The following is a 57671-nucleotide window of genomic DNA, read 5'->3' as shown; positions in this document are numbered from 1 at the left end:
AGGAGAGACCGGTGTCAGACGTCCGTGTGATCATCCAACGCGATTCCGAGCGGGAAGAACGCGTGGTGACGACGGGCACTACGGCCGCCGACCTCTTCACCGGCGAGCGCACCATCGTCGCGGCCCGCGTGGCCGGCGAGCTGAAGGACCTCGCGTACGAGGTGCGGGACGGCGAGGAGGTCGAGCCCGTCGAGATCTCCTCCCAGGACGGCCTCAACATCCTGCGCCACTCCACCGCGCACGTCATGGCACAGGCCGTGCAGGAGCTCTTCCCCGAGGCCAAGCTGGGCATCGGCCCGCCGGTCAAGGACGGCTTCTACTACGACTTCGACGTCGAGAAGCCGTTCACGCCCGAGGATCTCAAGGCCATCGAGAAGAAGATGCAGGAGATCCAGAAGCGTGGCCAGCGCTTCTCCCGTCGTGTGGTCACCGACGAGGACGCCCGCGAGGAACTCGCCGCGGAGCCGTACAAGCTGGAGCTCATCGGCATCAAGGGCTCCGCGTCCTCGGACGACGGCGCGGACGTCGAGGTCGGCGGCGGCGAGCTGACGATCTACGACAACCTCGACGCCAAGACCGGCGAGCTGTGCTGGAAGGACCTCTGCCGCGGTCCCCACCTGCCCACCACCCGCAACATCCCGGCGTTCAAGCTCATGCGCAACGCCGCCGCGTACTGGCGCGGCAGCGAGAAGAACCCGATGCTCCAGCGCATCTACGGCACCGCCTGGCCCTCCAAGGAGGAGCTGAAGGCGCACCTCGACTTCCTCGTGGAGGCCGAGAAGCGCGACCACCGCAAGCTGGGCAACGAGCTGGACCTCTTCTCCATCCCGGACCAGATCGGCTCGGGCCTCGCCGTCTTCCACCCCAAGGGCGGCATCATCCGCCGGGTCATGGAGGACTACTCGCGGCGCCGCCACGAGGAAGAGGGCTACGAGTTCGTCTACACCCCGCACGCGACGAAGGGGAAGCTCTTCGAGACCTCGGGCCACCTGGACTGGTACGCCGACGGCATGTACCCGCCCATGCAGCTCGACGAGGGCGTGGACTACTACCTCAAGCCCATGAACTGCCCGATGCACAACCTGATCTTCGACGCGCGCGGCCGCTCGTACCGTGAACTGCCGCTGCGCCTCTTCGAGTTCGGGACCGTGTACCGGTACGAGAAGTCGGGCGTCGTGCACGGCCTGACCCGCGCCCGTGGCTTCACACAGGACGACGCGCACATCTACTGCACCAAGGAGCAGATGGCGGAGGAGCTCGACAAGACGCTCACCTTCGTCCTGAACCTGCTGCGCGACTACGGCCTGACCGACTTCTACCTGGAGCTCTCCACCAAGGACCCGGAGAAGTCCGTCGGCTCCGACGAGGTCTGGGAGGAGGCCACCGAGACGCTGCGGCAGGTGGCCGAGAAGCAGGGCCTCCCGCTCGTCCCGGACCCGGGTGGCGCCGCCTTCTACGGTCCGAAGATCTCCGTCCAGACCAAGGACGCGATCGGCCGGACCTGGCAGATGTCGACCGTGCAGCTGGACTTCAACCTGCCGGAACGCTTCGACCTGGAGTACACCGGCCCCGACGGCTCCAAGCAGCGTCCGGTGATGATCCACCGCGCGCTGTTCGGTTCCATCGAGCGCTTCTTCGCGGTGCTCCTCGAGCACTACGCGGGCGCGTTCCCGGCCTGGCTGGCGCCCGTGCAGGCGGTCGGCATCCCGATCGGCGACGCGCACGTGGAGTACCTGCAGAAGTTCGCCACCGAGGCGAAGAAGAAGGGTCTGCGGGTCGAGGTCGACGGCTCCTCCGACCGTATGCAGAAGAAGATCCGCAACGCCCAGAAGCAGAAGGTGCCCTTCATGGTCATCGCGGGCGACGAGGACATGGCGGCCGGCGCCGTCTCCTTCCGCTACCGCGACGGCTCGCAGGAGAACGGCATCCCGGTCGACGAGGCGATCGCCAAGATCATGAAGGTCGTCGAGGAGCGCGCACAGGTCTGACGCGCAGGTCCGACGCGTACGGTGCCGCATTGACGCGCACGTGAGGGAAGGCCCCCGGAGAGCTCAGCTCCCCGGGGGCCTTTTCTCACCCCTGTTCCCGTCGCTCTCGTCCTCGCGCGCGAACACCTGGAGCAGCCAGGACGAGAACGAGCCGGTCACCGCGCCGAGCAGCGCCAGACCGCACACCATCAGCACCGACGCGATCGTGCGCCCCATCGGGGTCACCGGCACCACGTCCCCGTACCCCACCGTCGTGAGGGTGGTGCAGGTCCACCACACCGAGTCCCCGAACGTCCGGATCGAGGCTCCCGGCGCCCCGCGCTCCTGCTGGTAGACGGCGAGGGAGCCCGCGAAGCCGAGCAGCGCGGACGACAACCCCGCGTAGAAGACCACGCGCGCGTGCAGGGAGAGACGGGGCTCTCCACGATGACGCTGTACGGCCTCGTAGACCTTGACGATGCGCAGCGGACGCAGCAGCGGCAGCAGGAGCGCCACGGTGTCCACCGGGTGCGCGCGGACGAAGCCGAGGCGCTGTCCGCTCAGGCTCCAGCGCACCGCGTAGTCGACGCCGAACAGCGCCCAGGCGGCCAGCATCGCCGCCACACAGGCCTGCCGCCAGACGGCGGGCAGCGTGTGCCCGAGGACCAGGACGGCGTACGCGGCGAGAAACAACGCCGAGGCCAGGCTGAGCGGGACCTCGGTGCGCCGTTCCCACCGGGCCTGTCGGCTGTCGTCGTCCATCGGCCCAGCTTGGCCCGGCGAGCATTCGCGGGAGCCCCGCCGACACGCCGCGAACGGGCGAAGCAATATGCTGCACCACATGACGAGTGAGCCGGAGCAGCAGATCGGAGTGGGGACGCAGGACGCGTTCCAGCGCTTGTGGACGCCCCACCGGATGGCTTACATCCAGGGCGAGAACAAGCCCACCGGCCCGGGGGCCGACGACGGCTGTCCGTTCTGCTCGATCCCCGCCAAGTCCGACGAGGACGGGCTCATCGTGAGGCGCGGTGAGCAGGTGTACGCGGTGCTCAACCTGTACCCGTACAACGGCGGCCACCTCATGGTCGTGCCCTACCGCCATGTCGCGGACTACACCGATCTGACCGACCCGGAGACCGCCGAGCTCGGCGAGCTGACCAAGCAGGCGATGACCGCGCTGCGCACCGCCTCGGGCGCGCACGGTTTCAACATCGGCATGAACCAGGGCACGGTGGCGGGCGCGGGCATCGCCGCCCATCTCCACCAGCACATCGTCCCCCGCTGGGGTGGCGACACCAACTTCATGCCGGTCGTCGGCCACACCAAGGTGCTCCCGCAGCTCCTGGCCGACACCCGCAAGATGCTGGCAGAGGCCTGGCCGACGCATTAGCTCGAACGGGGCGCCTGCCAACAGGCGCCCCTTCGGCGCGCCCCTTCAGGGGCGCGGGGAACTGCGCGATCGGCCCCCGACGACCGTCACTGTGCGCACCGGCCCATCCCGCCTCTCCGCCGGGGGCTTCACGCGTCGTAGAGGTCGGCCTTCCGGGGCGACGGGTCCTGCACCGCCGTGCTGAGGAACGCCGACCGGTTGCCGAACTTCTCCGTGTCGACCCCGTTCTCGTCCAGCACCTTGATCGCCGCCGCGTGCACGACACGCAGCACCGGCGTGGCCGCCCGCAGCGCGTCGTCGGCCATGAAGCGGTGCCGCCAGGGCTGGTCGGCCCACGCGTGCCGTAGGCCGAACGGCTCGGGCAGCGTCAGCTTGCCGCCGAGCCAGTTGAGTAGCGGCGGGTACCCGGTGAGCGGGGCGCGCGCGGTGAGACGTACGACCTCGTCCGTGGTGACCAGCGGCAGCTTCACCTTGCGGGTCTCCCAGAACTTGACCGCCTTGGCGACTTCCTTCGTCGGGGCCTCGGGCTTGCTGGTGAACAGGGAGTTCACGGGACCCAGGGCGTGCCCGGTGATCTCGATGCGCAGCGTCTCGTGCAGCACGGTCACGGTGATCAGCATGGTGATGATCAACTGGCCGTCCCACAGTGTCCACTGCACGCCGAGGTAGTGCCGCTGGCCGCTGCCGAACTGCTGCTTGTTGCAGATGTCCTGTATGGCGTGGCTCTTGATCGTGTACGCCTCGACGTCCGTGCCGCCCGGCCGGGACACCTCCTTGGCGTTCTCACCGATCGGCGAGACGATCCAGTGCTTGATCGAAGGGGTCGGGAAACCACCGGTGTTGAGCGGGCCGCGCTCCAACATGCGGAGCTTGTCGTGGATGTTGCGGACGACGTCCCAGCTGCGGAAGGGGTGGATCTCCTTGTCCGGGTCCTTGGGGACGAGGTCCTCGGCGAGCTGCCAGCTGCCCCAGCGGGTGCCCATGCCGAGTATGCCCTTGGGCCCGGCGTAGAACACCGAGTTGGACTGCTGCTCGGCGCTGAGGGCGGCCAGGGCCTGGCGCAGCCGCTCGGCCGCCGTCTCGCCCGGACTGCCGGGCACCGCCTCCGGGATCTTGGCACCGAGGCCACCTCCGGACAGCAGGCTGTCCCAGCGCGCGCGCAGGTCCTTGGCGGTCCGTTCGCAGATCTGCTTGGCCCAGAGCCAGCCGATCACCGGGAGGACCACCGACGCACGCGCGTACCAGGCCCAGAAGCCGGTGAAGGGCATGCGGACGAGGAAGACCACGGCGAGGGCGCCGAAGGCGACCAGGAGCGTGGTGCCGAGGGCGCCGGCGCGCTTGTTCGTCTGCTTGGCGATCATGGACCGGAGCTGGAAGACCAGCAGCCACACCAGCAGCCCGGGCAGGAACAGCACACCACACAGCACCATGACGGCCGACAGCCAGTTGTCCCGCTCCCGGCGGATGCGGTTCGCCGCGAGGCAGTGCTCGACGACGACCTGCGGCTCGGTGCCGAAGGACTGGATGAGGGGCTTGCGGCCGGCGCCCAGCATGCGGTCCACCACCGCCCGCCCGAAGGCCTCGCCGAGGTTGGGCCTGAAGATCGTGGCCCACTTGCGGCCCGAGCTGACGGTGGACTCGTGCCACTGGTTGTTCGCCTTGAGGATCTCGCCGACATCGCTGTCCCGGTACGCCGCCGAGGCCAGGGCGAAGGTCGCCGCCGTCTGTCCAGCCGAACCCGAGAGCGGCACCTGCGCCCCGGGAGTGAAATCGAAACCGTCGAACGCCACTTCCGCCCCCATCGCCGCCGCACCCGCTCCTGCGACTTTCCCGACTTCCCTGCCCCGCACACCTGTTGATCAGGTCATCGTCTTGATCAGTTCCCAGAGTATCGGCCGCGACCGACATTCGTCGGCGGACGGCCGAAGCCGCCCGCCGAGGGTGAGAGGAACCGAACCGTCAGGCGTTCTCGGCCTGTTCGCGCATCCTTTCGGCGATCTGCGACGGCATCGGCTCGTGCCGTGCGTAGGTGCGGTTGAAGCGTGCGGTGCCGTGCGAGAGGGAGCGCAGATCCACGGCGTACCGTCCGATCTCGATCTCCGGGACCTCGGCCCGTACGAGCGTGCGTCCGCCGCCCGCCTGCTCGGTGCCGACCACCCGGCCGCGCCGCCCCGACAGGTCGCTCATCACGGCGCCCACGTACTCGTCGCCGACCAGGACCGTCACCTCGGCCACCGGCTCCAGCAGATGGATCCTGGTGTCGGCGGCCGCCTCACGCAGGGCGAGCGCGCCCGCGGTCTGGAACGCCGCGTCGGAGGAGTCGACGGAGTGCGCCTTGCCGTCGAGCAGGGTGATCCGTACGTCGATGAGGGGATAGCCCGCGACCACGCCCTTGGCGGCCTGGGCCCGCACCCCCTTCTCGACGGAGGGGATGAACTGCCGGGGCACGGCCCCGCCGACGACCTTGTCCACGAACTCGATTCCCGAGCCGTTCGGGAGGGGTTCGACCTCGATCTCGCAGATCGCGTACTGCCCGTGCCCGCCGGACTGCTTCACATGGCGGCCGCGCCCCGCGGCCCTGTCCGCGAACGTCTCCCGCAGGGAGACCTTGTGCGGGACCACGTCGACCTGGACGCCGTACCGGTTGCGCAGCCGCTCCAGGGCGACGTCGGCGTGGGCCTCGCCCAGGCACCACAGAACGACCTGGTGGGTGTTCTGGTTCTGTTCCAGGCGCATGGTGGGGTCCTCGGCGACCAGCCGGCCCAGGCCCTGCGAGAGCTTGTCCTCGTCGGCCTTGCTGTGTGCCTGGATGGCGAGCGGCAGCAGCGGGTCCGGCATCTGCCAGGGCTCCATCAGCAGCGGGTCGTCCTTGGCCGAGAGCGTGTCACCGGTCTCGGCCCGGTTGAGCTTCGCCACGCAGGCCAGGTCGCCCGCGATGCAGTGCGTCAGGGAGCGCTGCTGTTTGCCGAACGGCGCGGACAGGGCGCCGACGCGCTCGTCGACGTCGTGGTCCTCGTGCCCGCGGTCGCCGAGCCCGTGCCCGGAGACGTGCACCGTCTCGTCGGGGCGCAGGGTGCCCGAGAAGACGCGGACGAGGGAGACCCGGCCCACGTAGGGGTCGCTGGCCGTCTTCACGACCTCCGCGACCAGCGGCCCGTTCGGATCGCAGGCCGTGACCTCGCGTTCCTGCCCTTCCGGTGTCGTCACGGTGGGCGCCGGGCGCTCCAGCGGGGTCGGGAAGCCCCCTGTGACGAGTTCCAGGAGCTCGACGGTGCCGAGACCCTGGCGGGCGCCCTCGGCGGCGGGCGCGGCCGCCAGGACCGGGAAGAAGGCCCCGCGCGCCACGGCCCGCTCCAGGTCCTGCACGAGCGTCTTGACGTCGATCTGCTCGCCGCCCAGGTAGCGGTCCATGAGGGTCTCGTCCTCGCTCTCGGCGATGATCCCCTCGATCAGCCGGTTGCGCGCCTCCTCGATCAGCGGCAGCTGCTCCGGTCCCGGCTCGGCCTCCTTGCGCTCCCCGGAGGAGTAGTCGAACAGCCGCTGCGTGAGGAGCCCGATCAGCCCGGTGACAGGGGCATGCCCGTCGGGCCCCTCCGCGCCGTGCAGCGGCAGGTACAGCGGCAGTACGGCGTCGGGGTCGTCCGCGCCGAAGGCCTCGGCGCAGATCCGCGTCATGTCGTCGAAGTCGGCGCGCGCCGATTCGAGGTGGGTGATCACGATGGCGCGCGGCATGCCGACCGCCGCGCACTCCTCCCACACCATCCGGGTCGAGCCGTCCACCCCGTCCGAGGCCGAGACGACGAAAAGGGCCGCGTCCGCGGCGCGCAGACCGGCCCTGAGTTCCCCGACGAAGTCGGCGTATCCGGGGGTGTCGATGATGTTGATCTTGTATCCGTCCCAGTCGACGGGTACCAGGGACAGCTGCACCGAGCGCTGCTGCCGGTGCTCGATCTCGTCGTAGTCGGAGACGGCGGTGCCGTCCTCCACCCTGCCCGCCCGATTCACTGCTCCCGCCGTCAGCGCGAGAGCTTCCACCAATGTCGTCTTGCCGGATCCGCTGTGGCCGACCAGCACCACATTCCGTACGGACGCGGGGTGGTCGGCCGCTGTAGCCCTGCCGGCGGCTCCGGGGTGTGCGTTCGCCTTGTCGCCCATGGTCTTGCCTCCCGTGCACGGTGAGGTCTCTTTGGGCGCGGGCATGGCCGGATCCGCGTGCGGTGCGGCTCCGATGACGCCCGCGGTGTCTTCGAGCTTTGCACTCGCGTCACGGTGCGTCCATACGGGGGACGCGATCCCGCCGTGACATCGACGCCATCCCACCGTGACACGGGGTGCGGGTGCCCGGCCGTCGCACCGGCGCGCGCGTGGCTACGATGGGCCAGCCGGTGGCCAGCAGGGGCCGCGCGGCGACACCGACCCTCGGGAAGGCCATGCTGAACAAGTACGCGCGTGCATTCTTCACGCGTGTCCTCACACCGTTCGCCGCGTTTCTCATCCGTCGGGGGGTAAGCCCCGACACGGTCACCCTCCTGGGAACGGCCGGAGTCATGGCGGGCGCGCTGGTCTTCTACCCCCGGGGGGAGTTCTTCTGGGGCACGATCGTCATCACGCTCTTCGTCTTCTCCGACCTGGTCGACGGAAACATGGCGCGCCAGCTCGGCCGCTCCAGCCGCTGGGGCGCCTTCCTGGACTCCACGCTCGACCGGGTCGCCGACGGCGCGATCTTCGGCGGTTTCGCGCTCTGGTACGCGGGCAGCGGCGACAACAACGCCCTGTGCGCCGTCTCGATCTTCTGCCTGGCCAGCGGCCAGGTGGTCTCGTACACCAAGGCCCGTGGCGAGTCGATCGGCCTGCCCGTCGCCGTGAACGGCCTGGTCGAGCGCGCCGAGCGCCTGGTGATCTCCCTGGTCGCGGCGGGCCTCGCGGGGCTGCACAAGTTCGGGGTGCCCGGCATCCAGTGGCTGCTGCCCGTCGCGCTGTGGATCGTCGCCGTCGGCAGCCTGGTCACGCTGATCCAGCGCGTCGTCACGGTGCGCCGGGAGTCCGCGGAGGCGGACGCCGCGGCCGCGGCGCAGAACAGCGGGGCCACGTCGTGACCAGTCTCCAGGAGAGGCTGGTGGACGGGGCGTACGCGCTCGGCTGGAGCACCGTCAAGAAGCTTCCGGAGCCGGTCGCGGTGCGCCTGGGCCGCACCATCGCGGACATCGCCTGGAAGCGGCGCGGCAAGGGCGTACAACGGCTGGAGAGCAACTACGCGCGCGTGCTGCCCGACGCGACCCCGGAGCGGCTCGCCGAGCTCTCCCGGGCGGGCATGCGCTCGTACCTGCGCTACTGGATGGAGTCCTTCCGCCTTCCCGCCTGGAGCAAGGAGCGCGTGCGGACGGGCTTCGACTGCAAGGACGTGCACCATCTGACGGACGGGCTCGCCTCCGACAAGGGCGTCATCCTGGCCCTGCCCCACATGGGCAACTGGGACCTCGCCGGCGCCTGGGTCACCACCAAGCTGGAGACCCCGTTCACGACCGTCGCCGAGCGCCTCAAGCCGGAGTCGCTGTACGACCGCTTCGTCGCCTATCGCGAGGGCCTGGGCATGGAGGTCCTGCCGCACAGCGGCGGCACCGCGTTCGGCACGCTGGCCCGGCGGCTGCGGGACGGCGGTCTGATCTGCCTGGTCGCCGAGCGTGATCTGTCGGCCTCGGGCGTCGAGGTGGAGTTCTTCGGCGAGACGACCCGGATGCCCGCGGGCCCGGCGCTGCTCGCCCAGCAGACCGGAGCCGTCCTGCTGCCGGTCACGCTCTGGTACGACGACTCACCCGTGATGCAGGGCCGTGTGCATCCCCCCGTCGAGGTCCCCGAGACAGGCACCCGGGCCGAGAAGACGTCTGTCATGACACAGGCGCTGGCCGACGCCTTCGCCACGGGTATCGCCGAACATCCGGAGGACTGGCACATGCTGCAGCGCTTGTGGCTCAAGGACCTCGATCCCGGGAAGAATCCCGACAACAGGGATTCCGACAGCGGAAATCCTGACACCAAGGATCCTGACAACGCCCAGCAGGATTCCGAGAAGAGGACTCCGTGAGGATCGGCATCGTCTGCCCCTACTCCTGGGACGTGCCGGGCGGCGTCCAGTTCCACATCCGTGACCTGGCCGAGCACCTCATCCGCCGCGGACACGAGGTCTCCGTGCTCGCCCCCGCGGACGACGAGACACCGCTGCCGCCGTACGTGGTCTCGGCGGGCCGCGCGGTCCCGGTGCCCTACAACGGCTCCGTGGCGCGCCTGAACTTCGGCTTCCTGTCGGCGGCCCGGGTGCGGCGCTGGCTGCACGACGGCACCTTCGACGTGATCCACATCCACGAGCCGGCCTCGCCCTCGCTCGGCCTGCTCGCGTGCTGGGCCGCGCAGGGCCCCATCGTCGCCACCTTCCACACCTCCAACCCGCGCTCCCGGGCCATGGTCGCCGCGTACTCGATCCTCCAGGCGGCCCTGGAGAAGATCAGCGCGCGGATCGCGGTGAGCGAGTACGCCCGCCGCACCCTCGTCGAGCACCTGGGCGGCGACGCGGTCGTCATCCCGAACGGCGTCGACGTCGACTTCTTCGCCCGCGCCAAGCCCAAACCCGAGTGGCAGGGCGGCACCCTCGGCTTCATCGGCCGCATCGACGAGCCCCGCAAGGGCCTGCCCGTCCTCATGAAGGCCCTGCCCAAGATCCTCGCCGAGCGTCCGGGGACCCGGCTCCTGGTCGCCGGACGCGGTGACGAGGAGGAGGCCGTCGAGTCCCTGCCCGCCGAGATGCGCTCGCGCGTCGAGTTCCTCGGCATGGTCAGCGACGAGGACAAGGCCCGGCTCCTGCGCAGCGTCGACGTGTACGTGGCGCCCAACACCGGCGGCGAGAGCTTCGGCATCATCCTCGTGGAGGCGATGTCGGCGGGCGCTCCGGTGCTGGCCTCCGACCTCGACGCGTTCGCGCAGGTCCTCGACCAGGGCGCGGCCGGTGAACTCTTCGCCAACGAGGACGCGGACGACCTGGCCGCCGCGGCCCTGCGCCTGCTCGGCGACCCCGAGCGCCGGGCCGAACTCCGCGCGCGGGGCAGCGCCCACGTACGGCGCTTCGACTGGTCGACCGTCGGCGCGGACATCCTGTCCGTCTACGAGACGGTGACGGACGGTGCGGCGGCGGTCGCCGCGGACGAACGGACGGGGCTGCGGGCGAGGTTCGGCCTGGCCCGGGACTGAGCGTGCGGGACACGTCGACGCCGGGCGGGGGAGAGGCGTGCTGCGCACCCGCGGGACCAGAAGCGCGTGAACACCTGGCAGCGCGACTTCCCCCGGGTCGGCACCCGCCCCGGCGACCGTACGGGAACCGTCCCGGTGGACTCCTACGAGCCCAACGGCTTCGGCCTGTACGACACTTCGGGCAACGTGTGAAAGTGGTGCGCGGACGCCTTCACCGAGCCCTACGGGACCTCGGCCGAGACCTCGGCGACGGATCCCGGCCGCCGGGGCCGGGTCATCCGCGGGGCTCGTACCCGTGCCACGCCTCGTACCGCAACCGCTACCGGGTGGCCGCCCGGTCGAAGAACACCCCCGACTCCTCCACCGGCCACGGCGGTTGTCGTTGCGCCTGGGACGTGGGAGAGGGGTGAGCACACCCGGGTAGCCTTGCCGCCCGTGACCGCAACCCTCATCTGGATCCTCGTCGGCCTTGTCGCGATCGGCCTCTACCTGAGCTGGACCGCGGGGCGTCTCGACCGGCTGCACGCCCGGATCGACGCCGCCCGTGCCGCGCTCGACGCGCAGTTGTTGCGCCGTGCCTCGGTCGCCCAGGAGTTGGCGACCTCCGGGGTGCTCGATCCCGCCGCCTCGATCGTGCTCTACGAGGCCGCGCATGCCGCGCGGCAGGCGGAGGAGGAGCAGCGCGAGGTGGCCGAGAGCGACCTCAGCCAGGCCCTGCGGGCCGTCTTCGGAGAGGTGCAGCAGGTGGAGGCGGTGCGGGAGGCGCCGGGTGGGGACGCGGCGGCGACCGAGCTGGCGCAGGCGGTGCGGCGGGTGCCGATGGCTCGGCGGTTCCACAACGACGCGGTACGTGCCGCCCGCGCTCTTCGTCGCCACCGCAAGGTGCGCTGGTTCCGCCTCGCCGGCCACGCGCCCTTCCCCATGGCCTTCGAAATGGACGACGAGCCTCCCACCGCGCTGGCGGACCGCCCCACGACCTGAGGACGGGGGTCCCTTTCGGCCGCGGGTGGACGCTGCTCAGGGGCTGCGGGCCGGTGGGGTCGGGCCGCGCAGTTCCCGGCACCCCTCGGGCGGGGCCGCGCCCCGAATCCCCGCCCGCCCGTTGTCTTTTCGCCGACGGCGGGTGGGGGCCGGTCGCGCAGTTCTCCGCGCCACTGAAGGGGCGCTGCGCGCATCTTTCAGCCTGTCCGGCGCTTGAGGACGAGGCCGTTCAGGCCGATGCGGGGGTTTGGGGGCGGAGCCCCCAGGGATGGGTCGGCTAGGGGCGGCGGGGGCGAAAAGGATCCACCGGCTCCCCATTGGCCCTTGCTGTGGACTGGTCCACTCACGTTTCCTCGGTGCTGCAGAAATCCTCTTTCACCGAGTGAGGTCAACCCGTGTCCAGCACGCTCTCCAACACCGCCCAGCCCGCCGAGAACACCGCAACCGGCACCGCCCGCGTCAAGCGCGGAATGGCCGAGCAGCTCAAGGGCGGCGTGATCATGGACGTGGTCAACGCCGAGCAGGCGAAGATCGCCGAGGACGCCGGCGCCGTGGCCGTCATGGCCCTGGAGCGGGTGCCCGCCGACATCCGCAAGGACGGCGGCGTGGCCCGTATGTCGGACCCGAACATGATCGAGGAGATCATCGACGCGGTCTCCATCCCCGTCATGGCCAAGTCCCGCATCGGCCACTTCGTCGAGGCCCAGGTCCTGCAGTCCCTCGGCGTCGACTACATCGACGAGTCCGAGGTCCTCACCCCGGCCGACGAGGTCAACCACTCCGACAAGTGGGCCTTCACGACCCCCTTCGTCTGCGGTGCGACCAACCTGGGCGAGGCCCTGCGCCGCATCGCCGAGGGCGCCGCCATGATCCGCTCCAAGGGCGAGGCGGGCACCGGCAACGTCGTCGAGGCCGTCCGTCACCTGCGCCAGATCAAGAACGAGATCGCCCGTCTGCGCGGCTTCGACAACAACGAGCTGTACGCCGCCGCCAAGGACCTGCGCGCCCCGTACGAGCTGGTCAAGGAGGTCGCCGAGCTCGGCAAGCTCCCGGTCGTGCTGTTCTCCGCCGGTGGTGTCGCGACCCCCGCCGACGCCGCTCTCATGCGTCAGCTCGGTGCCGAGGGCGTCTTCGTGGGCTCCGGCATCTTCAAGTCCGGCGACCCGGCCAAGCGCGCCGCCGCCATCGTGAAGGCGACCACCTTCTACGACGACCCGAAGATCATCGCGGACGCCTCCCGCAACCTGGGCGAGGCCATGGTCGGCATCAACTGCGACACCCTCCCCGAGACCGAGCGCTACGCCAACCGCGGCTGGTAAGAGACCGGACACACGAGACCGGACAAAGGCATCACGTACATGACTGACGTACCTGTCGTAGGCGTCCTGGCACTCCAGGGCGACGTACGGGAGCACCTCATCGCCCTGGCCGCGGCCGACGCCGTGGCCAGGCCGGTGCGGCGTCCCGAGGAGCTCGCCGAGGTGGACGGCCTGGTCATCCCCGGCGGCGAGTCCACCACCATCTCCAAGCTGGCCGTCCTCTTCGGACTGATGGAGCCCCTCCGCGCGCGTGTGCGCGCAGGCATGCCCGTCTACGGCACCTGCGCGGGCATGATCATGCTCGCCGACAAGATCCTCGACCCGCGCTCGGGCCAGGAGACGATCGGCGGCATCGACATGATCGTGCGCCGCAACGCCTTCGGACGTCAGAACGAGTCCTTCGAGGCGGCGGTCGACGTCCGGGGCGTCGAGGGCGATCCTGTAGAGGGCGTCTTCATCCGCGCCCCCTGGGTCGAGTCCGTGGGAGCCGCGGCCGAAGTGCTCGCTGAGCACGAGGGTCACATCGTCGCCGTACGTCAGGGCACCGCGCTCGCCACGTCGTTCCACCCGGAACTGACCGGCGACCACCGCGTGCACGGCCTGTTCGTCGACATGGTGCGCGCGAACCGGATACCGGAGTCCTTGTAGGATCTGGGGGTCCCCCAGATCCTCAAGGTCTGGGGGAGTTCGTACAGGATGGGTTACGCGAAGGAGACAGGCAGATGTCCGGCCACTCTAAATGGGCTACGACGAAGCACAAGAAGGCCGTGATCGACGCCAAGCGCGGCAAGCTCTTCGCGAAGATGATCAAGAACATCGAGGTCGCGGCCCGCACCGGTGGCGCCGACCCGGGCGGCAACCCGACGCTGTTCGACGCCATTCAGAAGGCCAAGAAGAGTTCTGTCCCGAACAAGAACATCGACTCCGCGGTCAAGCGCGGTGCCGGTCTCGAGGCCGGTGGCGCCGACTACGAGACGATCATGTACGAGGGTTACGGGCCGAACGGTGTCGCGGTGCTCATCGAGTGCCTCACCGACAACCGCAACCGCGCCGCCTCGGACGTCCGCGTCGCCATGACGCGCAACGGCGGCAACATGGCCGACCCGGGCTCCGTCTCGTACCTCTTCAACCGCAAGGGCGTCGTCATCGTCCCCAAGGGCGAGCTGACCGAGGACGACGTCCTGGGTGCCGTGCTCGACGCGGGTGCCGAAGAGGTCAACGACCTGGGCGAGTCCTTCGAGGTCATCTCCGAGGCCACCGACCTGGTCGCGGTCCGCACGGCCCTCCAGGACGCCGGCGTCGACTACGACTCCGCCGAGGCCAACTTCGTCCCGACCATGCAGGTCGAGCTCGACGAAGAGGGCGCCCGGAAGATCTTCAAGCTGATCGACGCCCTGGAGGACAGCGACGACGTGCAGAACGTCTTCGCCAACTTCGACGTGAGCGACGACGTGATGGCCAAGGTCGACGCCTGAGCCGCCAAGGATTCATTTCGGCGGGCCCGCGGGACACGTCCTGCCGGCCCGCCGTCGTTGTCAGTGGCAGCGGTTAGCCTGTCGAGGACGGATGATGATCGCAGTCCAGCGGACCGCGACCATCAATTGAGGAACCACGACGGCGATCGGCCACTCCCGCGAGAGCGGCGGCGGCTCAGCCGTAAAAGGGGGGTTCGGGGTGCGGGTGCTGGGCGTTGACCCGGGACTGACCCGATGCGGTGTCGGGGTGGTCGAAGGAGTCGCGGGCCGACCCCTGACCATGCGCGGCGTCGGGGTCGTACGCACTCCGGCGGACGCCGAGTTGGGCCTGCGCCTCGTCGCCATCGAGCAGGGCATCGAGCAGTGGCTCGACGAGTACGAGCCCGAAGTCGTCGCCGTGGAGCGGGTGTTCAGCCAGCACAACGTGCGGACGGTGATGGGCACCGCCCAGGCCAGCGCCGTCGCCATGCTCTGCGCCGCCCGCCGCGGCCTGACGGTCGCCCTGCACACCCCGAGCGAGGTCAAGGCCGCCGTCACCGGCAGCGGACGCGCGGACAAGGCCCAGGTGGGTGCCATGGTCACCAGGCTGCTCAGGCTCGACGCGCCGCCCAGGCCCGCCGACGCGGCGGACGCCCTCGCCCTCGCCATCTGTCACATCTGGCGCGCCCCCGCGCAGAACCGACTCCAGCAGGCCGTCGCGCAGAACCGGCTCCAGCAGGCCGCCGCCCTGCACGCGTCGAAACCCGCATCGCACCACGCTTCGAAAGGCCGTACCGCATGATCGCCTTCGTCAGCGGCCCGGTCGCCGCCCTCGCCCCGGACTCCGCGGTCGTCGAGGTCGGCGGCATCGGCATCGCCGTCCAGTGCTCGCCCAATACGCTCTCCGGGCTCCGGATGGGACAGCAGACCAAGCTCGCCACCTCCCTCGTCGTGCGCGAGGACTCCCTGACGCTGTACGGCTTCGCGGACGACGACGAGCGCGGAACCTTCGAGCTGCTCCAGACCGCCAGCGGTGTCGGCCCACGCCTCGCGCAGGCCATGCTCGCCACGCACTCGCCCGACGCCCTGCGCCGCGCGATCGCCACGGGTGACGAGAAGACGCTCACGGCCGTACCCGGCATCGGCAAGAGGGGAGCCCAGAAGCTCCTGCTGGAGCTCAAGGACCGGCTCGGCGAGCCCCTCGGCACGAGCACCGGCATCGGCACCCCGGTCAGCACCGGCTGGCGCGACCAACTGCACGCCGCGCTGATCGGCCTCGGGTACGCGACGCGCGAGGCCGACGAGGCCGTCTCCGCCGTCGCCCCGCAGGCCGAGGCCGCCGAGGGCGCACCCCAGGTGGGCCTGCTGCTGAAGGCGGCCCTCCAGAGCCTCAACCGCGCCCGCTGAACCGCCGGCCCCCGACCACCAGACCGCGAGGCACACATGCACGCTGTGTCTTCCCGGGGAGCGTCCCCGGACCCCCGGCCGGATGACACAGCCGGCATGCCACGGCTAGGAGAACTTCAGTGAACTGGGACGACACGACCGACGAGAGCGACGCCGAGCGGCTCGTCGGCGCGTCCGCCGACCGTGAGGACCAGGCCGTCGAGGCGGCCCTGCGCCCCAAGGACCTGGACGAGTTCATCGGCCAGGAGAAGGTCCGCGAGCAGCTCGACCTCGTCCTGCGCGCCGCCCGCGCGCGCGGCGCCACCGCCGACCACGTGCTGCTCTCCGGCGCCCCCGGCCTCGGCAAGACCACCCTCTCGATGATCATCGCCGCCGAGATGGGCGCCCCCATCCGCATCACCAGCGGCCCCGCCATCCAGCACGCCGGTGATCTGGCGGCGATCCTCTCCTCGCTCCAGGAGGGCGAGGTGCTGTTCCTCGACGAGATCCACCGCATGTCCCGGCCCGCCGAGGAGATGCTCTACATGGCGATGGAGGACTTCCGCGTCGACGTGATCGTCGGCAAGGGCCCCGGCGCCACCGCGATCCCACTGGAGCTGCCGCCGTTCACGCTGGTCGGCGCCACCACGCGCGCCGGTCTGCTGCCGCCCCCGCTGCGCGACCGCTTCGGCTTCACCGCGCACATGGAGTTCTACGAGCCCGCGGAGCTCCAGCGCGTCATCCACCGTTCCGCGCATCTCCTCGACGTGGAGATCGGCTCGGAAGGCGCCGCCGAGATCGCGGGGCGCTCCCGCGGCACGCCCCGTATCGCCAACCGTCTGCTGCGCCGCGTCCGGGACTACGCGCAGGTCAAGGCGGACGGGATCATCACCCGCGAGATCGCCGCGGCCGCGCTCAAGGTCTACGAGGTCGACGCCCGTGGCCTCGACCGGCTCGACCGCGGTGTTCTGGAGGCACTGCTCAAGCTGTTCGGCGGCGGCCCGGTCGGTCTGTCCACGCTCGCGGTCGCGGTGGGGGAGGAGCGCGAGACCGTCGAGGAGGTGGCCGAGCCCTTCCTCGTACGGGAGGGACTGCTCGCCCGTACGCCGCGCGGCCGGGTGGCGACCCCGGCCGCATGGGCTCATCTCGGTCTGACGCCGCCGCGCCAGTCCATGGGGGGAAACGGACAAGGGGACCTGTTCGGGGCGTGACGGCGCGCGCACTCGCGGGGTCAGGAACCCCGGTGCCATGCTGAGCGTTGTTCCCTGAGTGCGGACTCGCTTAGACTCCGCCGATGCCGCCCTTGTCGACGGCATACATACCCCCATCCAGCAGGCCGCTCACCATCGCGGTCGAAGAAGGAAGTTCCGACCCGTGAGTCTCGTGACCCTCCTCCCGTTCATCGTGCTCATCGGGGCCATGTTCCTGATGACCCGGTCGGCCAAGAAGAAGCAGCAGCAGGCCGCTTCCATGCGCAATGAGATGCAGCCCGGCTCCGGCGTGCGCACGATCGGTGGCATGTACGCCACTGTCAAGGAGGTCAACGAGGACTCGGTCCTCCTTGACGCCGGCCCGGGCGTCGACCTGCTGTTTGCGAAGAACGCGATCGGCGCCGTGCTCTCCGACGAGGAGTACAACCGCATCGTCCACGGCGCCGAGCACGACCTGGACGCGGACGGGTCGGTCGTCCCCGACGACGCCTCCTCCCTCACCGAGACCGACGAGCCCGCCGCCGACGCCTCTTCCGACGCCTCCGACGACAAGCCCCTCGACCTCGGCAAGAAGGACGTGGCCGCCGAGCCGTCCGACAAGCCCGCCGAGGCGAAGGCCGACGAGGCCGACGAAGCAGAGCCGAAGAAGACCGACGGCGAGTCCGACGCGAAGTAGTCACGCCCCGGGGACGCGGCGCGATCCGCTTGCGCTCCGCACCTCCGGGACCTGCGTTTTCGCACGGAATCCCGACACCATGTCATGGCCGCCCCCGCGCTGACCCCGCGCACGGCGGCCCGAGAGGGAGTACGAGAAGGTGGCAGCACCGAAGAAGGGCCGGAGCGCGAGCGCCCAGAGCAGGCCGGGGCGCTCGCTGGCCTTCATCCTGATCGCCATCGCGGCGCTCACGGGGGGGATGTTCCTCTCCGGGCATCCCACCCCGCGTCTCGGCATCGACCTCGCCGGCGGCACGAGCATCACGCTCACGGCGAAGAACGAGCCGGGCCAGCCGAACGCGATCAACCAGACCAACATGAACACCGCGGTCGACATCATGAACCGCCGTGTCAACGGTCTCGGCGTCTCTGAGGCCGAGGTGCAGACCCAGGGATCCGACAACATCATTGTCAACATCCCCAAGGGCACGAACTCCAAGGAAGCCCGGGACCAGGTCGGCACCACCGCGAAGCTCTACTTCCGTCCGGTCCTGGCCACCGAGGTCTCCGGTTCGGCCGCGTCGGCCAGCCCGTCGCCCAGCGCCTCGAGCAGCTCCTCCTCGAAGGCCACGGACAAGGCCACCGAGAAGGCGACCTCGTCGAGCTCCGCGAGCCCGACGTCCTCCGCCACCTCCCAGGGCCGTGCGGTCACCGACGCCCTGAAGGCGGGCTCCACGCCGTCCGCGAGCAGCTCCGCGAGCTCCTCGGCCAGCCCCTCGGCCTCCTCCAGCGCCTCGCCGTCGGCGAACGCGAGCGCCAGTGCCGCGGCCACCAAGCTCCAGGCCCAGTACACCGCGCTCGACTGCACGGACAAGGCGCAGCGCGCCAAGGCAGGCGAAGGCGCCAAGGCCAGCGACCCCACCGTGGCGTGCGGCAAGAACTCCTCGGGCCAGTGGCAGAAGTACGTCCTCGGCCCCGCCGAGGTCAGGGGCACGGACATCAAGAGCGCCTCGGCCGTCTTCGACACCCAGAGCGCGGCGGGCTGGAAGGTCACCATGGAGTTCACCTCCGGTGGCTCCAAGAAGTTCGCCGACATCACCGGCAAGCTCGCGAAGAACCAGTCCCCGCAGAACCAGTTCGCGATCGTCCTCGACGGTGATGTCGTCTCCGACCCGTTCGTCCAGCAGGCGCTGACCGGCGGCAGTGCGGAGATCTCCGGCAGCTTCGACCAGACCGAGGCGCAGGGCCTGGCGAACATGCTGAAGTACGGCTCGCTGCCGCTCGACTTCAAGGAGTCGAGCGTCACCACGGTGACCGCCGCGCTCGGCGGCGAGCAGCTGCACGCCGGTCTGATCGCGGGCGCCATCGGCCTCGGCCTGGTCGTCATCTACCTGGTGGTCTACTACCGGGGCCTGTCGATCATCGCCATTCCCTCGCTGCTGGTCTCGGGTGCCCTCACGTACGTGATCATGGCGCTGCTCGGTCCCACCATCGGCTTCGCGCTGAACCTCCCCGCGGTCTGTGGTGCGATCGTCGCGATCGGAATCACAGCGGACTCGTTCATCGTGTTCTTCGAACGCATCCGGGACGAGATCCGCGAGGGCCGCTCCCTGCGCCCGGCCGTCGAGCGTGCCTGGCCGCGCGCCCGGCGCACCATCCTGGTCTCCGACTTCGTGTCGTTCCTCGCCGCCGCGGTGCTCTTCATCGTCACCGTCGGCAAGGTCCAGGGCTTCGCGTTCACGCTCGGTCTGACCACGGTGCTCGACGTGGTCGTCGTGTTCTTCTTCACCAAGCCGCTGATGACGCTCCTCGCCCGCCGGAAGTTCTACGCGAGCGGCAGCAAGTGGTCCGGCCTCGACCCCAAGGCCCTGGGCGCCAAACCACCGCTGCGTCGTACGCGCCGTCCCTCCGCCCCCGTCGACCCGAAGGAGGCGTGAGATGTCGAAACTCGGCACCCTCGGCGCCCGGCTCCACCGCGGCGAGATCGGCTACGACTTCGTCGGCAAGCGCAAGATCTGGTACGGCATCTCGATCCTGATCACCATCACGGCCATCCTCGGCCTGACGGTGCGCGGCCTGAACATGGGCATCGAGTTCCAGGGCGGGGCCGTCTTCACCACCGGGAAGACCAGCGTCTCGGTGGCCCAGGCCGAGACGTTCGCGCAGAACTCGTCCGGCCACGACGCGGTCGTCCAGAAGCTCGGCAACGGCGGACTGCGCATCCAGGTCGCCGGCATCGACACGGACAAGTCCGACAAGATCAAGGACGAGCTCGCCAAGGACCTGAACGTCAACACGGAGTCGATCAACGCGGACCTGGTCGGCCCCAGCTGGGGTGACCAGATCGCCAACAAGGCCTGGGAGGGCCTGGCGATCTTCATGGTCCTCGTCGTGATCTACCTGGCGATCGCGTTCGAGTGGCGCATGGCCGTGGCCGCGCTGGTGGCCCTGATCCACGACATCACGATCACGGTCGGCATCTACGCCCTGGTCGGCTTCGAGGTCACCCCGGGCACCGTGATCGGTCTGCTCACCATCCTCGGTTACTCGCTCTACGACACGGTCGTCGTCTTCGACAGCCTCAAGGAGCAGACGAAGGACATCACCAAGCAGACCCGCTACACGTACAGCGAGATCGCCGACCGCTCGATCAACGGCACCCTGGTCCGTTCGATCAACACCACGGTGGTCGCGCTGCTGCCGGTCGCCGGCCTGCTGTTCATCGGTGGCGGTGTCCTCGGCGCGGGCATGCTCAACGACATCTCGCTGTCGCTGTTCGTCGGCCTCGCGGCCGGTGCGTACTCCTCGATCTTCATCGCCACGCCGCTCGTCGCCGACCTCAAGGAGCGCGAGCCGCAGATGAAGGCCCTCAGGAAGCGCGTCCTGGCCAAGCGGGCCCAGGCCGCCGCCAAGGGCGAGCCCCTGGAGACCGAGGTCTCCGACGTGATGCTGGACGACGAGCCGGAGGACGACGCGCCCATGGTCGTCGGCCCGCGCAACCAGCCCGCGTCCCGCAACCGCGGTCGCGGCCGACCCTCGGGGAAGCGCCGATGACCGAGCTCACGGACATCACGACGCTGCTGCTCAGCCGTATCCGCGACGTGGCCGACTACCCGGAGCCGGGTGTGATGTTCAAGGACATCACCCCGCTCCTGGCGGACCCGGCGGCCTTCACGGCGCTCACCGACGCCCTGGCGGAGATCGCCGTGCGCGCCGAGGCCACGAAGATCGTCGGTCTGGAGGCCCGTGGCTTCATCCTCGGCGCCCCGGTCGCCGTCCGCGCCGGGATCGGCTTCATCCCCGTACGCAAGGCGGGCAAGCTCCCCGGAGCGACCCTGTCGCAGGCGTACGACCTGGAGTACGGCTCGGCCGAGATCGAGGTGCACGCCGAGGACCTGACCGCGGCCGACCGGATACTGGTCGTCGACGACGTCCTCGCCACCGGCGGCACCGCCGAGGCCTCGCTCCGGCTCATCCGCCGGGCGGGCGCCGAGGTCGCGGGCGTCGCCGTGCTGATGGAGCTCGGGTTCCTCGGCGGCCGTGGCCGTCTGGAGCCGGCTCTCGCGGGCGCTCCGCTGGAGGCGCTCCTCAAGGTCTGAGGGCCGCGTTCGCGACACCTCGGGGAAAGCCCCGGGAAAGGCCTGGGAAGGCCCTGAGACACCCGTAGGACACCGTGGAGGCGGGCCCGGAGGAATCCGGAGCCCGCCTCTCGCGTTCCTTCTGTACGAGGCCGTCCCAGCGGCCGAAAGCGAGCCCGGTGCCCAGGATCGCTACCATGGGGTTTCCGGAGCCTGACCGGGGGACCCGGAACGCGCACGAGGAGCCCTCTTGCCAGACGAGGCCCAGCCACTCACCGCCGCCAAGCCCGAGACTGCCTCGGCCCCCGCGGCGACGCCCGCCAAGAACGCCACGAGCGGGCCGGTCGAGCACGCCCAGTCCGCGCCCGACGGCAAGGCGGCCGAGCAGCCACGCCCCAAGCCGGCCCCTTCCGAGCGCCCCGCGAAGACTCCGGCGGTCCGTTCCGCCGCCGCTCCGTCCGGCCGCCCCAGCTCCTCCTCCAACCGCGTCCGCGCCCGCCTGGCCCGGCTCGGCGTGCAGCGTTCGAACCCGTACAACCCGGTCCTGGAGCCGTTGCTGCGGATAGTGCGCAGCAACGACCCGAAGATCGAGACGTCGACGCTGCGGCAGATCGAGAAGGCCTACCAGGTCGCCGAGCGCTGGCACCGCGGTCAGAAGCGCAAGAGCGGCGACCCGTACATCACGCACCCGCTCGCCGTCACGACGATCCTCGCCGAGCTGGGCATGGACCCGGCCACGCTGATGGCCGGTCTCCTGCACGACACCGTCGAGGACACCGAGTACGGCCTGGACACGCTCAGGCGCGACTTCGGCGACCAGGTCGGCCTGCTCGTCGACGGCGTCACCAAGCTCGACAAGGTCAAGTTCGGCGAGGCCGCGCAGGCCGAGACGGTCCGCAAGATGGTCGTCGCCATGGCCAAGGACCCCCGCGTCCTGGTCATCAAGCTCGCCGACCGTCTGCACAACATGCGCACCATGCGCTACCTCAAGCGCGAGAAGCAGGAGAAGAAGGCGCGCGAGACCCTGGAGATCTACGCGCCGCTCGCCCACCGCCTGGGCATGAACACCATCAAGTGGGAGCTGGAGGACCTCGCGTTCGCGATCCTCTACCCCAAGATGTACGACGAGATCGTGCGCCTGGTCGCCGAGCGCGCCCCCAAGCGCGACGAATACCTCGCCATAGTGACCGACGAGGTCCAGGCGGACCTGCGCGCCGCCCGCATCAAGGCGACGGTCACCGGCCGCCCGAAGCACTACTACTCCGTCTACCAGAAGATGATCGTACGAGGCCGTGACTTCGCGGAGATCTACGACCTGGTGGGCATCCGCGTCCTCGTGGACACCGTCCGCGACTGCTACGCGGCCCTCGGCACCGTGCACGCGCGATGGAACCCGGTCCCCGGCCGGTTCAAGGACTACATCGCGATGCCCAAGTTCAACATGTACCAGTCGCTGCACACGACGGTCATCGGGCCCAACGGCAAGCCGGTCGAACTCCAGATCCGCACGTTCGACATGCACCGCCGTGCCGAGTACGGCATCGCCGCGCACTGGAAGTACAAGCAGGAGACCGTCGCCGGTTCCTCCAAGATCCGCACCGACGTGCCCCGGGCGGCCAAGGGCAGCGCGGGGCAGGACACCGTCAACGACATGGCGTGGCTGCGCCAGTTGCTCGACTGGCAGAAGGAGACCGAGGACCCGAGCGAGTTCCTGGAGTCCCTGCGCTTCGACCTGTCCCGCAACGAGGTCTTCGTCTTCACGCCCAAGGGTGACGTCATAGCGCTCCCGGCCGGCGCGACACCGGTGGACTTCGCGTACGCGGTCCACACGGAGGTCGGCCACCGGACGATAGGCGCACGGGTCAACGGACGCCTCGTCCCGCTCGAATCCACCCTGGACAACGGCGACTTGGTGGAGGTCTTCACCTCCAAGGCGGCCGGTGCGGGCCCCTCCCGCGACTGGCTGGGCTTCGTGAAGTCCCCGCGCGCCCGCAACAAGATCCGCGCCTGGTTCTCCAAGGAGCGCCGCGACGAGGCCATCGAGCAGGGCAAGGACGCCATCGCCCGGGCGATGCGCAAGCAGAACCTGCCGATCCAGCGCATCCTCACCGGCGACTCCCTGGTCACCCTCGCGCACGAGATGCGCTACCCCGACATCTCCTCGCTGTACGCGGCGATCGGAGAGGGCCATGTCACCGCGCAGAGCGTCGTGCAGAAGCTGGTGCAGGCCCTCGGCGGCGAGGAGGCGGCCACCGAGGAGATCGACGAGAGCGTTCCGCCCGCGCGCGGGCGTGGCCGCAAGCGCCGCTCCAACGCCGACCCGGGTGTCGTCGTCAAGGGCGTCGAGGACGTGTGGGTCAAGCTCGCCCGCTGTTGTACGCCCGTCCCCGGCGACCCGATCATCGGCTTCGTCACCCGCGGCAGCGGCGTATCGGTGCACCGCAGCGACTGCGTCAACGTCGACTCGCTCTCCCGCGAGCCCGAGCGCATCCTCGAGGTCGAGTGGGCCCCCACCCAGTCCTCGGTCTTCCTGGTGGCCATCCAGGTCGAGGCCCTGGACCGCTCCCGGCTCCTGTCGGACGTCACCCGCGTCCTGTCCGACCAGCACGTCAACATCCTGTCCGCGGCCGTCCAGACCTCCCGCGACCGCGTCGCCACCTCTCGCTTCACCTTCGAGATGGGTGACCCCAAGCACCTGGGGCACGTCCTGAAGGCGGTCAGGGGCGTGGAGGGCGTGTACGACGTGTACCGGGTGACCTCGGCGCGCAGGCCCTCCGACGGATCCTGACGTCCCCGGCCCATCAACGGCCCACTACGTAGAGGGGCTCCCGTACGCACCGTACGGGAGCCCCTTCTACGTAGTGGCGGGAAAACCCAGCCGCCTCGGCCGCCTCAGCCGCCGAACTCCTGGAGACCCTTCAACGCCTGGTCCAGCAGCGCCTGACGGCCATCGAGCTCCTTCTGGAGCTTGTCGGCCCTCGAGGTGTTGCCCGCGGCGCGCGCCGTCTCGATCTGGCCCTGGAGCTTGTCCACGGCGGCCTGCAGCTGACCGGTCAGACCCTCGGCACGCGCGCGTGCCTCCGGGTTGGTCCGGCGCCACTCGGCCTCCTCGGACTCCTGCAGAGCCCGCTCCACCGCGTGCATCCGGCCCTCGACCTTCGGGCGGGCGTCGCGGGGCACGTGGCCGATGGCCTCCCAGCGCTCGTTGATGGAACGGAAGGCGGCGCGGGCGGCCTTGAGGTCCTGCACCGGGACGAGCTTCTCGGCCTCCTCGGCCAGCTCCTCCTTGAGCTTCAGGTTCTCCGACTGCTCGGCGTCCCGCTCGGCGAAGACCGAGCTGCGCGCCGCGAAGAACACGTCCTGGGCGCCGCGGAAGCGGTTCCACAGGTCGTCCTCGTGCTCACGCTGCGCGCGGCCCGCGGCCTTCCAGTCCGCCATCAGCTCGCGGTAACGCGCCGCCGTCGGACCCCAGTCGGTGGAGGCGGACAGCGACTCGGCCTCCGCGACCAGCTTCTCCTTGGTCTTGCGGGCGTCCTCGCGCTGCGCGTCCAGCGAGGCGAAGTGCGCCTTGCGGCGCTTGGAGAACGCCGAGCGCGCGTGCGAGAAGCGGTGCCACAGCTCGTCGTCCGACTTGCGGTCGAGCCGCGGCAGCCCCTTCCAGGTGTCCACCAGGGAGCGCAGTCGCTCACCGGCCGCCCGCCACTGGTCGCTCTGCGCCAGCTCCTCCGCCTCGACGACCAGTGCCTCCTTGGCGTGCCGCGCCTCGTCGGACTGCTTCGCACGCTGGACCTTGCGCTCCTCACGGCGCGCGTCGACCGTCTCGACGAGCTTGTCCAGCCGCTTCTTCAGCGCCTGCAGATCGCCGACCGCGTGGTGGGCGTCCACCTGTTCGCGGATATGGTCGATCGCGACCTGGGCGTCCTTCGCCGACAGGTCGGTGGTTTTCACTCGTCGCTCGAGGAGGCCGATCTCGACAACCAGGCCTTCGTACTTGCGCTCGAAGTAGGCCAGCGCCTCATCAGGGGAGCCGGCCTGCCAGGAACCGACGACCTGCTCGCCGTCGGCCGTACGCACGTACACGGTCCCCGTCTCGTCGACGCGGCCCCACGGGTCGCTGCTCACAGCGCCTCCTCCACATGATGCCTGCGAGGGGCTTCAGCGCCCCTGGGCATCGTCCACAGTTTCGTCACGGCCAACATAGGCGACCAGCCCGGCGGCTGTCCGCATCCAGCGCGACCGAAATTTCGCAGTTGACGGTCAGGATTTCGTCACGGTCAGTTTGTTGATCACGACCGTCGCGTTGGGCGCCCCGTCGCCCTGGCCTGTGCTCTCTCCGGCCGCGGCGATCTTCTTGAGGACCGTGAGGCCGGACTTGGAAATAGTTCCGAACGGTGTGTAGCTGGCCGGTAGCTGACTGTCCTGGTACACGAGGAAGAACTGGCTGCCACCGGTGTGCTTCTGGCCCGTGTTGGCCATCGCGATCGTGCCCGCCGGGTAGACGCCGCCCTTGAGGCTGGTGTCCTTCAGGTTCTCGTCCGGGATCGTGTACCCCGGACCGCCGCTGCCGGTGGCCTTCGGGTCACCGCACTGCAGCACGTAGATGCCGTTCGTGGTGAGCCGGTGGCACTTGGTGTGGTCGAAGAACCCCTTGCCCGCGAGGAAGTCGAACGAGTTCACCGTGTGCGGGGCCGCGGCCGTCTTCAGCGCGACGTCTATGTCGCCGCAGGTCGTCGCCAGCTTCATCGTGTAGGCCGCCGACGTGTCGATGGCCATCGCCGGCTCCGTCTTCCAGCTCAGCGACTTCACCGCGCCTTCGGCGGGCTTGGCGCACGGGTCCGGCGCCTTGCTGGTCGGGGAGGCGCTCGGCGTGACCTCCGCGCCCGCGTTGGCCTTCTTGCCGTCGTTCTTGAAGAGCCCGGTCGCGTACGACACCACACCGCCGACGACGATCACGCCGAGGACCGACGCGACCACCGTGTTGCGCATGTGTGACTTGCGCCGCGCGGCCGTACGCCGCTGCTGCTGCCGCAAGAACTTCTCCCGGGCGAGCTGACGCCGCCGCTGTTCCTGGGTGACCACCGGGTTATCTCCTCATGCGTCTCGTACGTCAAGTGGGACGCGTGCGTCTTGTGAGCCGACCGCCTGCGTGTGCCCCGTACCGTATATGGGTTAGCTGAGGAATCGGCAGCGCCGGTAGGCTCTGATCCACAGCCACCCACCCCGTACGGCATCACGCGTACGCCACCACGAAGGACGATCGTGCTCATTGCCGGGTTCCCCGCCGGGGCCTGGGGCACCAACTGTTACCTGGTCGCCCCCGCCGCCGGTGAGGAGTGCGTGATCATCGACCCGGGCCATCAGGCCGCCCAGGGAGTCGAGGACGCACTCAAGAAGCATCGGCTCAAGCCCGTCGCCGTCGTCCTCACCCACGGCCACATCGACCACGTGGCCTCGGTCGTGCCCGTCTGCGGTGCCCACGACGTACCGGCCTGGATCCACCCCGACGACCGGTACATGATGAGCGACCCGGAGCGGGCGCTCGGCCGGTCCATCGGCATGCCGCTGATGGGCGAGCTGACCGTGGGTGAGCCGGACGACGTGCGGACGCTCACCGACGGCACGCGGCTGGAGCTGGCCGGTCTGGAGCTGTCCGTCGCGCACGCGCCCGGCCATACGAGGGGGTCGGTGACCTTCCAGATGCCCGAAGCCCGCGACGGATCAGACATTCCGTCGGTCTTCTTCTCGGGCGATCTGCTCTTCGCCGGCTCCATCGGACGCACCGACCTGCCCGGCGGTGACATGGACGAGATGCTCGGCTCGCTGGCCCGTGTGTGCCTGCCGCTCGACGACTCGACCGTGGTGCTGTCCGGCCACGGCCCCCAGACGACCATCGGCCAGGAGCGCGCCACCAACCCGTATCTGCGGCAGGTGGCGGCGGACCGCCAAGCGCGCGGCGCCGAACCCGCTCCCCGACGAGGAATGTGACGAGAGACCTTCGTGAGCACCTTCAAGGCCCCCAAGGGCACGTACGACCTGATCCCGCCGGAGAGCGCCAAGTACCTCGCCGTGCGCGAGGCGATCGCCGCGCCGCTGCGCAACTCCGGCTACGGCTACATCGAGACGCCCGGCTTCGAGAACGTCGAGCTCTTCGCGCGCGGGGTCGGTGAGTCCACCGACATCGTGACCAAGGAGATGTACGCCTTCGAGACCAAGGGCGGCGACCAGCTCGCCCTGCGCCCCGAGGGCACGGCCTCCGTACTGCGCGCCGCGCTGGAGGCCAACCTGCACAAGGCCGGCAACCTCCCCGTCAAGCTCTGGTACTCGGGCTCCTACTACCGCTACGAGCGTCCCCAGAAGGGCCGTTACCGCCACTTCTCGCAGGTCGGCGCCGAGGCGATCGGTGCGGAGGACCCGGCGCTCGACGCCGAGCTGATCATCCTGGCGGACCAGGCGTACCGGTCGCTGGGGCTGCGGGACTTCCGCATCCTGCTGAACTCGCTGGGCGACCAGGAGTGCCGTCCGGTGTACCGGGCCGCCCTGCAGGACTTCCTGCGCGGCCTCGACCTGGACGAGGACACGCTGCGCCGCTCCGAGATCAACCCCCTCCGGGTCCTCGACGACAAGCGCGACGACGTGCAGAAGCAGCTGGTGGGCGCGCCGTTGCTCCGTGACTACCTCTGCGACGCGTGCAAGGCGTACCACGAGGAGGTGCGCGAGCTGATCACGGAGGCGGGGGTTGCCTTCGAGGACGACCCCAAGCTGGTGCGCGGCCTGGACTACTACACGCGGACCACCTTCGAGTTCGTCCACGACGGTCTGGGCTCCCAGTCCGCGGTGGGCGGCGGCGGGCGCTACGACGGGCTGTCCGAGATGATCGGCGGGCCCGCGCTGCCTTCGGTGGGCTGGGCGCTCGGTGTCGACCGCACGGTGCTCGCGCTGGAGGCGGAGGGTGTCTCGCTCGAACTCCCCGCGGCCACGAGCGTGTTCGCCGTTCCGCTCGGTGAGGAGGCCCGGCGGGTGCTCTTCGCCAAGATGACCGAGCTGCGCAAGCTCGGTATCGCCGCCGACTTCTCCTACGGGTCCAAGGGGCTCAAGGGGGCGATGAAGAACGCGAACCGGTCGGGGGCGCGGTACACGATCGTCGCCGGTGAGCGGGATCTCGCCGAGGGCGTGGTGCAGCTCAAGGACATGGAGTCCGGTGAGCAGGTGGCGGTCGGGGTGAACGAGATCGTGGCGGAGCTCGAGACGCGCCTGGGCTGAGAACCGGTTTTCTCGCCCCCGCCGCCCCTACCCGTCCCTTCCCGAACCTGGGGGCTCCGCCCCCAGGCCCCCGGGTTTGTTCCTTGCCTGCGGGCGGGTGGGGGCTGGTCGCGCAGTTCCCCGCGCCCCTTGGGCCGGGGCTGCGCCCGGGATCCCCGGGCCCCGAAAGTCTCGGGGCCGGGGTCAGTCCAGTAGGCCGAAGCGCATCGCGCTCGTCACCGCCGCTGTTCGGTCGTCCACCCCCAGTTTGGTGAAGGCCCGCAGCAGGTGGGTCTTCACGGTGGACTCGCCGATGAACAGACGGCGCCCGATCTCGGCGTTCGTGCAGCCCTCCGCCACCAGCCGCAGCACCGCCGTCTCACGCTCGGACAACCTCGGCCGCTCCGGCTTGGTACGGAGCTGGTCGACGAGTCGGGCGGCGACGGACGGGGCCAGCACGGTCTCGCCGCGCGCGGCGGAGCGGACGGCGTCGGCGAGTTCGGCGCGAGGGAGGTCCTTCAGGAGATAGCCCGCGGCTCCGGCCTCGACCGCCCGCAGAATGTCCCGGTCCGTCTCGTACGTCGTCAGCACGATGACCCGGCAGCCCAACCCCGCCTCGGTCATCCGCACGATCGAGTCGACACCCCCGCCGCCCGGCATCCGCAGGTCCATCAGGACGATGTCCGGCCGGAGTTCGGCCGCCAGCGCCTCCGCCTGCGGGCCGTTCGACGCGTCGGCGATCACATCGAGGTCGGGCTCGGCGCTGAGCATCGCGCGCAGTCCTTCCCGTACGACGGGATGGTCGTCGGCCAGGACGATGCGGATCACGAGTCACTCCTTGGAACGGGCAGACACACGGTGATGGTCGTGCCCTCGCCGGGCGCGCTGCGCACCCGGGCCCTGCCGCCCACTTCCGCGGCCCGGGCACGCAACCCGGTCAGACCGTAGCCGTCGACCGGCGCGGCGGGGTCGAAGCCGGGGCCGTCGTCCCGTACGGAGAGCGTCAGCGCATCGTGGGCGTACGTCAGGGCGACCGCGATCGTCGACGAACTCCCCGCGTGTTTACGGGCGTTGGCGAGCGCCTCCTGGCAGGAACGCAGGACCACGACCTCGGGCCCGGCGGGCAGCGCGCGCACGGGGCCGGTGACGTCGACCGTCGCCTCGTGGCGCGCGGCCAGCCGGCGCAGCGCGTCGGGCAGCGAGGCCCCGTCGAGATCGGCGGGCGCGCCCCCGGCGACCAGGGCCCGCGCCTCGGCGAGGTTCTGCCGGGCCGTCTCCGCCATCAGGGACAGGTGGCGGCGGGCCTGCGGGACGTCGTGGTCGAGTTCGGCCTCGACCGCCTGCACCAGCATCAGCAGGCTGGTGAAGCCCTGCGCGAGCGTGTCGTGGATCTCCCGGGAGAGCCGCTCCCGCTCGGCCAGCGCGCCGTGCGCCGACGAGAGCCGGGAGAGCTCGTGGCGACTGGCGTCCAGTTCGGCGATCAGCTCGGCCCGTTCCTGGCTCTGCTCGATGATGCGGATGGTCCAGTTGCCGAAGGCCGCCGAGAAGACGAGGGTGACCACGCCGAAGAGCGAGTTGAAGAAGACGTCCTGGCCGCTCGGCCACCACAGCAGCGCCCAACCCGCCACCGGCGCGATGTTGATGACCGTCACGGCCGCCAGCGCCCAGCGCAGCCGCAGCGCCATGAAGCACTGGGGGACGAGCGCGAAGGCCATCAGCCGGGTCTCACCGACGAGGATCCCCGACGGCAGGAACAGCACGATCGCGCCCGCGAGATAGCCGAGGGCTCGGCGTTCGTCGGGCGGGTCGGCGCCGAGGACGGGCCGCCCCACCAGCACGTACCAGGGAACCAGCGCCACCAGCAGCGCCGCCGAGACGAGGCGCAGGGGCCACCCCGGATGCCCCGTGCCGAGCACGAACACCAGGGTGGCCACGCACACGACCGCGAAGTACGAGTCCCAGAGCCGGAAGGAGCGGTCCCAGGTGTACGAGCTCTTCGCGCCGTCGGGTCCGGCGATCCGTTCGGTCATCCGTCGCGGCGGTTCTTCCAGCGGAAGGTCAGCAGACACAGCAGCAATCCTCCGACGCACCAGGCACCCAGCACCAGGGCGATCCGCCCGAACTCCCAGCCGCCCGCCTGCTCCAGGACCTTCGCCGACTCGGGCAGGAACACCCCGCGCAGCCCCTGGCACATCCACTTCAGCGGGAACAGGGCGCCGATGTTCAGCATCCAGTCGGGGATCGTGTCGATGGCGATGTAGACCCCGGAGATGAACTGCAGCACGAGGAAGGGGAGTACGACGACGGACGTGGCGCTCTTGCCGGACTTCGGCACCGAGCTGATCGCGATGCCGAGCAGGGCGCAGGCCGTCAGGCCCAGGACGAAGATCCAGGCGAAGTCGGCCCACTTGGCGGGATCCGAGGGCAGCTTCACGTCGTACAGCGTCGTGCCGACGACGAGCAGGATCGCCGTTTCCATGAGGCCGGTGACCAGGACCAGCCAGATCTTGCCCAGGAAGTACGCGGCCGGTGGCATCGGAGTGCCGCGCAGCCGCCGCAGCACCTTCTCGTCCCGTTCGATGGCGATGGAGATGCCGAGGGACTGGAAGCTGGTGGACATGATGCCCGCGGCCATCATCGCGGGGACGTACAACTGGGAGGCGGTGATGCCCGCGCCCCGCACGTCGTCCTTGAAGATCGACGCGAAGAGGAAGAGGAAGACGACGGGGAAGGCGAAGGTGAACACCACCTGGTCGCGCTGACGGAAGAACTGCTTGATCTCCAGGGCGCCCCGCCGCAGGCCGAGGCCCCAGGCTCCGGGCAGCCGCACGGAGGAGGCCTCGCCGCGGACGCGTACGGTCGTCAGGGTCATCGCGCGTTCTCCTGTCCGGTCAGACGGAGGTAGACGTCCTCCAGGGTCGGGCGGGTCACACTCAGCCCGGGTATCTCGCCGTCGAAGCGGCGGGTGAGCTCCGCGACCGTGCGCGTGGGGGTGTCCGTGCGCTCGCTGCGCGTCGTGCCGTCGGCCTCCGTCCACTCGACGGTCGCCTCGGTGCCGAAGCGCTCGCGGAGCGCGGCGGGTTCGCCTTCCGCGACGACGCGGCCCCGCGCGACGACCGCGAGCCGGTGCGCCAGCGCTTCCGCCTCCTCCAGGTAGTGCGTGGTGAGCAGGATGGTCGTGCCCTCGTCGGCCAGCTTCCGGATCAGGTCCCAGAACTGGCGGCGGGCGGCCGGGTCGAAACCGGTCGTCGGTTCGTCCAGGAGCAGCAGCTCGGGGCCGCCGATCACCCCGAGCGCCACGTCCAGACGCCTGCGCTGGCCGCCCGAGAGCGCCTTGATGCGGCTGCCCGCCTTCGCCTCCAGACCGACGAGCCCGATGACCTCCTCCGGGTCGCGGGGCCGCGGGTAGTAGCGGGCGAAGTGCCGTACGGTCTCCTCGACCGTCAACTCCGCGGGCGCCGATTCGTCCTGCCAGACGATGCCGATCCGCGAGCGCCACGCGCGTGTGCCCGTCGCCGGGTCCGCGCCGAGCACGGACACCTCGCCCGCGTCCCGCCCGCGGTTGCCCTGGAGGATCTCCACCGTGGTGCTCTTGCCCGCGCCATTGGGTCCGAGCAGGCCGAACACCTCGCCGCGGCGGATGCCGAGATCGATGCCGTCGACGGCGGTCACGTCCCCGTACTGCTTGCGCAGCCCCCGTACGTCCACCGCGAGTTCGTTCGCGTGTGTTGTCATGCCGACGAGCCTGCCGCCGAACCGAACGCTCCGCGACGACCGTGCGTACCTCCTTATGTCCATCGAACGGTGGACACACATGTGGGTGCGGCACAATGTCGGTTGCCCGCAGGCCCTTCGAGACTACGGAAACGGCGTGATGAGCAAGACGACAGTCAAGGACGTCTCCATCGACCAGGAACGCTCCGACGGTCCCCGGACGGTCGGCGGCAGCCGTGCGCTCGCCGTACTGCTCGTGATCACCGGTGCGGCCGGTCTGCTCGCCGCGTGGGTCATCACGATCGACAAGTTCAAGCTGCTGGAGAACCCGAACTTCGTGCCGGGATGCAGCCTGAACCCGGTCGTCTCCTGCGGCAACATCATGAAGAGCAAGCAGGCCGCGGCCTTCGGGTTCCCCAACCCGATGCTCGGCCTGGTGGCGTACGGCATCGTGATCTGCGTCGGGATGAGTCTGCTCGCGCGGGCCGCCTACCCGCGCTGGTACTGGCTGACCTTCAACGCCGGCACCCTCTTCGGCGTCGGATTCTGCACCTGGCTGCAGTTCCAGTCGCTGTACCGGATCAACTCGCTGTGCCTGTGGTGCTCGCTGGCCTGGGTCGCCACGATCATCATGTTCTGGTACGTGACCTCGTCGAGCATCCGCAACGACTTCCTGCCCGCCCCGCGCTGGCTGAAGAGCTTCTTCGGCGAGTTCACCTGGGTCCTGCCCGTCGTGCACATCGGGATCATCGGGATGCTGATCCTGACCCGCTGGTGGGACTTCTGGACCAGCTGACAGCCCTGCGGGGATTGTCAGTGGCGTGACATAGGGTTTTGGACGTGGAGCCCGACCTGTTCACCGCCGCAGCAGAAGAACGCCAGGAGAAGGACCCGTCCAGCAGCCCCCTGGCCGTACGGATGCGCCCGCGTACCCTCGACGAGGTCGTGGGCCAGCAGCATCTGCTGAAGCCGGGCTCACCCCTGCGCAGACTCGTCGGCGAGGGGAACGGCGGTCCGGCCGGACCGTCCTCGGTGATCCTCTGGGGCCCGCCCGGCACCGGCAAGACGACCCTCGCGTACGTCGTCTCCAAGGCCACCAACAAGCGCTTCGTTGAGCTCTCCGCGATCACCGCGGGCGTCAAGGAAGTCCGCGCGGTCATCGACGGCGCACGCCGCGCCACCGGCGGCTTCGGCAAGGAGACCGTCCTCTTCCTGGACGAGATCCACCGCTTCAGCAAGGCCCAGCAGGACTCCCTGCTCCCGGCCGTCGAGAACCGCTGGGTGACGTTGATCGCCGCCACGACCGAGAACCCGTACTTCTCGGTGATCTCCCCGCTCCTGTCCCGCTCCCTCCTCCTCACTCTCGAACCGCTCACCGACGACGACCTGCGCGGCCTGCTGCGCCGGGCCCTCACCGACGAGCGCGGCCTCAAGGAGGCCGTCACCCTCCCCGAGGACACCGAGCGGCACCTGCTGCGCATCGCCGGGGGAGATGCCCGCCGCGCCCTGACCGCCCTGGAGGCCGCCGCCGGCGCGGCGCTCGACAAGGGCGAGCCGGAGATCACCCTCCAGACCCTGGAGGAGACCGTCGACCGCGCGGCCGTGACGTACGACCGCGACGGCGACCAGCACTACGACGTGGCGAGCGCCCTCATCAAGTCCATCCGCGGCTCCGACGTGGACGCCGCGCTGCACTACCTGGCCCGGATGATCGAGGCGGGCGAGGACCCCCGGTTCATCGCCCGCCGTCTGATGATCTCCGCCAGCGAGGACATCGGCCTCGCCGACCCGAACGCGCTGCCGATAGCCGTGGCCGCCGCCCAGGCCGTCGCCATGATCGGCTTCCCCGAGGCGGCGCTGACCCTCAGCCACGCCACCATCGCCCTCGCCCTGGCCCCGAAGTCGAACGCCGCGACCATGGCCATCGGCGCCGCGATGGAGGACGTACGCAAGGGGCACGCGGGCCCGGTGCCGATGCACCTGCGCGACGGGCACTACAAGGGCGCGGCCAAGCTCGGGCACGCCCAGGGGTATGTGTATCCGCACGACCTCCCCGAGGGCATCGCCGCCCAGCAGTACGCCCCGGAAGAGCTCAAGGACCGGGAGTACTACACACCGACCCGGCACGGCGCCGAGGCACGCTACGCCGACGCGGTGGAGTGGACCAGGAAGCACCTCGGTAGAGGGCGGTCCTGACCACCCTGTAACATGACGCGAAGCGCTGCGTCCCGTGTCCGGCTCCGGTCGGCACCACCAGAACGGGACATCCAGCCGGAGCCCCTGCCTTCACGGAGGGATTCCAGGAGCGTCGCGCACCGTCGAAGGTGTCGCGGGCAGCCCACCACCAACCCGGTCTCCGGGAACGGTCGGTGGGCCACTCGCGTGCTGCACGTATGTGCCCAGACCCAGGAGCGGCTGCCCAGCAGGTCCCCCGAGGACCCGCGGGGTTTCCCGGGCTGCGGATTGCGACCTCCCTTAACTCTGGTGAGCCGAAATCACGGAAAGAGAAAAAGTGGCGAATCAGTCCCGCCCCAAGGTCAAGAAGTCGCGTGCCCTCGGCATCGCGCTGACCCCGAAGGCCGTCAAGTACTTCGAGGCCCGCCCCTACCCGCCGGGTGAGCACGGCCGCGGCCGCAAGCAGAACTCGGACTACAAGGTCCGTCTGCTCGAGAAGCAGCGTCTGCGCGCGCAGTACGACGTGTCCGAGCGTCAGCTCGTCCGCGCCTACGAGCGTGCCTCCAAGGTCCAGGGCAAGACCGGTGAGGCCCTGATCATCGAGCTCGAGCGCCGTCTCGACGCGCTGGTCCTGCGTTCGGGCATCGCCCGCACGATCTACCAGGCCCGCCAGATGGTCGTTCACGGCCACATCGAGGTCAACGGCCAGAAGGTCGACAAGCCGTCCTTCCGCGTCCGTCCCGACGACGTCGTGATGGTCCGCGAGCGCAGCCGCAGCAAGACGCTGTTCGAGGTCTCCCGCGCCGGTGGCTTCGCCCCCGACGGCGAGACCCCGCGCTACCTCCAGGTGAACCTCCCGGCCCTGGCGTTCCGCCTGGACCGCGAGCCGAACCGCAAGGAGATCCCGGTGATCTGCGACGAGCAGCTCGTCGTCGAGTACTACGCCCGCTGATCGTCTTACAGCGGACGTAGCACCACCTGCGCGTCAGCCCGTCGTCTCCCCGCCCTTCGAGGTGGGCGAGACGGCGGGCTTCCGCGTGTCCGGGGGAAACCCGCGCGGCGAGGGCACCGCACCCAGCGGCCGGGGACCGGGCCGCCGCAGGGCCCGCGCCACCGCCGCCTCCCGCCCCAGCCGAGACCCCGCCCGTACGCACTCCTCGTACCGCTCGTCGCCCAGCCGCCGCCGGGCCCCGGCCTCGCACCGCTCGTGCGGCACGTTGTAGTAGGCCGAGCCGAACAGCGGCAGGCCCACCGAGGGCCACAGCCGGGCCGCCGCCCCCTGCAGCAGCGCGGCCTCGGCCGGGTCGCCCTCCGCCTCCGTGACCAGCGCCAGCAGCTCGATCGCGAGGACCGTGCCGAGCAGGTCGTGGAAGGCGTGCCCGATGTCCAGGCTCTGTTCCAGGAGCTCCCGGGCGCGCCCCGGATCGCCCGCTGTCTGGGCCTCGTACGCCAGCACATACAGCGCGTAGGCGAGCGCCCAGCGCTCCCCGTGGTCCTCGCAGACCCGGCGGACGTCCTCGCACAGCCGCACCGCGCCCGGCAGATCGCCCCGGAACGCCAGTGCCATCGCCAGCTCCACCTGGGCCATCAGCACGTTGCTGTTGAGCTCGCCGATCGCGTGGTAGCGGTCGAGCGCCGAGCGCAGCAGGGTTTCCGCGCGTGCCATGTCGTCGCCGACCAGCGCCAGGCAGCCGGTGCGGTGCTCGGCGTAGGCGATCGCGGTGGGGTTGTCGGTGCGTTCGGCCTCCTCGCGGCACTCCTGGAGCGCGGTGAGCGCGGGCACCATGTCGCCCTGGAGGATCGCCACGTAGCCGAGCACCCACAGAGCCTTCAGCCGCGACTGGTCGCGGTCGCTGTCGAGCTCCACCCCGCGCTCCAGCCAGTGCCGCCCCTCCGCCAGCCGGCCGCAGCCGACCCAGTAGAACCACAGGCTGCCCGCGAGGTACTGGCCCAGATGCGTCTCGCCCGGCTCGGTCAGGCTGTACTCCAGGGCGCAGCGCAGATTCGGCAGCTCCGTCTCGACGCGCGCGGCCACCTCGCCCTGCCGTGGCGAGAACCAGTCCAGCTCGCACCAGGTGGCCAGGCCCATGTACCAGTCGCGGTGGCGGCGGCGCAGCCGGCTCGCGTCGCCCGCCGCCACCAGCCAGTCCGCGCCGTACGCCCGCACCGTGTCCAGCATCCGGTAGCGCAGGCCGGCCGCCGTCTCCTCGCGTGCCAGCACCGACTGCGCGAGCAGCTCGCCCAGCACGTCGAGGACGTTGTCGGCGTGCAGTCCGGCACCGCTGCACACGTACTCGACGGCCTCCAGGTCGAACGGTCCGGCGAACACCGAGAGTCGCGACCACAGCAGCCGCTCCTCGGGCGTGCACAGTTCATGGCTCCAGCCGATCGCCGTCCGCAGCGTCTGGTGACGCGGCAGGGCGTCACGGCCGCCGCCGGTGAGCAGCCGGAAGCGGTCGTCGAGCCGGGACAGCAGCTGCCCGGGGGAGAGGGCGCTCAGCCGGCCGGCGGCCAGCTCGACGGCGAGCGGGATCCCGTCCAGGCGTCGGCACAGCTCCAGGACGTCCGCCCGGTTGCCGTCGTCCAGCGCGAACCCGGGCACCCGGGCCGCCGCCCGGTCCGTGAACAGCTCCGTGGCCTCCCGCTCGGGCAGCGGGGCCAGCGGGAAGCGCAGCTCGCCCTCGACCTCCAGCGGCCTGCGGCCCACGGCGAGCACCCGCAGCCCCGGCGCATGTCGCAGCAGCTCGCCCAGCAGCGCGGCGCACGCGTCCACCAGATGCTCGAACCCGTCCACGACCAGCAGGAGTTGACGCTCGGCGAGATGATCGAGGAGCAGTGCGCGGGGCGGCCTCGACGTCTGGTCCGTCAGAGCGAGGGCCTCCACGAGCGCGTACGCGACGAGATTCGGATCGCGCACGGAGGCCAGTTCCACCCGCCATGATCCGTCGCGCGGCCGGGTGTGTGCCGCGGCCCGTGCCGCGAGGCGTGACTTGCCCACGCCGCCCACGCCCGTCACCGTCACCAGCCGAGCCTGCCCCAGCGCCTCCGCCAGCTGTGCGAGTTCGGCCGTGCGCCCCACGAACGCGTTGAGTTCCAGGGGCAGATTGCCGGGTGCGGACCGGTCGGAGCACTCAGAAGCTCGCATGGGACACGGAGCGTACTGACCCGTAAGCGGTCCGTACAATCACTTCGCGCAACTCCGGGTCCGGCAGCCGGTAATGCGGTACGGAGCGGCGGCCCCGGCGCGATAGGCTCGGGGGACGACTTTTTGATGTTCGGACACGATGTCCAGGCAGGTATCAGACACGGTGTCCGGGCACGTACTGGCAGGCACGTACTAGGGAGCGGGTGCGAACAGTGTCCGGTGGAGAGGTGGCCGGGATCCTGGTGGCCGTCTTCTGGGCGATCCTGGTCTCCTTCCTCGCCGTCGCACTGGCGAGGCTGGCCCAGACGCTCAGGGCGACCACCAAGCTCGTGGCGGACGTGACCGACCAGGCTGTCCCGCTGCTGGCCGACGCCTCCGCGGCGGTGCGTTCCGCGCAGACCCAGATCGACCGGGTCGACGCCATCGCCTCGGACGTCCAGGAGGTCACCTCGAACGCGTCGGCGCTCTCCACGACCGTCGCGTCCACCTTCGGCGGTCCGCTGGTGAAGGTCGCGGCGTTCGGCTACGGCGTCCGCCGGGCCATCGGCGGCCGCAAGGACAATGTGCCCCCCAAGGCCTCCCGTCGTACCGTGATCGTGGGCCGCACCGTCCCGTCCGCGCGACGGGGAAAGCGGAAGAAGGACTGACGCAGCGATGTTCCGCCGTACGTTCTGGTTCACCGCCGGCGCAGCCGCGGGTGTGTGGGCCACCACCAAGGTCAACCGCAAGCTCAAGCAGCTGACCCCCGAGAGCCTCGCGGCCCAGGCCGCGAACAAGGCGATCGAGGCCGGGCACCGGCTCAAGGACTTCGCGCTCGACGTCCGCGACGGCATGGCCGAGCGGGAGGCCGAACTCGGCGAGGCACTCGGGCTCGATCACCGCCCCGAGCTGCCCGCGCCCCGGCGTGTCGCCGCGATCGAGAACAGTCCGAAACACAGCAAGAACCCGACGTACGTCGAGAGGTCGACGTACTCGTACAACCGGAATGAGGACCACTGATGGAGTCGGCCGAGATTCGCCGCCGCTGGTTGAGCTTCTACGAGGAGCGCGGTCACACTGTCGTTCCCTCGGCGTCGCTCATCGCGGACGACCCGACTCTGCTCCTGGTCCCCGCGGGGATGGTGCCCTTCAAGCCGTACTTCCTCGGTGAGGTCAAGCCGCCGTGGTCGCGCGCCACCAGCGTGCAGAAGTGCGTGCGTACGCCCGACATCGAAGAGGTCGGCAAGACCACCCGGCACGGCACGTTCTTCCAGATGTGTGGCAACTTCTCCTTCGGTGACTACTTCAAGGAAGGCGCGATCACCTACGCCTGGGAGCTGCTCACCTCGCCCCAGGACAAGGGTGGTTACGGGCTCGACCCCGAGCGCCTGTGGATCACGGTCTACCTCGACGACGACGAGGCCGAGTCCATCTGGCGCGACAAGATCGGTGTCCCGGCCGAGCGCATCCAGCGCTTGGGCAAGAAGGACAACTACTGGTCCATGGGCGTCCCGGGTCCCTGCGGCCCGTGTTCCGAGATCAACTACGACCGCGGCCCCGAGTTCGGCGTCGAGGGCGGCCCGGCCGTCAACGACGAGCGGTACGTGGAGATCTGGAACCTGGTCTTCATGCAGTACGAGCGCGGTGAGGGCACCTCGAAGGAGGACTTCGAGATCCTCGGCGAGCTGCCCAGCAAGAACATCGACACCGGCCTCGGCATGGAACGCCTCGCCATGATTCTGCAGGGCGTGCAGAACATGTACGAGATCGACACCTCCATGGCCGTCATCAAGAAGGCCACCGAGCTGACGGGCGTCGAGTACGGCGCCGCCCACGACTCGGACGTCTCGCTGCGCGTGGTCACCGACCACATGCGCACCTCCGTGATGCTCATCGGCGACGGCGTGAGCCCCGGCAACGAGGGCCGCGGCTACGTCCTGCGCCGCATCATGCGCCGCGCCATTCGCAACATGCGGCTGCTCGGCGCCACCGGTCCGGTCGTCAAGGACCTCATCGACGTCGTGATCGAGATGATGGGCCAGCAGTACCCGGAGCTCGTCACCGACCGGCAGCGCATCGAGACCGTGGCCCTCGCCGAGGAGGCCGCCTTCCTCAAGACGCTGAAGGCCGGCACGAACATCCTCGACACGGCCATCACGGACACCAAGGAGTCCGGCGGCACGGTGCTCGCCGGCGACAAGGCCTTCCTGCTCCACGACACCTGGGGCTTCCCGATCGACCTCACTCTCGAAATGGCCGCCGAGCAGGGCCTTTCGGTGGACGAGGACGGCTTCCGGCGTCTGATGAAGGAGCAGCGGGACAAGGCCAAGGCCGACGCCCAGGCCAAGAAGACGGGCCACGCCGACCTCGGCGCCTACCGTCAGATCGCCGACGCCGCCGGTGAGACCGAGTTCATCGGCTACGACCGGACCGACGGCGAGTCGCGCATCGTCGGCATCCTGGTCGACGGTGTCTCCTCGCCCGCCGCCACCGAGGGCGACGAGGTCGAGATCGTCCTCGACCGCACCCCGTTCTACGCCGAGGGCGGCGGTCAGATCGGTGACACCGGCCGCATCAAGGTCGACACCGGTGCCGTCATCGAGATCCGCGACTGCCAGAAGCCCGTCCCGGGTGTGTACGTCCACAAGGGCGTCGTCCAGGTCGGCGAGGTCACCGTCGGTGCCCAGGCCCAGGCCACCATCGACTCCCGTCGCCGGACGGCCATCGCCCGCGCCCACTCGGCCACGCACCTCACCCACCAGGCCCTGCGCGACGCCCTCGGCCCGACGGCCGCCCAGGCCGGTTCCGAGAACCAGCCCGGCCGCTTCCGCTTCGACTTCGGTTCCCCCTCGGCCGTTCCGACGGCCGTCATGACCGACGTCGAGCAGAAGATCAACGAGGTGCTCGCCCGCGACCTGGACGTGCACGCCGAGATCCTGAGCCTCGACGAGGCCAAGAAGCAGGGCGCCATCGCCGAGTTCGGCGAGAAGTACGGCGAGCGCGTCCGCGTCGTGACCATCGGCGACTTCTCCAAGGAGCTGTGCGGCGGCACGCATGTGCACAACACCTCCCAGCTCGGCCTGGTCAAGCTGCTCGGCGAGTCCTCGATCGGCTCCGGCGTACGGCGTATCGAGGCCCTGGTGGGCGTCGACGCCTACAACTTCCTCGCCCGCGAGCACACGGTCGTCGCCCAGATCCAGGAGCTGATCAAGGGCCGCCCCGAGGAGCTCCCGGAGAAGGTCTCCGCCATGCTCGGCAAGCTGAAGGACGCCGAGAAGGAGATCGAGAAGTTCCGCGCGGAGAAGGTTCTGCAGGCCGCCGCCGGTCTCGTGGAGTCCGCCAAGGACGTCCGCGGTGTGGCGCTGGTCACCGGCCAGGTCCCGGACGGCACGAGCGCCGACGACCTGCGCAAGCTGGTCCTCGACGTGCGCGGCCGCATCCAGGGCGGACGGGCCGCAGTCGTGGCCCTGTTCACCACCGCCGGCGGCAAGCCGCTCACGGTCATCGCCACCAACGAGGCCGCCCGCGAGCGTGGCCTCAAGGCCGGTGACCTGGTCCGTACGGCCGCCAAGACCCTCGGCGGCGGCGGTGGCGGCAAGCCGGACGTCGCCCAGGGCGGCGGCCAGAACCCGGCCGCCATCGGCGAGGCCGTCGACGCGGTCGAGCGGCTCGTCGCCGAGACGGCCAAGTGAGCACGGACGATCAGCAGCGGAGCGGGGACGGCCGGGGCATGCGCCGCGGCCGCCGGCTCGCGATCGACGTCGGGGACGCCCGGATCGGGGTCGCCTCGTGCGACCCCGACGGGATCCTCGCGACTCCGGTCGAGACCGTGCCGGGGCGCGATGTCCCGGCCGCTCAGCGCCGGTTGAAGCAACTCGTCGAGGAGTACGAGCCGATCGAGGTCGTCGTCGGGCTCCCTCGCTCCCTCAAGGGGGGCGAGGGTCCCGCCGCCGTGAAGGTGCGCGCCTTCGCCCAGGAGCTGGCCCGGGCCATCGCGCCCGTCGGCGTCCGGCTCCTCGACGAGAGGATGACCACAGTGACGGCCAGTCAGGGTCTACGCGCGTCGGGCGTGAAGTCCAAAAAGGGCAGGTCTGTCATCGATCAGGCAGCCGCCGTCATCATCCTGCAGCAGGCTCTGGAGTCCGAACGGGCGTCAGGGAACGCACCGGGTGAGGGCGTCGAAGTGGTCATCTGATCGCGATACGGTAACGTTCCGCGCGATGTGGTGGTGTTCGAACAGCTACCGCACAGCGAAGAGGCGGACGGGAGCCGAGCCACCAGCGGCAGCAGCCACCGCCTCGCGGCTCTAGGGGATCGATGACTGAGTATGGCCGGGGCGCAGGCTCCGAACCGTGGAATCCGGAGGACCCGTTGTACGGGGACGGCGGATGGGGAGGGCAGGCCGCCGACGGCCAGTCCCCCTACGGCGGCCAGCCGCAGCACTACCCGCAGCAGCCGCAGCAGCAGCACCAGCAGTCCCAGTACGGCGAGTGGGGCCCCGACCAGCAGGGCGGCTACGGCCAGGAGCAGCAGTACGGCGCCCAGAACCAGCAGCAGTACGAGGGCCAGGGCGGGCAGCAGTATCACGACCAGGGCCGGCAGCACTTCCCCGGTCAGGGGCGGCAGCAGTACCCGCAGCAGTACCCCGGCCAGGAGCAGCAGCAGTACGTCGATCAGGGGCAGCAGCAGTACAACGGACAGAACCAGCAGCAGTACCACGACGGTGGCTGGGACAACGGGACGCAGCACCAGGTCGCCTACGCCGCCGACCCGAACGACCCGTACGGGAACCAGGCCGCCGGGTACACCGGTGAGCAGCCCGACTTCTACGGCACTCCCGACGCGTATCCGCCGCCGGAGCCGCCCGCCCGTCGCCGCGCCGAGCCCGAACCGGAGATCGACTGGGATCCGGGACCCGACCAGGGCGAACACGCCTTCTTCGCGGGCGGCGACGACGATGACGACCTCGACGACGACGATCCGAAGGCCGGCAGCGGCGATCGCAAGGGCCGCGGCGGCAAGGGCGACAAGGGCAAGAAGCGCCGCAGTGGCTGCGCCTGCCTGGTCGTGGTGATGGTCTTCGGTGGCGGTATCGCCGGTGTCGGATATTTCGGGTATCAGTTCTACCAAAATCGTTTCGGCCCGGCTCCGGACTTCGCGGGCGAAGGCAGCGGCCAGGTGACGGTCGAGATCCCCAAGGGCGCGGGTGGCCTCGCGATCGCCCGGGTGCTGAAGGAGAACGGCGTCGTCAAGAGCATCGACGCCTTCGTGTCCGCGCAGCAGAACAACCCCAACGGGAACAGCATCCAGGCCGGCGCGTATGTGCTGAGGAAGGGCATGTCGGCCGCCAGCGCGGTCAAGCTGATGCTCGATCCCAAGAGCCAGAACAACGTGATCGTCGCCCCTGGGCAGCGCAACGTCGTTGTCTATCAGGCGATCGACAAGAAGCTCGACCTCGCGGACGGCACCACCGGGAAGATCGCCAAGAAGGAATACAAGACCTTCGGACTTCCCAGCTGGGCGAACGACAGCAAGGACATAAAGGATCCGCTGGAAGGATTCCTCTACCCGGCGACCTATCCCGCCGCCAAGGGCATGAAGCCCGAGGCGATCCTGAAGCAGATGGTGACGCAGGCCAAGGAGAAGTACGCCGCGTACAACCTCACGGCCAAGGCCAAGGAACTGAACCTGCAGAACCCGCTCCAGGTCGTCACGGTCGCGAGCCTCGTCCAGGCCGAGGGCAAGACGCACGACGACTTCCGCAAGATGGCCGAGGTGGTCTACAACCGTCTCAAGATCACGAACACGGAGACCAACAGGCTGCTCCAGTTCGACTCGACCTTCAATTACCTGAAGGGCCAGAGCAACATCCACATCAGCGAGTCCGAGATCAACAGCAACAAGGACCCGTACAACACCTATACGCGGAAGGGTCTGCCGCCCGGACCGATCGGCAACCCCGGTGACGACGCGATCAAGGCGACGTTGAACCCGACCAGCGACGGCTGGGTCTATTTCGTGGCGACCGACGGTCAGAGCAACACCGAATTCGCCAAGACCTATGCGGAATTCCAGAAGCTCAAGGACAAGTTCAATGAGAGCTCGGGCAACTGACGCCCGAAGGGCCGCGGTACTCGGCTCGCCGATCGCCCATTCCCTCTCCCCGGTGCTGCACCGCACCGCGTACCGGGAGCTGGGACTCGGCGACTGGTCCTACGACCGTTTCGAGATCGACGAGGCGGCGCTGCCGGGCTTCTTCGAGGACCTCGGTCCCGAGTGGGCGGGTCTGTCGCTGACCATGCCGCTCAAGCGGGCCGTCATCCCGCTGCTCGACGAGGTCAGCGAGACGGCGGCCTCGGTCGAGGCCGTCAACACGGTCCTGTTCACCGAGGACGGCCGTCGCGTCGGCGACAACACCGACATCCCCGGGATGGTCGCCGCACTGCGCGAGCGCGGGATCGAGCAGGTGGACACCGCCGCGATCCTCGGCGCGGGCGCCACCGCCTCCTCCGCGCTGGCCGCGCTCGCCAGGATCTGCACCGGCGAGGTCGTCGCCTACGTCCGCAGCGCGGAGCGGGCCGCCGAGATGCGGCAGTGGGGCGAGCGGCTCGACGTGGAGGTCCGTACGCAGGACTGGGCGCACGCCGCGCAGGCCCTGCGCGCCCCGCTCGTGATCGCCACCACCCCCGCGGGTACGACCGACGCCCTGTCCGCCGCGGTCCCGGAACGGCCCGCGACGCTCTTCGACGTGCTGTACGACCCGTGGCCCACCGACCTCGCGGCCCGCTGGTCGGGCTACGGCGGTGCCGTGGTCAGCGGACTCGACCTGCTCGTGCACCAGGCGGTGCTCCAGGTCGAGCGGATGACCGGACGCGCCCCGGCGCCCCTCGACGCCATGCGGAAGGCGGGCGAGCAGGCCCTCGCGAGCCGCTGAGCACCGCCGCGGCGGGCCGGGCGCCGTCCCGCCTGATGGACCTGCGGCGGGGCACCGCGCCCGGACGTGGGAGGATCGGAGGTGGCGGGCCCGGGCCGCGCACCCGGTCGCGCCGTCGCCGTACACGAGGACGCGTGTACGCAGCAGCAGTACCAGGGCGCGAGCATGAGGAGCACCGTTGAGCAGGTTGCGCTGGCTGACCGCGGGGGAGTCCCACGGTCCCGCACTTGTCGCGACGCTGGAGGGCCTTCCCGCCGGCGTGCCGATCACCACGGAGATGGTGGCGGACCACCTCGCCCGGCGGCGCCTGGGCTATGGACGCGGTGCCCGGATGAAGTTCGAGCGCGACGAGGTCACCTTCCTGGGCGGTGTCCGGCACGGTCTCACCCTCGGCTCGCCGGTGGCCGTCATGGTCGGCAACACCGAGTGGCCCAAGTGGGAGCAGGTCATGGCGGCCGACCCGGTCGACCCGTCGGTGCTGGCGGAGGTGGCCCGCAACGCGCCGCTGACCCGGCCCCGGCCCGGCCACGCCGACCTCGCGGGCATGCAGAAGTACGGCTTCGACGAGGCCCGGCCGATCCTGGAGCGCGCCTCCGCCCGGGAGACCGCGGCCCGTGTCGCGCTGGGCGCCGTGGCCCGTTCGTACCTGAAGGAGACGGCCGGGATCGAGATCGTCTCGCACGTCGTCGAGCTGGCCGCGGCGAAGGCCCCGTACGGCGTCTACCCCAAGCCCTCGGACGTCGAGAAGCTCGACGCCGACCCGGTGCGCTGCCTCGACGCCGACACGTCGAAGGCGATGGTCGCGGAGATCGACCAGGCCCACAAGGACGGCGACACGCTCGGCGGCGTCGTCGAGGTGCTCGCGTACGGCGTGCCGGTGGGCCTCGGCTCGCACGTGCACTGGGACCGGCGCCTCGACGCCCGGCTCGCGGCCGCGCTCATGGGCATCCAGGCGATCAAGGGCGTCGAGGTCGGCGACGGCTTCGAACTGGCCCGCGTGCCCGGCTCCAAGGCCCACGACGAGATCGTCCACACCGAGGACGGCATCCGCCGCACCTCCGGCCGCTCCGGCGGCACCGAGGGCGGTCTGACCACCGGCGAGCTGCTGCGCGTACGCGCCGCGATGAAGCCGATCGCGACCGTGCCGCGCGCGCTGGCCACGATCGACGTCGCGACCGGCGAGGCCGCCAAGGCCCACCACCAGCGCTCCGACGTCTGCGCGGTCCCGGCCGCCGGAATCGTCGCCGAGGCCATGGTCGCCCTCGTCCTCGCGGACGCGGTGGCCGAGAAGTTCGGCGGCGACAGCGTGCCCGAGACGCGGCGCAACGTCGAGTCCTACCTCGAGAACCTGGTCGTGCGGTGACCGCTGGACCACTGGTCGTCCTCGTCGGGCCGATGGGTGTCGGCAAGTCAACCGTCGGCGCGCTGGTCGCGGACCGGCTCGGCTGCGCCTACCGCGACACGGACGACGACATCGTGGCCGAGCAGGGCCGCACCATCGCCGACATCTTCGTCGACGAGGGCGAGCCGGCCTTCCGCGCCATCGAGAAGAGCGCCGTGCACAAGGCGCTGGCCGAGCACGACGGGGTACTGGCGCTGGGCGGCGGCTCGATCCTCGACGCCGACACCCGCGCGCTGCTCGCCGGGCACCGGGTCGTCTACCTCTCCATGGACGTCGAGGAGGCGGTCCAGCGCACCGGCCTGAACGCGGCCCGTCCGCTGCTCGCCGTCAACCCGCGCCGGCAGTGGCGCGAGCTGATGGAGGCCCGCCGCCACCTGTACACCGAAGTCGCCCGCGCGGTCGTGCCCACCGACGGCCGCACCCCCGAAGAGGTCGCCCAAGCCGTCCTCGACGCACTGGAGTTGAAGGAAGCATGAGCGAGGCAGTGACGCGTATCCAGGTCGGCGGCACCGCGGGCACCGACCCGTACGAGGTCCTGGTGGGCCGTCAACTCCTCGGTGAACTGGGCGCGTTGATCGGCGACAGAGCCCAGCGTGTCGCGATCATCCACCCCGAGGCGCTCGCCGAGACCGGGGACGCGCTCCGCGCCGACCTGGCCGGACAGGGCTTCGAGGCCGTCGCCATCCAGGTGCCCAACGCGGAGGAGGCCAAGACCGCGGAGGTCGCCGCCTACTGCTGGAAGGCGCTCGGCCAGTCCGGCTTCACCCGCACCGACGTCATCGTCGGCGTGGGCGGCGGCGCCACCACCGACCTCGCCGGGTTCGTCGCGGCGACCTGGCTGCGCGGGGTGCGGTGGATCGCCGTTCCCACCACCGTGCTCGGCATGGTGGACGCGGCGGTCGGCGGCAAGACCGGCATCAACACCGCCGAGGGCAAGAACCTCGTCGGCTCCTTCCACCCGCCCGCGGGCGTGCTCTGCGACCTGGCCTCGCTCGACTCGCTGCCGGTCAACGACTTCGTCTCCGGGCTCGCGGAGATCATCAAGGCCGGCTTCATCGCCGACCCGGTGATCCTCGAGCTCATCGAGTCCGACCCCGAGGCGGCACGGACGCCCGCGGGCCCGCACACCGCCGAGCTCATCGAGCGCTCCATCAAGGTGAAGGCCGAGGTCGTCTCCGGCGACCTCAAGGAGTCGGGGCTCCGCGAGATCCTCAACTACGGCCACACCCTCGCGCACGCCATCGAGAAGAACGAGCGCTACAAGTGGCGGCACGGCGCGGCCGTCTCCGTCGGCATGCACTTCGCCGCCGAACTCGGCCGACTGGCGGGCCGGCTGGACGACGCGACCGCCGACCGCCACCGCACGATCCTGCAGTCCGTCGGCCTCCCGCTCAGCTACCGCTACGACCAGTGGCCCAAGCTGCTGGAGAACATGAAGGTCGACAAGAAGTCCCGCGGCAACCTGCTGCGCTTCATCGTCCTCGACGGGCTGGCCAAGCCGACCGTCCTGGAGGGCCCCGACCCGGCGGTGCTCCTCGCCGCCTACGGCGAAGTGGGGGAGTAGCTCCCAACGGGCCCCTACTTGGCCCTGTTTGCCCTCCGTTCAGGGGCACTCCCCAGCTTCCCCGGCCGTTCACACAACGACGGCCGGGGAAGGTACCGTTCGGTGGGGGTCCCTCCCGCACCCTTCAGGCTGTGGGGGAGAGCGGGAGGCTCCGCTCGCGGCGCCGATCGCCTGCCGCGAGCGAATGGGCGAAAAGATTCACGAGACGGAGTGGCACCGGATGCAGCACGCAGTGGGGGCTCCGCTGCCGCCGCCCCACCAGCCGGGGCAAGGACCCGCCGCCGACGGCTGGTCGCCGGCCGCACAGCACCCGGGACACCCGGGCGGCCCCGCCGGTCCGGCGCCCACGAGCCCACCCGCCCCCGGCTTCACCGGTCCGCCGCCGGGACATCCGGCGCCCCCCTCGCACCTGCCGCATCCCGCGCCCCCGCAGCACGCCCCCGCGGCGCCGATCCCCGACACGACGGGCCATGTGCAGCTGCCTCCGGGCGGCCCGGTCGCCATGCCCAGCGCCCCGGGCGCTCCCGACCCCGCGGCGACCACCCTCGCCGTGCTGCTCATCGGGCCCGCGGGTGCGGGCAAGACGAGCGTCGCCAAGTACTGGGCGGACCATCGCCGGGTGCCGACCGCCCACATCAGCCTCGACGACGTACGGGAATGGGTGCGCTCGGGCTTCGCCGATCCGCAGTCGGGGTGGAACGACCACTCGGAGGCGCAGTACCGCCTGGCCCGCCGCACCTGCGGCTTCGCCGCGCGGAACTTCCTGGCGAACGGCATCTCCTGCATCCTCGACGACGCGGTCTTCCCGGACCGCCCGGTCGTCGGCCTCGGCGGCTGGAAGCGACACGTCGGGCCGGGGTTGCTGCCCGTGGTGTTGTTGCCGGGCCTGGAGATAGTCCTGGAGCGCAACGCCGAGCGCTCCGGAAACCGCCGCCTGACCGACGAGGAAGTCGCCCGTATCCACGGCCGGATGGCCGGCTGGTACGGCTCCGGGCTCCCCATCATCGACAACTCCCAGCTCGACGTCCCGTCCACGGCCCGCGTCCTGGACGAGGTCCTGGCCCGCTCCATCGCGAGCCCACCGCAGTGGTAGCCCCGAGGCACCGGCGGTAGCCCATCGGCCGCACGGCATCGGTGGAGGAGCGTCGGCCGGCCGGCGGCACAACGTCGTCGGTGACCCCGTCGGGGGGTGCCGCATCCTTGGTGTCGCCTCCCGCCGATGTCCGGACGGCCATGTCGCGGCGCGCTCCGGCCTCCGGCGGCGGCGCAGCGCGGCCGACGGCCCCCAGGACCACCGCCCGGGTACGTGCCTCCGACGTGTCGGCCCTCTGGGGCGGCGCCCCACGAGTCAGGTTGCGCCGCCTGTCGGGTCCGCTGATCGCAGTAGCGGAACCAGCCCCCTGGCCCCCGCCCGCGGTGCCTCCGTCTCACCGTCGACCGCCTACCGCCCATCCGGCCCCGCTGGAACGGCGACATCGCGTCGACGCTCGTAGGCTCGATTTATGTCAGAGGTGTACGCGGCGCGACGCGAGCGGCTTCGGGAGCGCTGCGCGGCGGGCGGCAGCGCGACGGCGCTCGTCACCCGCCCGGCCAACGTGAGGTATCTCGCGGGCGCGGCCCCGCGCGGTGCCGTCCTCCTGCTGGGCAGCAGTGAGGACCTGCTGTTCTGCGGTGCTCCGCCGAGCGGTGAGGCCGACGAGGGGCGTCCCGACGAGGCGCTGCGCGTGCAGGTGCTGCCGCGCGCCGGAGGCGACGCGGCGGTCGCCGCCGCCGGCGCAGCCATCGCCCAGGGCGCCGACTCCCTGGCGGTCGAGGAGCACCACCTCACCGTGACCCGGCACCGGGCCATCGGCTCGGTGGCACCCGGGCTGCGCCTCGCCGACCTGGGCGGTGCGGTGGAGCAGCTGCGGGTGATCAAGGACGAGGAGGAGATCTCCTGTCTGCGGATCGGCGCCGAGATCGCCGACCAGGCGCTCGGGGAGCTCCTCGAATCGATCCTCGTCGGCCGCACCGAGCGGCATCTCGCGCTGGAGCTGGAGCGCCGGCTCGTCGACCACGGTGCCGACGGCCCCGCCTTCGCGACCTCCGTCGGCACCGGCCCGAACTCCGGGCGGCGCGGGCACCGGCCCACCGACCGGCGCGTCGAGGAAGGAGATTTCCTTTCCGTATGCCTCGGCGCGACCTACCGCGGCTACCGCTGTGAAATCGGCCGTACCTTTGTGATCGGCACCTCGCCCGCCGACTGGCAGATCGAGTTGTACGACCTCGTCTTCGCCGCCCAGCGGGCCGGACGCGAGGCGCTGGTACCCGGCGCCGCCTACCGTGACGTGGACCGGGCCGCACGCCAGGTGCTCGACTCCGCGGGCCACACGGAAGGCCTTCCCGCACTGACCGGGCACGGTGTGGGGCTCGAAATCGACGAGGACCCGCAGCTGGCCCCCGCGGCCATGGGTAAACTGGACACTTGCGTGCCGGTCACCGTCGAACCGGGGGTCCACCTCCCGGGCCGGGGCGGTGTCAGGATCGATGACACGCTCGTCGTACGCCCCGAGGCGGACGGCGGACCCGAGCTACTCACCATCACGACCAAGGAACTGCTCGCGCTGTAGCCAATCGCTACGCGCGTGTCCCGGGGTCGTCCACGTCAGTCCAGGAGATTCCGCAACCGTGGCTTCCACGAACGACCTCAAGAACGGCCTGGTGCTCAAGCTCGACGGAGGCCAGCTCTGGTCCGTCGTCGAGTTCCAGCACGTCAAGCCCGGCAAGGGCCCGGCCTTCGTGCGCACCAAGCTGAAGAACGTGCTCTCCGGCAAGGTCGTCGACAAGACGTTCAACGCCGGCGTCAAGGTCGAGACGGCCACGATCGACAAGCGCGACATGCAGTTCTCGTACATGGACGGCGAGTACTTCGTCTTCATGGACATGGACACGTACGACCAGCTGATGGTCGACCGCAAGTCCGTCGGCGACGCCGCCAACTTCCTGATCGAGGGCTTCACCGCCACCGTGGCGCAGCACGAGGGCGAGGTGCTCTTCGTCGAGCTGCCGGCCGCCGTCGAGCTCGTCATCCAGGAGACCGAGCCGGGTGTCCAGGGCGACCGCTCCACCGGCGGCACCAAGCCCGCCACCCTGGAGACCGGTCACCAGATCCAGGTCCCGCTCTTCATCACCACCGGTGAGAAGATCAAGGTCGACACCCGCACGAGCGACTACCTCGGCCGGGTGAACAGCTAACCGTGGCTGCCCGCAACACGGCCCGCAAGCGCGCCTTCCAGATCCTCTTCGAGGGCGACCAGCGCGGCGTGGACGTCCTGACGGTCCTCGCGGACTGGATCCGGCATTCCCGGGCCGACACCCGGCAGCCGCCGGTCAGCGAGTACACGATGGAGCTGGTCGAGGGCTACGCCACCAAGGCGAAGCGGATCGACGAGCTCATCGCGACCTACGCCGTCGACTGGACGCTGGACAGGATGCCGGTCGTCGACCGCAACATCCTGCGCCTCGGCGCCTACGAGCTGATCTGGGTCGACGGGACCCCCGACGCCGTGGTCCTCGACGAGGCGGTGCAGTTGGCGAAGGAGTTCTCCACGGACGAGTCGCCCTCGTTCGTGAACGGCCTGCTGGGCCGTCTGAAGGACCTGAAGCCGTCGCTGCGCCGCGACGAGGCCTAGGCCCTGTCGTCGAATTCCCGTCCGCCCCGCGACGCCACGCACCACTCTCGCCGCAGGGCCCGCCCTCCGGGCGGACGACGGGAATTCGACGACAGGACCTAGCGCGTACGGCGCCGATGGTCCGTACGCGCCCGTAGACGACGTACGAAAACGCCGGAGGGCCCGCAGCACGTCCGCTGCGGGCCCTCCGGCGTTCCCGTACCCAGCTGGCTCCCGAGGCCCGCACAAAGCCGCCGGGGTGGCCGGAACACATGGTTCCGGCCACCCCGGCGGCACGTTTCTGCTGAACTCCCCGAAGGGATCAGCCCTCGTCGTGGGCGACGGCGCGGCGCGCGTCCGCGTCCAGCACGCCCCAGCTGATCAGCTGCTCGGTGAGGACCGAGGGCGACTGGTCGTAGATGACGGCGAGGGTGCGCAGGTCGTCCTGGCGGATCGACAGCACCTTGCCGTTGTAGTCACCGCGCTGGGACTGGATCGTCGCGGCGTAACGCTGCAGCGGACCCGCCTTCTCGGCCGGCACGTGGGCCAGCCGCTCCAGGTCGAGGACGAGCTTCGGCGGCGGCTCGGCGGCTCCGCCAGGAGTGGTGCCGGGCAGCAGCTCCTGCACGGGAACCCCGTAGAAATCCGCCAGTTCGGCGAGGCGCTGCACGGTGACGGCGCGGTCGCCGCGCTCGTACGACCCGACCACGACCGCCTTCCAGCGTCCCTGTGACTTCTCCTCGACTCCGTGGAGGGAAAGGCCCTGCTGGGTGCGGATGGCCCGGAGCTTGGCCCCGAGCTGTTTGGCGTATTCGCTGGACATATAGCTCCCCGGACGCTGTATCAACGTGCGGCTCCGCCGCGCGGCTGGTGACTCTGGTGACTCACTGTGAGGTTACGCAGCGTTACTCTCCCCCGTCAAGCCGAATGGTCCGGACCGACCTTCGCGCGGGAGTCACCGGCGGTGGCCCACGGGGTGGTGATCAGGCGCGTTGCCGGGCTGGTACCGTGGATGGCGCAAATCCGACGTCCTTTAATGATCCGTCCCGTGAGGCGGAGAAGGAGGTCCGTTTCGTATGGACACCGAGCAGGACAAACAGCAGTACGAAGCCGATGCGCGGCCCGTTCTGGAAGCCCCCGACATCGCGCGGGTGCTGACCCGCATCGCCCACGAGATCGTCGAACGCGCCAAGGGTGCCGACGACGTGGTGCTCCTCGGCATTCCGACCCGGGGCGTCTTCCTGGCCCGCAGACTGGCCGACAAGCTCGAAGAGATCACCGATCGCAAGATCCCGGTCGGCTCGCTCGACATCACCATGTACCGCGACGACCTGCGCATGCACCCGCCGCGTGCGCTGGCCCGCACCGAGATCCCCGGTGACGGCATCGACGGCCGCCTGGTCGTCCTCGTCGACGACGTGCTCTTCTCCGGCCGCACCATCCGCGCCGCGCTCGACGCGCTGAACGACATCGGCCGGCCGCGCGCCGTGCAGCTCGCGGTCCTCGTCGACCGCGGCCACCGCGAACTGCCCATCCGCGCCGACTACGTCGGCAAGAACCTCCCCACGTCGTTGCGGGAGACGGTCAAGGTCCAGCTCGCCGAGGAGGACGGTCGCGACACCGTGCTGCTCGGTGCGAAGCGGACCTCCCCGGACGCACAGCAGTAGCACTCCGGAGTACGTCACCGCCGTACGCCCCCGAGTGCGCTCCTCGCGCGCCCGCCTGCCCGAATTCTCCTGAACTGCCTTACGGAGCCTGACAGATGCAGCGTCATCTCATCTCGGCCGCCGACCTCACCCGCGACGACGCCGTCCTGATCCTCGACACCGCCGAGGAGATGGCCCGGGTCGCCGACCGGCCGATCAAAAAGCTGCCGACCCTGCGCGGTCGCACCGTCGTCAACCTCTTCTTCGAGGACTCGACCCGTACCCGGATCTCCTTCGAGGCCGCCGAGAAGCGCCTCTCCGCGGACGTCATCAACTTCACCGCCAAGGGGTCCTCGGTGTCCAAGGGGGAGTCCCTGAAGGACACCGCCCAGACCCTCGAAGCCATGGGTGTCGACGCCGTCGTCATCCGGCACGGCGCCTCCGGAGCCCCGTACCGGCTCGCCACCTCCGGCTGGATCGACGCCGCCGTCATCAACGCGGGTGACGGCACCCACCAGCACCCCACGCAGGCCCTGCTCGACGCCTTCACCATGCGCCGCCGCCTGGTCGGCCGCGACGCCGGGATCGGCCAGGACCTGTCCGGCAAGCGCATCACGATCGTCGGCGACGTCCTGCACAGCCGGGTCGCCCGCTCCAACGTCGACCTGCTGCACACCCTCGGCGCCGAGGTCACCCTCGTCGCCCCGCCCACCCTGGTGCCGGTCGGCGTGGAGTCCTGGCCCTGCGAGATCTCCTACGACCTCGACAGCACCCTCTCCAAGTCCGACGCGGTGATGATGCTGCGCGTCCAGCGCGAGCGGATGAACGCGGCGTTCTTCCCGACCGAGCGCGAGTACTCGCGGCGCTACGGCCTCGACGGCGACCGCATGGCGAAGATGCCCGAGCACGCCATCGTGATGCACCCCGGCCCGATGGTCCGCGGCATGGAGATCACCGCCGAGGTCGCCGACTCCGACCGCTGCACCGTCGTCGAGCAGGTCGCGAACGGCGTCTCGATCCGCATGGCCGTGCTCTACCTGCTCCTGGGCGGCAACGAGCCCGCCGTCACCCACACCCGTACCGAGGAGAAGTAAGAACATGAGCAAGATCCTGATCCGTGGTGCGAAGGTGCTCGGGGGCGAGCCGCAGGACGTACTGATCGACGGCGCCGTGATCGCGGCGGTGGGTACCGGTCTCCCGGACGAGGGCGCCGAGGTCGTCGAGGCCGACGGCAAGGTCCTCCTGCCGGGCCTCGTCGACCTGCACACCCATCTGCGGGAGCCCGGTCGTGAGGACTCCGAGACGGTCCTGACCGGTACGCGGGCGGCGGCGAGCGGCGGCTACACCGCCGTGTTCGCCATGGCCAACACCTTCCCGGTCGCCGACACCGCCGGTGTGGTCGAGCAGGTCTACCGGCTCGGCCAGGAGCACGGCTACTGCGACGTGCAGCCCATCGGCGCCGTCACGGTCGGCCTGGAGGGCAAGAAGCTCGCCGAGCTGGGCGCGATGCACGAGTCCGCGGCCGGCGTCACGGTCTTCTCGGACGACGGCAAGTGCGTGGACGACGCGGTGATCATGCGCCGGGCCCTGGAGTACGTGAAGGCCTTCGGCGGCGTGGTCGCGCAGCACGCGCAGGAGCCCCGCCTCACCGAGGGCGCCCAGATGAACGAGGGCGTCGTCTCCGCCGAGCTGGGGCTCGGGGGCTGGCCCGCGGTGGCCGAGGAATCGATCATCGCCCGGGATGTCCTGCTCGCCGAGCACGTCGGCTCACGCGTCCACATCTGCCACCTGTCGACCGCCGGCAGCGTCGAGATCGTGCGCTGGGCCAAGTCCCGCGGCATCGACGTCACCGCCGAGGTCACCCCGCACCACCTCCTCCTCACCGACGAGCTGGTCCGCACGTACGACCCGGTCTACAAGGTCAACCCGCCGCTGCGCACCGAGCGCGACGTGACGGCGCTGCGCGAGGCGCTCGCCGACGGCACGATCGACATCGTCGCCACCGACCACGCGCCGCACCCGCACGAGGACAAGGACTGCGAGTGGGCCGCCGCCGCCATGGGCATGGTGGGGCTCGAGACCGCGCTCTCCGTCGTCCAGCAGACGATGGTGGAGACCGGGCTGCTGGACTGGGCCGGCGTCGCCGACCGCATGTCCTTCAAGCCCGCCCGGATCGGGCAGGCCGCGGGCCACGGCCGTCCCGTCTCGGCAGGTGAGCCCGCCAACCTCACGCTCGTCGACACGGCATACCGTGGGGCCGTGGACCCCGCGGGCTTCGCCTCGCGCAGCCGCAACACCCCCTACGAGGGCCGTGAGCTGCCGGGCCGGGTCACGCACACCTGGCTGCGGGGCAAGGCCACCCTCGTCGACGGGAAGCTCGCGTGACACCTCTCATCCCGATGGCCGCCTCCATGGCTGCCGAACAGAAGTCCGCCGAAGTGACCGACTGGGCCGCCCGGATCGGCTGGCTCGTCGGCCTCGTCCTGTTCGTCGCCCTCGTCTACTGGCTGATGCGCGAGGGCTGGAAGTGGCGCGGCACCCTTCAGAGTGACCTGCCGGAGCTGCCCGCCCGCCCGTCGCCCGCCACCACCCTCAACGGAGGCGGCAAGCCGCCGCTGCCCGGAATGCCGGAAGACCCCGGCCCGGTGAAACTGAGCATGAGCGGCCGCTACCACGGCTCCACCACCGCAGGGCAGTGGCTGGACCGCATCGTGGCGCACGGCCTGGGCACCCGAAGCCGGGTCGAGCTCACGCTGACGGACGCGGGACTGGACGTCGTACGCCCCGGCGCCACCGACTTCTTCATCCCGGCCGAAGCACTGCGCGAGGCCCTGCTCGGCAAGGGCATCGCCGGGAAGGTCCTCAGCGAGGGCGGTCTGCTCGTCGTCACCTGGGCGCACGGCGACAAGCTGATCGACTCCGGGTTCCGCTCGGACCGCGCGGCCGAGCACATCGAGTGGGTCGACACCCTGAACAACATGATCAACAAGAGCACCAAGACGGAAGGCGCACGATGACGACCTCCATCCAGGGAGCCGCCTCGCAGAGGCACAAGGCAGCTCCCGCCGTACTCGTCCTGGAGGACGGCCGGACCTTCCGTGGCCGCGCCTACGGGGCCGTGGGGGTGACCTTCGGCGAGGCCGTGTTCTCCACCGGGATGACCGGCTACCAGGAGACCCTCACCGACCCGTCGTACCACCGCCAGGTCGTCGTCATGACCGCCCCGCACGTCGGCAACACCGGCGTCAACGACGAGGACCCCGAGTCGAAGCGGATCTGGGTCGCCGGCTACGTCGTCCGCGACCCCGCGCGCGTGCCCTCCAACTGGCGCGCCCGGCGCTCGCTGGACGAGGAACTGCGCAGCCAGGGCGTCGTCGGCATCAGCGGTGTCGACACCCGCGCCCTCACCCGTCACCTGCGTGAGCGCGGCGCCATGCGCGTCGGCATCTTCTCCGGCAACGCGCTGCCCGACGAGGGCACCATGCTCGCCGAGGTGCGCCAGGCGCCCGAGATGAAGGGCGCGAACCTCGCCGCCGAGGTCGCCACCAAGGAGACGTACGTCGTCCCCGCCATCGGCGAGAAGAAGTTCACCGTCGCCGCCGTCGACCTGGGCATCAAGGGCATGACCCCGCACCGCATGGCCGAGCGCGGCATCGAGGTGCACGTGCTGCCCGCCACGGCCACGGTCGAGGACGTGTACGCCGTGAACCCCGACGGGGTCTTCTTCTCCAACGGCCCCGGTGACCCGGCCACCGCCGACGGTCCCGTCGCCGTCATGCGGGAGGTCCTCGCCCGCAGGACCCCGCTCTTCGGCATCTGCTTCGGCAACCAGATCCTCGGCCGCGCCCTCGGCTTCGGCACGTACAAGCTGAAGTACGGCCACCGCGGCATCAACCAGCCGGTCCAGGACCGTACGACCGGCAAGGTCGAGGTCACCGCGCACAACCACGGCTTCGCCGTCGACGCGCCGCTCGACAAGGTCTCCGAGACCCCCTACGGCCGCGCCGAGGTCTCCCACGTCTGCCTGAACGACCAGGTCGTCGAGGGGCTCCACCTCCTCGACCAGCCGGCCTTCAGCGTCCAGTACCACCCCGAAGCGGCAGCCGGCCCGCACGACGCCGCCTACCTGTTCGACCGCTTCGTTTCCCTGATGGAGGGCCAGCGTGCCTAAGCGCACCGATATCCAGTCCGTCCTGGTCATCGGCTCCGGCCCGATCGTCATCGGCCAGGCCGCCGAGTTCGACTACTCCGGCACCCAGGCGTGCCGCATCCTGCGCGCCGAGGGCCTGAGGGTCATCCTGGTCAACTCCAACCCGGCGACGATCATGACGGACCCGGAGATCGCCGACGCCACCTACGTCGAGCCGATCACCCCCGAGTTCGTCGAGAAGATCATCGCCAAGGAGCGCCCGGACGTCCTGCTGCCGACGCTCGGCGGCCAGACGGCCCTCAACACCGCGATCTCCATGCACGAGCAGGGTGTGCTGGAGAAGTACGGCGTCGAGCTGATTGGTGCCAACGTCGAGGCGATCAACAAGGGCGAGGACCGCGACCTCTTCAAGGGCGTCGTCGAGGCCGTCCGCGCGAAGATCGGGCACGGCGAGTCCGCCCGGTCCGTGATCTGCCACTCCATGGACGACGTGCTCGCGGGCGTCGAGACGCTCGGCGGCTACCCCGTCGTCGTCCGGCCCTCCTTCACCATGGGCGGCGCCGGCTCCGGCTTCGCCCACGACGAGGAGGAGCTGCGCCGGATCGCCGGTCAGGGTCTCACGCTCTCCCCGACCACCGAGGTGCTCCTGGAGGAGTCCATCCTCGGCTGGAAGGAGTACGAGCTGGAGCTGATGCGCGACAAGAACGACAACGTCGTGGTCGTCTGCTCCATCGAGAACTTCGACCCGATGGGCGTCCACACGGGTGACTCCATCACCGTCGCGCCGGCGATGACGCTGACCGACCGCGAGTACCAGCGACTGCGCGACATCGGCATCGCGATCATCCGCGAGGTCGGCGTCGACACCGGCGGCTGCAACATCCAGTTCGCGGT

General features: G+C 70.3%; 53 protein-coding genes (1 of these 53 cut by a window edge). 42 read left to right on the top strand and 11 right to left on the bottom strand.

Annotated elements, in window-relative coordinates; translation table 11 throughout:
* The first annotated feature begins 11 nt into the window (after window positions 1-11).
* Window positions 12-1988, top strand: coding sequence for a threonine--tRNA ligase (gene thrS, locus FNV62_RS12750; protein ID WP_097283914.1), 1977 nt, complete (start codon window positions 12-14; stop codon window positions 1986-1988).
* A gap of 63 nt (window positions 1989-2051) precedes the next feature.
* On the opposite strand, the gene FNV62_RS12745 is transcribed toward thrS, so the two are convergent.
* The gene (locus FNV62_RS12745; protein WP_097283913.1) at window positions 2052-2729 is read right to left on the bottom strand and encodes a potassium channel family protein; all 678 of its coding nucleotides are present in this window, start codon (window positions 2727-2729) and stop codon (window positions 2052-2054) included.
* 67 nt (window positions 2730-2796) lie between these two features.
* On the opposite strand from FNV62_RS12745, the gene FNV62_RS12740 reads away from it, so the two are divergent.
* Complete coding sequence (locus FNV62_RS12740) at window positions 2797-3357, top strand: HIT family protein (RefSeq protein WP_095855764.1); 561 nt, start codon at window positions 2797-2799, stop codon at window positions 3355-3357.
* Window positions 3358-3485: 128 nt separating this feature from the next.
* Here the strand turns inward: FNV62_RS12740 and FNV62_RS12735 are convergent, their stop codons facing one another.
* Both FNV62_RS12735 and FNV62_RS12730 read right to left on the bottom strand, forming a co-directional pair.
* Window positions 3486-5159 carry a hypothetical protein gene (locus FNV62_RS12735; RefSeq protein WP_054233937.1) on the bottom strand — a complete coding sequence of 558 codons (1674 nt, stop codon included), beginning with the start codon at window positions 5157-5159 and terminating at the stop codon, window positions 3486-3488.
* 157 nt (window positions 5160-5316) lie between these two features.
* Complete coding sequence (locus tag FNV62_RS12730; RefSeq protein ID WP_097283912.1) at window positions 5317-7512, bottom strand: elongation factor G-like protein EF-G2; 2196 nt, start codon at window positions 7510-7512, stop codon at window positions 5317-5319.
* 218 nt (window positions 7513-7730) lie between these two features.
* Here FNV62_RS12730 and pgsA point away from each other — a divergent pair, with 218 nt between their 5' ends.
* The 16 genes from pgsA to FNV62_RS12645 all read left to right on the top strand — a co-directional run bounded on the left by pgsA (window position 7731) and on the right by FNV62_RS12645 (window position 23967).
* A complete protein-coding gene (gene pgsA, locus FNV62_RS12725) occupies window positions 7731-8453 on the top strand; it encodes a phosphatidylinositol phosphate synthase (protein WP_075027572.1) in 723 nt (240 codons plus the stop codon).
* Entirely contained in the window at window positions 8450-9439 is a 990-nt protein-coding gene (locus FNV62_RS12720) for a phosphatidylinositol mannoside acyltransferase (protein ID WP_225900249.1), read from the top strand. The genes pgsA and FNV62_RS12720 overlap by 4 nt, the downstream gene beginning before the upstream one ends.
* Window positions 9436-10596, top strand: coding sequence for a glycosyltransferase family 4 protein (locus FNV62_RS12715; RefSeq protein ID WP_054233940.1), 1161 nt, complete (start codon window positions 9436-9438; stop codon window positions 10594-10596). The genes FNV62_RS12720 and FNV62_RS12715 overlap by 4 nt, the downstream gene beginning before the upstream one ends.
* Before the next feature lie 66 nt (window positions 10597-10662).
* Complete coding sequence (locus tag FNV62_RS57550) at window positions 10663-10788, top strand: SUMF1/EgtB/PvdO family nonheme iron enzyme (RefSeq protein WP_313905005.1); 126 nt, start codon at window positions 10663-10665, stop codon at window positions 10786-10788.
* 243 nt (window positions 10789-11031) lie between these two features.
* A complete protein-coding gene (locus FNV62_RS12705; RefSeq protein WP_054233941.1) occupies window positions 11032-11577 on the top strand; it encodes a hypothetical protein in 546 nt (181 codons plus the stop codon).
* Window positions 11578-11972: 395 nt separating this feature from the next.
* Entirely contained in the window at window positions 11973-12896 is a 924-nt protein-coding gene (pdxS, locus tag FNV62_RS12700; RefSeq protein WP_054233942.1) for a pyridoxal 5'-phosphate synthase lyase subunit PdxS, read from the top strand.
* A gap of 39 nt (window positions 12897-12935) precedes the next feature.
* Window positions 12936-13544, top strand: coding sequence for a pyridoxal 5'-phosphate synthase glutaminase subunit PdxT (gene pdxT, locus FNV62_RS12695; protein ID WP_054233943.1), 609 nt, complete (start codon window positions 12936-12938; stop codon window positions 13542-13544).
* 74 nt (window positions 13545-13618) lie between these two features.
* Window positions 13619-14371 (top strand): YebC/PmpR family DNA-binding transcriptional regulator, encoded by a 753-nt coding sequence (locus FNV62_RS12690; protein WP_054233944.1) that lies wholly within the window; start codon window positions 13619-13621, stop codon window positions 14369-14371.
* Between the two features lie 199 nt (window positions 14372-14570).
* A complete protein-coding gene (ruvC, locus tag FNV62_RS12685; RefSeq protein WP_067365911.1) occupies window positions 14571-15152 on the top strand; it encodes a crossover junction endodeoxyribonuclease RuvC in 582 nt (193 codons plus the stop codon).
* The gene (gene ruvA / locus FNV62_RS12680) at window positions 15149-15757 is read left to right on the top strand and encodes a Holliday junction branch migration protein RuvA (RefSeq protein ID WP_144315229.1); all 609 of its coding nucleotides are present in this window, start codon (window positions 15149-15151) and stop codon (window positions 15755-15757) included. The genes ruvC and ruvA overlap by 4 nt, the downstream gene beginning before the upstream one ends.
* A 119-nt stretch (window positions 15758-15876) precedes the next feature.
* Window positions 15877-16947 carry a Holliday junction branch migration DNA helicase RuvB gene (gene ruvB / locus FNV62_RS12675; RefSeq protein WP_054233947.1) on the top strand — a complete coding sequence of 357 codons (1071 nt, stop codon included), beginning with the start codon at window positions 15877-15879 and terminating at the stop codon, window positions 16945-16947.
* Between the two features lie 163 nt (window positions 16948-17110).
* Window positions 17111-17623 carry a preprotein translocase subunit YajC gene (yajC, locus tag FNV62_RS12670; protein ID WP_054233948.1) on the top strand — a complete coding sequence of 171 codons (513 nt, stop codon included), beginning with the start codon at window positions 17111-17113 and terminating at the stop codon, window positions 17621-17623.
* 139 nt (window positions 17624-17762) lie between these two features.
* Window positions 17763-19538 (top strand): protein translocase subunit SecD, encoded by a 1776-nt coding sequence (gene secD, locus FNV62_RS12665; protein WP_143607611.1) that lies wholly within the window; start codon window positions 17763-17765, stop codon window positions 19536-19538.
* A gap of 1 nt (window position 19539) precedes the next feature.
* Complete coding sequence (gene secF, locus FNV62_RS12660) at window positions 19540-20655, top strand: protein translocase subunit SecF (protein ID WP_097283910.1); 1116 nt, start codon at window positions 19540-19542, stop codon at window positions 20653-20655.
* Window positions 20652-21200, top strand: a complete 549-nt coding sequence (locus FNV62_RS12655) for an adenine phosphoribosyltransferase (protein WP_097283909.1) — start codon at window positions 20652-20654, stop codon at window positions 21198-21200. Before secF ends, FNV62_RS12655 begins: the two co-directional genes overlap by 4 nt.
* A 229-nt stretch (window positions 21201-21429) precedes the next feature.
* Window positions 21430-23967: a RelA/SpoT family protein gene (locus tag FNV62_RS12645; RefSeq protein ID WP_060902376.1), complete on the top strand. Its 2538-nt coding sequence runs from the start codon at window positions 21430-21432 to the stop codon at window positions 23965-23967.
* Between the two features lie 104 nt (window positions 23968-24071).
* On the opposite strand, the gene FNV62_RS12640 is transcribed toward FNV62_RS12645, so the two are convergent.
* Complete coding sequence (locus FNV62_RS12640) at window positions 24072-25301, bottom strand: DUF349 domain-containing protein (RefSeq protein ID WP_054233953.1); 1230 nt, start codon at window positions 25299-25301, stop codon at window positions 24072-24074.
* A 135-nt stretch (window positions 25302-25436) separates the two neighbouring features.
* Complete coding sequence (locus tag FNV62_RS12635) at window positions 25437-26258, bottom strand: peptidylprolyl isomerase (RefSeq protein WP_097283908.1); 822 nt, start codon at window positions 26256-26258, stop codon at window positions 25437-25439.
* Between the two features lie 180 nt (window positions 26259-26438).
* Between FNV62_RS12635 and FNV62_RS12630 the strand changes: the two genes are divergently transcribed.
* Together FNV62_RS12630 and hisS are read left to right on the top strand one after the other, a co-directional pair.
* On the top strand, window positions 26439-27164 hold the full coding sequence (locus FNV62_RS12630; RefSeq protein ID WP_144315228.1) for an MBL fold metallo-hydrolase: 726 nt from the start codon (window positions 26439-26441) through the stop codon (window positions 27162-27164).
* Window positions 27165-27176: 12 nt separating this feature from the next.
* Window positions 27177-28439: a histidine--tRNA ligase gene (gene hisS / locus FNV62_RS12625; RefSeq protein ID WP_097283907.1), complete on the top strand. Its 1263-nt coding sequence runs from the start codon at window positions 27177-27179 to the stop codon at window positions 28437-28439.
* A 183-nt stretch (window positions 28440-28622) separates the two neighbouring features.
* Here the strand turns inward: hisS and FNV62_RS12620 are convergent, their stop codons facing one another.
* Genes FNV62_RS12620 through FNV62_RS12605 form a run of 4 tightly spaced genes read right to left on the bottom strand, consistent with a single transcriptional unit; the run spans window position 28623 to window position 32153 of the window.
* Window positions 28623-29246, bottom strand: a complete 624-nt coding sequence (locus FNV62_RS12620; protein WP_054233957.1) for a response regulator — start codon at window positions 29244-29246, stop codon at window positions 28623-28625.
* Complete coding sequence (locus FNV62_RS12615) at window positions 29243-30448, bottom strand: sensor histidine kinase (RefSeq protein ID WP_097283906.1); 1206 nt, start codon at window positions 30446-30448, stop codon at window positions 29243-29245. Before FNV62_RS12615 ends, FNV62_RS12620 begins: the two co-directional genes overlap by 4 nt.
* Window positions 30445-31290, bottom strand: coding sequence for an ABC transporter permease (locus FNV62_RS12610; RefSeq protein ID WP_060899870.1), 846 nt, complete (start codon window positions 31288-31290; stop codon window positions 30445-30447). The genes FNV62_RS12615 and FNV62_RS12610 overlap by 4 nt, the downstream gene beginning before the upstream one ends.
* Entirely contained in the window at window positions 31287-32153 is an 867-nt protein-coding gene (locus tag FNV62_RS12605) for an ABC transporter ATP-binding protein (protein WP_143607609.1), read from the bottom strand. Before FNV62_RS12605 ends, FNV62_RS12610 begins: the two co-directional genes overlap by 4 nt.
* Before the next feature lie 139 nt (window positions 32154-32292).
* On the opposite strand from FNV62_RS12605, the gene FNV62_RS12600 reads away from it, so the two are divergent.
* The 3 genes from FNV62_RS12600 to rpsD all read left to right on the top strand — a co-directional run bounded on the left by FNV62_RS12600 (window position 32293) and on the right by rpsD (window position 35259).
* On the top strand, window positions 32293-32928 hold the full coding sequence (locus FNV62_RS12600) for a vitamin K epoxide reductase family protein (protein WP_144315227.1): 636 nt from the start codon (window positions 32293-32295) through the stop codon (window positions 32926-32928).
* A gap of 44 nt (window positions 32929-32972) precedes the next feature.
* A complete protein-coding gene (locus FNV62_RS12595; RefSeq protein ID WP_054233988.1) occupies window positions 32973-34328 on the top strand; it encodes a replication-associated recombination protein A in 1356 nt (451 codons plus the stop codon).
* A 316-nt stretch (window positions 34329-34644) separates the two neighbouring features.
* Window positions 34645-35259, top strand: a complete 615-nt coding sequence (gene rpsD / locus FNV62_RS12590) for a 30S ribosomal protein S4 (protein WP_054233962.1) — start codon at window positions 34645-34647, stop codon at window positions 35257-35259.
* Window positions 35260-35292: 33 nt separating this feature from the next.
* On the opposite strand, the gene FNV62_RS12585 is transcribed toward rpsD, so the two are convergent.
* Complete coding sequence (locus FNV62_RS12585) at window positions 35293-37452, bottom strand: ATP-binding protein (protein WP_144315226.1); 2160 nt, start codon at window positions 37450-37452, stop codon at window positions 35293-35295.
* 203 nt (window positions 37453-37655) lie between these two features.
* Here FNV62_RS12585 and FNV62_RS12580 point away from each other — a divergent pair, with 203 nt between their 5' ends.
* The 13 genes from FNV62_RS12580 to nusB all read left to right on the top strand — a co-directional run bounded on the left by FNV62_RS12580 (window position 37656) and on the right by nusB (window position 51002).
* Window positions 37656-38099 (top strand): DUF948 domain-containing protein, encoded by a 444-nt coding sequence (locus FNV62_RS12580; protein ID WP_075027554.1) that lies wholly within the window; start codon window positions 37656-37658, stop codon window positions 38097-38099.
* A gap of 7 nt (window positions 38100-38106) precedes the next feature.
* Window positions 38107-38451, top strand: coding sequence for a DUF6167 family protein (locus FNV62_RS12575; protein WP_054233965.1), 345 nt, complete (start codon window positions 38107-38109; stop codon window positions 38449-38451).
* Entirely contained in the window at window positions 38451-41123 is a 2673-nt protein-coding gene (gene alaS, locus FNV62_RS12570) for an alanine--tRNA ligase (protein ID WP_054233966.1), read from the top strand. The genes FNV62_RS12575 and alaS overlap by 1 nt, the downstream gene beginning before the upstream one ends.
* Window positions 41124-41161: 38 nt before the next feature.
* The gene (gene ruvX, locus FNV62_RS12565) at window positions 41162-41626 is read left to right on the top strand and encodes a Holliday junction resolvase RuvX (protein WP_054233989.1); all 465 of its coding nucleotides are present in this window, start codon (window positions 41162-41164) and stop codon (window positions 41624-41626) included.
* 122 nt (window positions 41627-41748) lie between these two features.
* The gene (gene mltG / locus FNV62_RS12560; protein WP_097283903.1) at window positions 41749-43545 is read left to right on the top strand and encodes an endolytic transglycosylase MltG; all 1797 of its coding nucleotides are present in this window, start codon (window positions 41749-41751) and stop codon (window positions 43543-43545) included.
* Complete coding sequence (locus FNV62_RS12555; protein WP_143654705.1) at window positions 43526-44365, top strand: shikimate dehydrogenase; 840 nt, start codon at window positions 43526-43528, stop codon at window positions 44363-44365. The genes mltG and FNV62_RS12555 overlap by 20 nt, the downstream gene beginning before the upstream one ends.
* 178 nt (window positions 44366-44543) lie before the next feature.
* The gene (gene aroC, locus FNV62_RS12550; protein ID WP_054233969.1) at window positions 44544-45728 is read left to right on the top strand and encodes a chorismate synthase; all 1185 of its coding nucleotides are present in this window, start codon (window positions 44544-44546) and stop codon (window positions 45726-45728) included.
* On the top strand, window positions 45725-46243 hold the full coding sequence (locus FNV62_RS12545) for a shikimate kinase (RefSeq protein ID WP_054233970.1): 519 nt from the start codon (window positions 45725-45727) through the stop codon (window positions 46241-46243). Before aroC ends, FNV62_RS12545 begins: the two co-directional genes overlap by 4 nt.
* Entirely contained in the window at window positions 46240-47331 is a 1092-nt protein-coding gene (gene aroB / locus FNV62_RS12540; RefSeq protein ID WP_054233971.1) for a 3-dehydroquinate synthase, read from the top strand. Before FNV62_RS12545 ends, aroB begins: the two co-directional genes overlap by 4 nt.
* Before the next feature lie 220 nt (window positions 47332-47551).
* Window positions 47552-48424 (top strand): Pro-rich N-terminal domain-containing protein, encoded by an 873-nt coding sequence (locus tag FNV62_RS12535; protein WP_067733536.1) that lies wholly within the window; start codon window positions 47552-47554, stop codon window positions 48422-48424.
* Window positions 48425-48833: 409 nt separating this feature from the next.
* Window positions 48834-49940 (top strand): M24 family metallopeptidase, encoded by a 1107-nt coding sequence (locus tag FNV62_RS12530; RefSeq protein WP_097283901.1) that lies wholly within the window; start codon window positions 48834-48836, stop codon window positions 49938-49940.
* A 58-nt stretch (window positions 49941-49998) separates the two neighbouring features.
* Window positions 49999-50565: an elongation factor P gene (efp, locus tag FNV62_RS12525; RefSeq protein WP_010988257.1), complete on the top strand. Its 567-nt coding sequence runs from the start codon at window positions 49999-50001 to the stop codon at window positions 50563-50565.
* A gap of 2 nt (window positions 50566-50567) precedes the next feature.
* Complete coding sequence (gene nusB, locus FNV62_RS12520; protein ID WP_054233974.1) at window positions 50568-51002, top strand: transcription antitermination factor NusB; 435 nt, start codon at window positions 50568-50570, stop codon at window positions 51000-51002.
* Window positions 51003-51303: 301 nt separating this feature from the next.
* Here the strand turns inward: nusB and bldD are convergent, their stop codons facing one another.
* On the bottom strand, window positions 51304-51804 hold the full coding sequence (gene bldD / locus FNV62_RS12515) for a transcriptional regulator BldD (protein WP_037621142.1): 501 nt from the start codon (window positions 51802-51804) through the stop codon (window positions 51304-51306).
* Window positions 51805-52057: 253 nt separating this feature from the next.
* Here bldD and pyrR point away from each other — a divergent pair, with 253 nt between their 5' ends.
* The 6 genes from pyrR to carB form a co-directional block, all read left to right on the top strand.
* Window positions 52058-52648, top strand: a complete 591-nt coding sequence (gene pyrR, locus FNV62_RS12510) for a bifunctional pyr operon transcriptional regulator/uracil phosphoribosyltransferase PyrR (RefSeq protein ID WP_054233975.1) — start codon at window positions 52058-52060, stop codon at window positions 52646-52648.
* 95 nt (window positions 52649-52743) lie between these two features.
* Window positions 52744-53721, top strand: coding sequence for an aspartate carbamoyltransferase catalytic subunit (locus FNV62_RS12505; protein ID WP_054233976.1), 978 nt, complete (start codon window positions 52744-52746; stop codon window positions 53719-53721).
* A 4-nt stretch (window positions 53722-53725) separates the two neighbouring features.
* Window positions 53726-55012 carry a dihydroorotase gene (locus tag FNV62_RS12500; protein ID WP_054233977.1) on the top strand — a complete coding sequence of 429 codons (1287 nt, stop codon included), beginning with the start codon at window positions 53726-53728 and terminating at the stop codon, window positions 55010-55012.
* Window positions 55013-55026: 14 nt separating this feature from the next.
* Entirely contained in the window at window positions 55027-55644 is a 618-nt protein-coding gene (locus tag FNV62_RS12495) for a hypothetical protein (protein WP_164331944.1), read from the top strand.
* Window positions 55641-56798 (top strand): glutamine-hydrolyzing carbamoyl-phosphate synthase small subunit, encoded by a 1158-nt coding sequence (gene carA, locus FNV62_RS12490; RefSeq protein WP_144315225.1) that lies wholly within the window; start codon window positions 55641-55643, stop codon window positions 56796-56798. The genes FNV62_RS12495 and carA overlap by 4 nt, the downstream gene beginning before the upstream one ends.
* Window positions 56791-57671: the start of a carbamoyl-phosphate synthase large subunit gene (gene carB / locus FNV62_RS12485; protein ID WP_097283897.1), read on the top strand. It continues 2428 nt past the right edge of the window; 881 of the gene's 3309 nt are visible here — the first part of the coding sequence; the start codon lies at window positions 56791-56793; the stop codon falls past the right edge of the window. The genes carA and carB overlap by 8 nt, the downstream gene beginning before the upstream one ends.

It is taken from the genome of Streptomyces sp. RLB3-17 (assembly GCF_007113425.2).
Taxonomy (GTDB): Bacteria; Actinomycetota; Actinomycetes; order Streptomycetales; family Streptomycetaceae; genus Streptomyces; species Streptomyces mirabilis_D.
The sequence above is the reverse complement of the archived record's forward strand: the minus strand, read 5'-3'. Positions and strand labels throughout refer to the sequence as shown.

Coding starts and splice junctions, on each gene's coding strand:
- FNV62_RS12730 (WP_097283912.1), bottom strand. CDS start 7,512: ATGGGCGACAAGGCGAACGCACACCCCGGAGCCGCCGGCAGGGCTACA.
- FNV62_RS12530 (WP_097283901.1), top strand. CDS start 48,834: ATGTCAGAGGTGTACGCGGCGCGACGCGAGCGGCTTCGGGAGCGCTGC.
- pyrR (WP_054233975.1), top strand. CDS start 52,058: ATGGACACCGAGCAGGACAAACAGCAGTACGAAGCCGATGCGCGGCCC.
- ruvA (WP_144315229.1), top strand. CDS start 15,149: ATGATCGCCTTCGTCAGCGGCCCGGTCGCCGCCCTCGCCCCGGACTCC.
- FNV62_RS12575 (WP_054233965.1), top strand. CDS start 38,107: ATGTTCCGCCGTACGTTCTGGTTCACCGCCGGCGCAGCCGCGGGTGTG.
- mltG (WP_097283903.1), top strand. CDS start 41,749: ATGACTGAGTATGGCCGGGGCGCAGGCTCCGAACCGTGGAATCCGGAG.
- FNV62_RS12615 (WP_097283906.1), bottom strand. CDS start 30,448: ATGACCGAACGGATCGCCGGACCCGACGGCGCGAAGAGCTCGTACACC.
- alaS (WP_054233966.1), top strand. CDS start 38,451: ATGGAGTCGGCCGAGATTCGCCGCCGCTGGTTGAGCTTCTACGAGGAG.
- FNV62_RS12655 (WP_097283909.1), top strand. CDS start 20,652: ATGACCGAGCTCACGGACATCACGACGCTGCTGCTCAGCCGTATCCGC.
- FNV62_RS12610 (WP_060899870.1), bottom strand. CDS start 31,290: ATGACCCTGACGACCGTACGCGTCCGCGGCGAGGCCTCCTCCGTGCGG.
- carA (WP_144315225.1), top strand. CDS start 55,641: ATGACGACCTCCATCCAGGGAGCCGCCTCGCAGAGGCACAAGGCAGCT.
- FNV62_RS12740 (WP_095855764.1), top strand. CDS start 2,797: ATGCTGCACCACATGACGAGTGAGCCGGAGCAGCAGATCGGAGTGGGG.
- FNV62_RS12495 (WP_164331944.1), top strand. CDS start 55,027: ATGGCCGCCTCCATGGCTGCCGAACAGAAGTCCGCCGAAGTGACCGAC.
- FNV62_RS12600 (WP_144315227.1), top strand. CDS start 32,293: ATGAGCAAGACGACAGTCAAGGACGTCTCCATCGACCAGGAACGCTCC.
- pdxT (WP_054233943.1), top strand. CDS start 12,936: ATGACTGACGTACCTGTCGTAGGCGTCCTGGCACTCCAGGGCGACGTA.
- bldD (WP_037621142.1), bottom strand. CDS start 51,804: ATGTCCAGCGAATACGCCAAACAGCTCGGGGCCAAGCTCCGGGCCATC.
- pgsA (WP_075027572.1), top strand. CDS start 7,731: ATGGGCCAGCCGGTGGCCAGCAGGGGCCGCGCGGCGACACCGACCCTC.
- FNV62_RS12535 (WP_067733536.1), top strand. CDS start 47,552: ATGCAGCACGCAGTGGGGGCTCCGCTGCCGCCGCCCCACCAGCCGGGG.
- FNV62_RS12555 (WP_143654705.1), top strand. CDS start 43,526: ATGAGAGCTCGGGCAACTGACGCCCGAAGGGCCGCGGTACTCGGCTCG.
- FNV62_RS12745 (WP_097283913.1), bottom strand. CDS start 2,729: ATGGACGACGACAGCCGACAGGCCCGGTGGGAACGGCGCACCGAGGTC.
- FNV62_RS12690 (WP_054233944.1), top strand. CDS start 13,619: ATGTCCGGCCACTCTAAATGGGCTACGACGAAGCACAAGAAGGCCGTG.
- FNV62_RS12585 (WP_144315226.1), bottom strand. CDS start 37,452: ATGCGAGCTTCTGAGTGCTCCGACCGGTCCGCACCCGGCAATCTGCCC.
- FNV62_RS12505 (WP_054233976.1), top strand. CDS start 52,744: ATGCAGCGTCATCTCATCTCGGCCGCCGACCTCACCCGCGACGACGCC.
- secF (WP_097283910.1), top strand. CDS start 19,540: ATGTCGAAACTCGGCACCCTCGGCGCCCGGCTCCACCGCGGCGAGATC.
- FNV62_RS12500 (WP_054233977.1), top strand. CDS start 53,726: ATGAGCAAGATCCTGATCCGTGGTGCGAAGGTGCTCGGGGGCGAGCCG.
- FNV62_RS12605 (WP_143607609.1), bottom strand. CDS start 32,153: ATGACAACACACGCGAACGAACTCGCGGTGGACGTACGGGGGCTGCGC.
- ruvX (WP_054233989.1), top strand. CDS start 41,162: ATGCGCCGCGGCCGCCGGCTCGCGATCGACGTCGGGGACGCCCGGATC.
- aroB (WP_054233971.1), top strand. CDS start 46,240: ATGAGCGAGGCAGTGACGCGTATCCAGGTCGGCGGCACCGCGGGCACC.
- FNV62_RS12735 (WP_054233937.1), bottom strand. CDS start 5,159: ATGGGGGCGGAAGTGGCGTTCGACGGTTTCGATTTCACTCCCGGGGCG.